This window comes from Bacillus sp. REN16, assembly GCF_020731355.1.
Classification (GTDB): Bacteria; Bacillota; Bacilli; order Bacillales; family Bacillaceae_L; genus Ferdinandcohnia.
Genome location: NZ_JAJFZK010000005.1, coordinates 1 through 57671 on the forward strand (window position 1 = coordinate 1; position 57671 = coordinate 57671).

At 38.5% G+C, this 57671-nt stretch carries 49 protein-coding genes (1 of these 49 running past the window's edge); 44 read left to right on the forward strand and 5 right to left on the reverse strand.

What is annotated here, in order from left to right:
- Positions 1-168 precede the first annotated feature (168 nt).
- The gene (locus LKW28_RS07435; protein ID WP_229139730.1) at positions 169-693 is read left to right on the forward strand and encodes a type 1 glutamine amidotransferase domain-containing protein; all 525 of its coding nucleotides are present in this window, start codon (positions 169-171) and stop codon (positions 691-693) included.
- A 162-nt stretch (positions 694-855) separates the two neighbouring features.
- On the opposite strand, the gene LKW28_RS07440 is transcribed toward LKW28_RS07435, so the two are convergent.
- Complete coding sequence (locus tag LKW28_RS07440; protein ID WP_420708843.1) at positions 856-1713, reverse strand: M15 family metallopeptidase; 858 nt, start codon at positions 1711-1713, stop codon at positions 856-858.
- Between the two features lie 251 nt (positions 1714-1964).
- On the opposite strand from LKW28_RS07440, the gene LKW28_RS07445 reads away from it, so the two are divergent.
- The 16 genes from LKW28_RS07445 (at position 1965) to LKW28_RS07520 (ending at position 16853) form a co-directional block, all read left to right on the forward strand.
- Positions 1965-2594, forward strand: a complete 630-nt coding sequence (locus LKW28_RS07445; protein WP_229139731.1) for a hypothetical protein — start codon at positions 1965-1967, stop codon at positions 2592-2594.
- Positions 2595-2634: 40 nt separating this feature from the next.
- On the forward strand, positions 2635-3525 hold the full coding sequence (locus tag LKW28_RS07450) for a hypothetical protein (RefSeq protein WP_229139732.1): 891 nt from the start codon (positions 2635-2637) through the stop codon (positions 3523-3525).
- A gap of 440 nt (positions 3526-3965) precedes the next feature.
- Positions 3966-5156, forward strand: a complete 1191-nt coding sequence (locus tag LKW28_RS07455; RefSeq protein WP_229139733.1) for an enolase C-terminal domain-like protein — start codon at positions 3966-3968, stop codon at positions 5154-5156.
- A gap of 200 nt (positions 5157-5356) precedes the next feature.
- A complete protein-coding gene (locus LKW28_RS07460; protein WP_229139734.1) occupies positions 5357-6322 on the forward strand; it encodes an ABC transporter ATP-binding protein in 966 nt (321 codons plus the stop codon).
- 29 nt (positions 6323-6351) lie between these two features.
- Positions 6352-7320 carry an ABC transporter ATP-binding protein gene (locus LKW28_RS07465; RefSeq protein WP_229139735.1) on the forward strand — a complete coding sequence of 323 codons (969 nt, stop codon included), beginning with the start codon at positions 6352-6354 and terminating at the stop codon, positions 7318-7320.
- 18 nt (positions 7321-7338) lie between these two features.
- A complete protein-coding gene (locus LKW28_RS07470) occupies positions 7339-8472 on the forward strand; it encodes an amidohydrolase/deacetylase family metallohydrolase (RefSeq protein WP_229139736.1) in 1134 nt (377 codons plus the stop codon).
- Positions 8473-8491: 19 nt separating this feature from the next.
- Positions 8492-9997 carry an ABC transporter substrate-binding protein gene (locus LKW28_RS07475; RefSeq protein ID WP_229139737.1) on the forward strand — a complete coding sequence of 502 codons (1506 nt, stop codon included), beginning with the start codon at positions 8492-8494 and terminating at the stop codon, positions 9995-9997.
- Between the two features lie 22 nt (positions 9998-10019).
- Complete coding sequence (locus LKW28_RS07480; protein WP_229139738.1) at positions 10020-10937, forward strand: ABC transporter permease; 918 nt, start codon at positions 10020-10022, stop codon at positions 10935-10937.
- Positions 10938-10951: 14 nt separating this feature from the next.
- Positions 10952-11797: an ABC transporter permease gene (locus tag LKW28_RS07485; protein ID WP_229139739.1), complete on the forward strand. Its 846-nt coding sequence runs from the start codon at positions 10952-10954 to the stop codon at positions 11795-11797.
- Between the two features lie 15 nt (positions 11798-11812).
- Positions 11813-13069, forward strand: coding sequence for a threonine synthase (locus LKW28_RS07490; protein ID WP_229139740.1), 1257 nt, complete (start codon positions 11813-11815; stop codon positions 13067-13069).
- A gap of 14 nt (positions 13070-13083) precedes the next feature.
- On the forward strand, positions 13084-14244 hold the full coding sequence (locus LKW28_RS07495) for a M20 family metallopeptidase (RefSeq protein ID WP_229139741.1): 1161 nt from the start codon (positions 13084-13086) through the stop codon (positions 14242-14244).
- Positions 14241-15287 (forward strand): serine hydrolase domain-containing protein, encoded by a 1047-nt coding sequence (locus tag LKW28_RS07500; RefSeq protein ID WP_229139742.1) that lies wholly within the window; start codon positions 14241-14243, stop codon positions 15285-15287. Before LKW28_RS07495 ends, LKW28_RS07500 begins: the two co-directional genes overlap by 4 nt.
- Before the next feature lie 19 nt (positions 15288-15306).
- Entirely contained in the window at positions 15307-15681 is a 375-nt protein-coding gene (locus LKW28_RS07505) for a RidA family protein (RefSeq protein WP_229139743.1), read from the forward strand.
- A gap of 65 nt (positions 15682-15746) precedes the next feature.
- Positions 15747-16382 (forward strand): helix-turn-helix transcriptional regulator, encoded by a 636-nt coding sequence (locus tag LKW28_RS07510; RefSeq protein WP_229139744.1) that lies wholly within the window; start codon positions 15747-15749, stop codon positions 16380-16382.
- A 146-nt stretch (positions 16383-16528) separates the two neighbouring features.
- Positions 16529-16672, forward strand: a complete 144-nt coding sequence (locus LKW28_RS07515; protein WP_229139745.1) for a hypothetical protein — start codon at positions 16529-16531, stop codon at positions 16670-16672.
- The gene (locus tag LKW28_RS07520; RefSeq protein WP_229139746.1) at positions 16653-16853 is read left to right on the forward strand and encodes a YrhA family protein; all 201 of its coding nucleotides are present in this window, start codon (positions 16653-16655) and stop codon (positions 16851-16853) included. The genes LKW28_RS07515 and LKW28_RS07520 overlap by 20 nt, the downstream gene beginning before the upstream one ends.
- Positions 16854-16935: 82 nt before the next feature.
- Here LKW28_RS07520 and LKW28_RS07525 read toward each other — a convergent pair whose 3' ends face one another.
- Entirely contained in the window at positions 16936-18339 is a 1404-nt protein-coding gene (locus LKW28_RS07525) for a coiled-coil domain-containing protein (protein WP_229139747.1), read from the reverse strand.
- Positions 18340-19146: 807 nt separating this feature from the next.
- Here LKW28_RS07525 and LKW28_RS07530 point away from each other — a divergent pair.
- From LKW28_RS07530 to LKW28_RS07580, 11 genes are all read left to right on the forward strand, one after another.
- Positions 19147-19932 carry a transposase gene (locus tag LKW28_RS07530; RefSeq protein ID WP_229139748.1) on the forward strand — a complete coding sequence of 262 codons (786 nt, stop codon included), beginning with the start codon at positions 19147-19149 and terminating at the stop codon, positions 19930-19932.
- Positions 19933-20173: 241 nt separating this feature from the next.
- Positions 20174-21169, forward strand: coding sequence for a substrate-binding domain-containing protein (locus LKW28_RS07535; protein WP_229139749.1), 996 nt, complete (start codon positions 20174-20176; stop codon positions 21167-21169).
- A 24-nt stretch (positions 21170-21193) separates the two neighbouring features.
- Positions 21194-23023, forward strand: a complete 1830-nt coding sequence (locus tag LKW28_RS07540) for a cache domain-containing sensor histidine kinase (protein ID WP_229139750.1) — start codon at positions 21194-21196, stop codon at positions 23021-23023.
- On the forward strand, positions 23016-24209 hold the full coding sequence (locus LKW28_RS07545; RefSeq protein WP_229139751.1) for a response regulator transcription factor: 1194 nt from the start codon (positions 23016-23018) through the stop codon (positions 24207-24209). The genes LKW28_RS07540 and LKW28_RS07545 overlap by 8 nt, the downstream gene beginning before the upstream one ends.
- Positions 24210-24373: 164 nt before the next feature.
- Positions 24374-25465, forward strand: coding sequence for a multiple monosaccharide ABC transporter substrate-binding protein (chvE, locus tag LKW28_RS07550; protein ID WP_229139752.1), 1092 nt, complete (start codon positions 24374-24376; stop codon positions 25463-25465).
- 76 nt (positions 25466-25541) lie between these two features.
- Positions 25542-27092 carry a multiple monosaccharide ABC transporter ATP-binding protein gene (gene mmsA, locus LKW28_RS07555; protein WP_229139753.1) on the forward strand — a complete coding sequence of 517 codons (1551 nt, stop codon included), beginning with the start codon at positions 25542-25544 and terminating at the stop codon, positions 27090-27092.
- On the forward strand, positions 27076-28239 hold the full coding sequence (gene mmsB, locus LKW28_RS07560) for a multiple monosaccharide ABC transporter permease (RefSeq protein WP_324255019.1): 1164 nt from the start codon (positions 27076-27078) through the stop codon (positions 28237-28239). Before mmsA ends, mmsB begins: the two co-directional genes overlap by 17 nt.
- Before the next feature lie 850 nt (positions 28240-29089).
- Positions 29090-29854, forward strand: coding sequence for an IclR family transcriptional regulator (locus LKW28_RS07565; protein ID WP_229139754.1), 765 nt, complete (start codon positions 29090-29092; stop codon positions 29852-29854).
- A 59-nt stretch (positions 29855-29913) separates the two neighbouring features.
- Positions 29914-30471 (forward strand): cupin domain-containing protein, encoded by a 558-nt coding sequence (locus tag LKW28_RS07570; RefSeq protein WP_229139755.1) that lies wholly within the window; start codon positions 29914-29916, stop codon positions 30469-30471.
- A 261-nt stretch (positions 30472-30732) separates the two neighbouring features.
- Positions 30733-32529: an L-lactate permease gene (locus tag LKW28_RS07575; RefSeq protein ID WP_229139756.1), complete on the forward strand. Its 1797-nt coding sequence runs from the start codon at positions 30733-30735 to the stop codon at positions 32527-32529.
- A 105-nt stretch (positions 32530-32634) separates the two neighbouring features.
- Positions 32635-34152: an L-lactate permease gene (locus LKW28_RS07580; RefSeq protein ID WP_229139757.1), complete on the forward strand. Its 1518-nt coding sequence runs from the start codon at positions 32635-32637 to the stop codon at positions 34150-34152.
- 363 nt (positions 34153-34515) lie between these two features.
- Here LKW28_RS07580 and LKW28_RS07585 read toward each other — a convergent pair whose 3' ends face one another.
- From LKW28_RS07585 to LKW28_RS07595, 3 genes are all read right to left on the reverse strand, one after another.
- On the reverse strand, positions 34516-34755 hold the full coding sequence (locus tag LKW28_RS07585) for a hypothetical protein (RefSeq protein ID WP_229139758.1): 240 nt from the start codon (positions 34753-34755) through the stop codon (positions 34516-34518).
- Positions 34756-34808: 53 nt separating this feature from the next.
- Positions 34809-35648, reverse strand: a complete 840-nt coding sequence (locus tag LKW28_RS07590; RefSeq protein ID WP_229139759.1) for a nuclease-related domain-containing protein — start codon at positions 35646-35648, stop codon at positions 34809-34811.
- Between the two features lie 166 nt (positions 35649-35814).
- Positions 35815-35988 carry a hypothetical protein gene (locus LKW28_RS07595; RefSeq protein WP_229139760.1) on the reverse strand — a complete coding sequence of 58 codons (174 nt, stop codon included), beginning with the start codon at positions 35986-35988 and terminating at the stop codon, positions 35815-35817.
- Between the two features lie 277 nt (positions 35989-36265).
- Here LKW28_RS07595 and LKW28_RS07600 point away from each other — a divergent pair, with 277 nt between their 5' ends.
- From LKW28_RS07600 to LKW28_RS07675, 16 genes are all read left to right on the forward strand, one after another.
- Complete coding sequence (locus LKW28_RS07600) at positions 36266-37597, forward strand: sigma 54-interacting transcriptional regulator (RefSeq protein WP_229139761.1); 1332 nt, start codon at positions 36266-36268, stop codon at positions 37595-37597.
- 312 nt (positions 37598-37909) lie between these two features.
- Positions 37910-39217, forward strand: a complete 1308-nt coding sequence (locus LKW28_RS07605) for an aspartate aminotransferase family protein (RefSeq protein ID WP_229139762.1) — start codon at positions 37910-37912, stop codon at positions 39215-39217.
- 66 nt (positions 39218-39283) lie between these two features.
- Positions 39284-40852, forward strand: a complete 1569-nt coding sequence (locus tag LKW28_RS07610) for an ABC transporter substrate-binding protein (protein WP_229140026.1) — start codon at positions 39284-39286, stop codon at positions 40850-40852.
- Positions 40853-40929: 77 nt separating this feature from the next.
- Entirely contained in the window at positions 40930-41871 is a 942-nt protein-coding gene (gene nikB, locus LKW28_RS07615; protein WP_229139763.1) for a nickel ABC transporter permease, read from the forward strand.
- Between the two features lie 27 nt (positions 41872-41898).
- Complete coding sequence (locus LKW28_RS07620) at positions 41899-42789, forward strand: ABC transporter permease (RefSeq protein ID WP_229140027.1); 891 nt, start codon at positions 41899-41901, stop codon at positions 42787-42789.
- A gap of 263 nt (positions 42790-43052) precedes the next feature.
- Complete coding sequence (locus LKW28_RS07625) at positions 43053-44057, forward strand: ABC transporter ATP-binding protein (protein ID WP_229139764.1); 1005 nt, start codon at positions 43053-43055, stop codon at positions 44055-44057.
- The gene (locus LKW28_RS07630) at positions 44050-45030 is read left to right on the forward strand and encodes an ABC transporter ATP-binding protein (protein ID WP_229139765.1); all 981 of its coding nucleotides are present in this window, start codon (positions 44050-44052) and stop codon (positions 45028-45030) included. The genes LKW28_RS07625 and LKW28_RS07630 overlap by 8 nt, the downstream gene beginning before the upstream one ends.
- Positions 45031-45063: 33 nt before the next feature.
- Positions 45064-46476 carry a dipeptidase PepV gene (gene pepV, locus LKW28_RS07635; protein ID WP_420708844.1) on the forward strand — a complete coding sequence of 471 codons (1413 nt, stop codon included), beginning with the start codon at positions 45064-45066 and terminating at the stop codon, positions 46474-46476.
- A gap of 1291 nt (positions 46477-47767) precedes the next feature.
- Positions 47768-49189, forward strand: a complete 1422-nt coding sequence (locus LKW28_RS07640; RefSeq protein ID WP_229139767.1) for an NAD-dependent succinate-semialdehyde dehydrogenase — start codon at positions 47768-47770, stop codon at positions 49187-49189.
- A 278-nt stretch (positions 49190-49467) separates the two neighbouring features.
- A complete protein-coding gene (locus LKW28_RS07645) occupies positions 49468-50721 on the forward strand; it encodes a CynX/NimT family MFS transporter (RefSeq protein WP_229139768.1) in 1254 nt (417 codons plus the stop codon).
- Positions 50722-50798: 77 nt separating this feature from the next.
- Positions 50799-51617 carry a pyruvate, water dikinase regulatory protein gene (locus tag LKW28_RS07650; protein WP_229139769.1) on the forward strand — a complete coding sequence of 273 codons (819 nt, stop codon included), beginning with the start codon at positions 50799-50801 and terminating at the stop codon, positions 51615-51617.
- A 2-nt stretch (positions 51618-51619) separates the two neighbouring features.
- A complete protein-coding gene (gene ppdK / locus LKW28_RS07655) occupies positions 51620-54283 on the forward strand; it encodes a pyruvate, phosphate dikinase (RefSeq protein ID WP_229139770.1) in 2664 nt (887 codons plus the stop codon).
- 34 nt (positions 54284-54317) lie between these two features.
- Positions 54318-54596 (forward strand): phosphocarrier protein HPr, encoded by a 279-nt coding sequence (locus LKW28_RS07660; protein ID WP_267497925.1) that lies wholly within the window; start codon positions 54318-54320, stop codon positions 54594-54596.
- A complete protein-coding gene (ptsP, locus tag LKW28_RS07665; protein WP_229139771.1) occupies positions 54584-56323 on the forward strand; it encodes a phosphoenolpyruvate--protein phosphotransferase in 1740 nt (579 codons plus the stop codon). The genes LKW28_RS07660 and ptsP overlap by 13 nt, the downstream gene beginning before the upstream one ends.
- Positions 56324-56666: 343 nt before the next feature.
- Positions 56667-57458: a class I fructose-bisphosphate aldolase gene (locus tag LKW28_RS07670; RefSeq protein WP_229139772.1), complete on the forward strand. Its 792-nt coding sequence runs from the start codon at positions 56667-56669 to the stop codon at positions 57456-57458.
- Between the two features lie 68 nt (positions 57459-57526).
- Positions 57527-57671, forward strand: the beginning of a protein-coding gene (locus LKW28_RS07675; RefSeq protein WP_229139773.1) for a zinc-dependent alcohol dehydrogenase. The gene runs 908 nt beyond the window's last position; the window shows 145 of its 1053 coding nt (coding positions 1-145); it begins with the start codon at positions 57527-57529; its stop codon lies beyond the right edge, outside the window.

The window sequence follows — 57671 nt, forward strand, 5'->3', positions numbered from 1 at the left end:
TTTGAGTGAGGGCCAAATTTCAAGCAGAACAAGGGGACGGCTCCGCTGTTCGCCTATTTTTTTCCATTTTATAGATGGTAGTATTGGGAGGGGGATGTCCCGGTTTGTTTAAGATTTCTTTAGGAAATGTTACTATTAAGAAAACTATTTTTGAAAGGATGGTATGTAATGCGATTAAAGGGAAAAAAGATTATTGGGCTTATTCATCACGATTTTGAAGACTTAGAACTATGGTACCCAGTTTTGAGGCTTAGGGAGGAAGGTGCTGTTGTTGATCTGGTAGGTGAAGAAGCGAATCAGAAATATAATGGGAAATACGGGGTCCCGGCTATTTCCGAATATGCTTATGGCGATATTAGGGCAGAAGAATATGATGCCATTTTAGTGCCAGGAGGATGGGCACCAGATAAAATTCGTAGATTTCCAGAAGTGTTATCTATGCTTCAAGAAATGAATGATGCCAAAAAGCCAATTGGTCAGATTTGCCATGCAGGCTGGGTATTGATTTCAGCAAAGATTTTGGAGGGGAAAAAGGTTACTAGTACTCCGGGGATTAAGGATGACATGGAAAATGCAGGTGCCGTCTGGTATAACGAACCTGTTGTAACCGATGGACATCTTGTTTCAAGCAGACGTCCACCAGACCTACCAGATTATATGAGGGAATTTATTCGTGTTTTAGAACAAAGATAAGCATGGGGAACAGGGGAACAGGGGAACACGGGGACGGTTCCGCCGTTCCCCTATTTTTTTCCATCAGAAAGAAAATTAATCTTCAATTTCCTGAAAAGTTTCGTTACACATCATTGTAACGAGAACTTTATTGAATATTGGTTGTGGGTGTAAATGAAACCTCTATTTCCATCTTGTAACGATAATCCCATTTACGTTATTCCCAGAAATCTCATATTGGGAAAAGATTGGTTCTACCATTTCCAGTGTTTCCGCAACAGGGTGGTAGGAGATGAAGTATTCTATTTCTTCAATAGTTGTTTTTAAGGTCTTTTCTTGTTTCAGATACTCGATGTATTCCTCCAACACGAGGTCCATTTCCTTCATAAGCACACTATGGGGCAAACCCACATATCGAAAGTGCCAAGGTTCATATTCAATCCCTGTAATATCTGTTTTGTCTTTTGGATACCGCAGGATAAATCCGTATTTCCAAGCATTTTCAGCCATCCATTTCCCTTCGGGTGCATTTTCCATTTTCATCAAAGTCGAACCAACATCAAGTGATAATCCTAGATTGTGTTCACTATACCCAGGTGGTAAGGCGTAGGCAGCTCCCATTTCTTTATAGAGCTTTGCTTGTTCTTCAAAGTCTCGAAACCCACTATTCACAGAAAAGTGAACGATCCCATCCTTATTTGCTGACTCCATCATTTTTGAAAATGCAAGGCCAGCCTCATTTGATAAAGTGATAGAATCGATGCTTGCTCCGAATTGTTTCCCAATTTCCTCAATAGAAGATAATGGAACGATATCTGATTTAATACTATTTCTTTTAATAGGAAAAGTACTGTTGACTAGTATCAAGTCCCCCTGAAAAATCTGGTCATTATCGATTTCCATGGTTTTGATTTTGTTTACCGGAGGCTCCCTTTTTGCCATGTCAGATACAACTTTTACTTGAGAAAGTGTATCTTCATTTTTCAGTAAATACGGACTATACACAAAAGCAACACCAATCGTGACAATTGCGACTGCTATAAATATCCAGCTTTTCTTCCACTGCAATTTTTTCACCTTCCCAAGATAGCCGATTGAACGCTCTATTCCATCTCTTTAAATTATGATGCCATAGTGCTTATTAGGCAAAACATATGACGGTTTTAGCCGTGACGAATCATGCTTAGTGACAGTAATGAAGTTATTGTATAATAAATATCATGATGGTCATTAGTAATCATATTAGTAGATTTTATGATTTTAAATTTTAAGTTACGGGGTGAATCATTTAAATGAGGTGGAAATACTCGCAAACAATTATGCTTTCCTTTTCAATTGCTATTGTTGGAATATATATAATCCCTCCAATATTAATAATAGGAATAATAGAACCAGATAGTTATACTTGGTTAATTTTTTATTATTTGCTTGCAATCCTATTGACTTTTCTTTTTTTTATCGAATTAACACCTTGGCAAATAAATAAACATTATCAAATTGCTCAGAGCCAAAAGCATCACTTATATCCTATTAAATACGAACCAACTGAACCCAATGGTAAAATCAGTAAGTATTTCTATAAATATCATGAACTCATTAATTTTGAACAAGCAAAAACAAATGTAATTAACAAAAGTGTATATGAAATGGGGAAGTTTGGGTATATTCACCTGCTGCTTATAGTTAGCAAATTAATTATTTATTCAATTTTTATTTGGCTTTTTGTGGTTAACTTTGAGTTGACTCTACTATCCATTATAACGATGTTGGGTGTGGCCATTCTTGAAATATTTACTACCATAATAGCTTTTCTTCAGTTTTGGAGAAATATATATTCAAGTGGTAAAGATAGTGTAATACTTAATCAACGGATTGAAAAGATCGAAAAAGCACTATTTGATAATGATACAAATAATGAATAAATAAGATAAGTAAACTAGTAATGTGGACTATGGAGGATTTATGCAAACGAAGTATATTTTAATACAGAATCAAATGGTTAATGCTGTGTATGTACAAGGGGATTATAACAAAACAACTGATAAGTGGAATGGTGTTATAAAAGTTTTTCAGGCGTCGTTTGACAAAAAATATGACGATATTTTTCTAGGTGAATTTGAGGGGGATTTTACTGGATTAAGTCTTTCTGGAGAGGGCGTATTTCGGGGGCGTTTTCAGGATTACATAAAAATGATGACGGAGACGGAAGACAATTATTCATATAACGGAGAGTTCTTTTATAATTTTGTTCATAAGTATAAAGGTTCTTTTTATCATGCCGTACCAGATGGATTAGGGAGACTCTATTCAGTACCCCATCAAAATAGATTTGATTATGTTCATGACAAGGAAAAGATTGAAGCACTAATATTCAAAGGTGAATTTAAAGAAGGATATATTCAAGGGAAAGGAATCCAGTATTCCTTGGATGGGAAGAAGTATTATGAAGGTGATTGGTTTACCTTACACGAAAATGAAAGTGCGGATCCCGCATCCTCATATAAAACGAATAAATTATTCCTAAATAATTATAAGATTAATGACCATATGAGCATGAAATTCCACGGAACAGGTAAATTCTATTTTGAAAATAAACTTCTATATTCCGGAGAGTGGTATTATGGTAGATTCCATGGGACGGGGACCTTGTATAACCTGAAGAATGGTACTCCGTATTATACCGGTACGTGGCGATATGGCTCTCCACATGGTATAGGGATTGAATATCGACCAAACGGCATGATTTTATATAAAGGCTACTGGATAGATGGGATGAAACATGGATGGGGTACTCTATATGATGCTGAGGGTGAAGTTTTATTTTTCGGCAAAATGGAGAATAGTCAAAGGTAAACATGGGGACGGTTCCGCCGTTCTCCTATTTTTTTCCACCATGGATATTATTACAGTGATACCTTGGGATATCGCTTGAGATTTCTGCACATGTCTTTCGAAAAAACGTAAAAAATAACGTGAAAACCACCCGACGCCATCAAAAGCCAAAGTATGATTCTAATGATAGGAACTATATATTGATAACCACTACCCTGACGGTAGAGGTTCAAGAGAAGTGAGTTAGCGCACTTCTCTTTTTATTTAAATATGGGGGCGGTCCAATTGTTTTCCTGATTTTTTCTATAAGATGGGGACAGTGCCGCCTCAATGATTGTTGATGATTGGTGCAGGAATGCTATTGATGTTGATAGAGAATATTCTGGTTATTAATACGTATAAATAAAAAATTAGTAAATAAGAATGGTAACAGTGATGTTGAGTTAAAGGGAGGAATCGTAATGAGAGTTAGTTCTATCGAAATTATTCCAGTGAATATACCTTTAAAGGCTCCTATACGGTGGCCATGGGGAATCCGTACAGGGATTACTAGAAATATTGTGAAGGTGCATACGGATAATGGCTTAGTTGGTTATGGTGAAACGATGGGGGGAACACAAATTGAAAATTTGATGAAGGGAATGGTTGACTCTGTCATTGGAAGTAATCCATTTGATATCGAACTTATTCTTTCAAAGTTTCAATTGACTTCTTATTTTTCAGGATATGCAGGCTTGGCAGCAACTGCGGGCATCGAAACAGCCTTATGGGATGTAATGGCTAAGTCTGTTGAAAAGCCATTGTACGAACTTTTGGGAGGATTGTACCGAAGTAAAGTTCCATTTTCTGCGTATGTGTTTTATCGATATCCCGGGGAGGATGAAGGTGGAGAAACAACACCTGATGATATTGTAGATTATTGCAGAAAGATAGTAAGTGAAAATGGTTTTTCAAATATAAAATTAAAAGGCGGGGTTTTTGAACCTAACCACGATATTGATACGATTGCTGCTATTAGGAAGGAATTTGGTAGTGACATGGGTCTGCGAATTGATCCAAATGCTGTATGGTCGCCAACAAAGGCATTAGAAGTATCTAGAAAACTATTAGAATATAATTTGGAGTACTTAGAGGATCCTACTCCAAACTTAGAGGGGATGGCCCGGATTAGAAGGGATGTACCGATTCCTTTGGCTACGAATATGTGTGTGGTGGATTTTGACCAAATTGCTCCAGCCTTCCGTTTAGGTTCGGTTGATGTAATTTTAGGTGATACCCATAAGTGGGGAGGTATTCTTGCGACGAAAAAATTAGCAGCAGTTTGTGAAACACTTCAGTTTGGATTTTCCTTACATAGCGGGTGTGAGCTTGGCATATCTACTCTTGCATATGCACATGTGGCTGCTTCAACTCCTGTTCTATCCTATGCTGCTGATAGTCATTACACACATTTAACAGATGATATTTTAAAGGGCGGATTACTAAAGTTTAAAGATGGTATGCTCGAGGTGCCAGATAAACCGGGACTTGGTGCAGAGCTAGATGAAGATAAGCTTGAACTTTATGCTGAACGTTATAAGCAGCAAGGGGTCCTCCCGGGTACAGGAGACCAATTTAATCCGAATTGGATACCCAAAAAAGTTATGTTTTAATAATTTTTATACAGAAACAACAACAAGGCTGCTGGATTACCGGCAGTCTAGTTTTTTTATTTTCACCAAAAAAAAATTTAGGTAAGAAAAAAATTTTTATTGATTATTTGTAATTTTTGCTGTATAAAGAATTTATACAATATTGAATGCGTTTTCAATTAAAGATGTAAACCTACTACATATAAAAGGGGGATATTTTCTTGATAGAGCCTCTTCTTTCAGTGAAGGACTTAAGGACCTATTTTATTAGTAATGAGAAAGAAGTACGTGCAGTTGATGGGATTGACCTAGAAGTTTATCCAGGTCAGATTGTCTGTATCGTAGGAGAATCAGGGTCAGGTAAAAGCATTACCTCACTCTCTATTATGCAGTTGATTCCAAAACCAACAGGACAAATTGTTTCTGGAGAGATAATTTTTGATGGAAAAGATTTAACGAAACTAAGTGAAAAACAAATTGCCTCAATAAGAGGAAACGACATTTCGATGATTTTCCAAGAACCAATGACTTCTCTAAATCCCGTATTGACTATTGGGGATCAGATTTCGGAAGTACTTTTGCGCCATCGTTCCATATCCAAAAAAGAAGCCTTAAAGAAAGCTGTTGAAATGCTTCAATTTGTTGGTGTCCCACGTGCAAATGATATTGTAAGAGAATATCCACACCAGTTGTCGGGTGGTTTACGTCAACGTGTGATGATTGCAATGGCAATGATCTGTGAACCCAAACTATTGATAGCGGATGAACCAACCACAGCACTCGATGTAACTATCCAAGCCCAAGTTCTTGAACTAATGAAAAAAATGCGTGATGAATTTCATAGCTCGATTGTCATGATTACTCATGACCTAGGGGTAGTAGCGGAAATAGCTGATTATGTTGCAGTTATGTATGCTGGTCAAGTAGTGGAAGCGGCAGACGCTGATACCATATTTGAAGACACATCGCATCCATATACAAAGGCGTTAATGGAGTCGATTCCTTCCTTGGAGGAAGAAAAAGATATCCTTTATTCGATACCAGGAACTGTACCAGACGCTTCAGATTTTCCGGTTGGTTGTCGTTTTGCTAGCCGTTGTGAAATGGTCCAACCATCATGTCTCGAAAAAATACCTAAGCTCCGAGAGCTAAAACCAGGTCACCTCGTTCGTTGTGATCTTCTATAGAAGTAACTGATATGGAAAGGAGTTCGGATATGAATGAAATTTTATTAGATGTCCAGCATGTAAAAAAATACTTCCCGATAAAGCAGGGGGTACTCCTAAAAACGGTTGGGCACGTAAAGGCGGTAGATGATGTTTCATTCACAGTAAAAGCGGGGGAAACGCTGGGCATTGTTGGTGAATCCGGATGTGGAAAATCAACATTAGGAAGAATGATAATGCGGGTACTTGAACCCACTGGCGGAAAAATCCTCTTCAAAGATCAAGACATTACTCATCTTAAAGGACAGGATCTTCGAAAAATCAGAAGTCAATTTCAGATGGTATTCCAAGACCCCTATTCATCGCTCAATCCTAAAATGACTGTTGAGCAAATTTTAGCTGAGCCATTTTACGTGAATAAAATAGCTGATTGGAAAGAAGCAAAAAGTAGAGTGGGGCCACTTCTAACAAGAGTCGGGTTAAAGGAAACCGATAGGAGCAAAAGTCCTAGTGAGTTTTCTGGCGGACAACGACAGCGTATTGGAATTGCAAGGGCTCTTGCGCTGAATCCAAGCCTAGTTGTAGCAGACGAAGCCGTTTCAGCTTTGGATGTTTCCATTCAATCACAAATCCTTAATTTAATGAGGGATTTAAGAGAAGAGTTAAATCTTTCCTATATTTTTATCTCACATAACCTAGCTGTTGTGAAGCATATTAGTGACCGCGTAGGTGTAATGTATTTAGGTAATTTAGTAGAGATAGGAAGTAAGCGTGAACTCTATAAACAACCATTACACCCGTACACGCAAGCGTTATTATCATCAGCTCCGGAACCGAAACGAAATGTAAAAAGAGAAAAAGTCATCTTAAAAGGTGAGGTACCTAGTCCAGCAAATCCACCGTCTGGTTGTCCCTTTCATACCCGTTGTCCGTATGTGATGAGTGTATGTAAAGAAGTCCGACCAGTTCTAAAGGAAGTGGCTCCCGAGTATTCAGTTGCATGTCATCTACATAATTGAGAGGAGATAAACATTATTATGTTTGAGGGTTTGTTTGTTAATGTAATTGATCCTATCTTAAAAACTTGTAATCTTTGCTACTTAGAAAAAACAAATGAAGGATACAGGATTGATTATTCTAAATGTAAAGATGGTGTTCCGCATTCCGACATATACTTAAGCCCTGGTTGGATTGATTTACATACCCATGTGTTTGATGGGTTTACTTCATTAAGCGTACCTCCAGATGATGTGGGTTTGGATACGGGTGTACATCTAGTTGCTGATGCGGGAAGTGCAGGAGAAGCTACTTTACCAGGTTTTATCAAATATATTGTTCCTCACTACGAAACAAAGATTCGAGCTTGGTTAAATATTAGTTCAATTGGGTTAGTTCATTTACAAGAAGTTTCCAATCTTAAGTTGATAAATATTGATCGCACTGTGCAAGCAGTGCATGAATATCGCCCGTATATTTGTGGGATTAAAGTACGTTCAAGCGGTGCCATCGTTGGTGATATGGGTACTCAGCCACTAAAGCTTGCTAAGCTAGTGGCACGTGAAACCGGATTGCCGCTGATGGTTCATATCGGTGAAGCTCCTCCCGTTATTGAAGATGTTTTAGAGCTACTTGACGAAGGGGATGTTATAACACATTGTTATCACGGGAAAATTGGAACCCCTTGGAAACCTAACGGACTCCCCGTGGACGCATTAGAAAAGGCTTTGGCAAGGGGGGTGAAAATGGACATAGGACATGGAGCGGCAAGTTTTAATTTTGGGGTTTGCCGCAACGCAATTGAAAAAGGGTATTCACCTTTTTCGATTAGTACCGATGTGCATATCCGTAATATTCATGGGCCAGTTTACGATCTGGCTACAACTATGACAAAAGTCATGCATTGTGGATTGTCTCTAGTGGATCTTATTGCATCTGTCACACTAGCTCCTTCGGAAGTTCTTGGGATAAAGGATTGGTGTAGGCTAGATGGAATACTGACGAACGCAACACTGTTCCGAATTTCGGATGACCCAGTCCGAAATAGAGAAATTAAGGACTCAAATGGAACTATTATACAGATGGATAGTCATATTGTTCCAACTGGAGTAATTACTGAAAAAGGGTTTAAATCTTTAGAAGAAAATAAAAAATATAGTTTAGGATTTTCATAATAAAGGGAGGGATTTTTACATGAAGAAGGTATTATCGTTAATTTTGGTCTTATTTGTTATCTTGTCCGGGTGTTCGTCTAAGAATTCTAGTAATGATGGTGAGAAGGAAAGTAGTGAAAAAGAACTAGTTGTGGCCCAAATATCTGATGCAAGTACAATGGACCCGCAAAACCAAGGTAGCATGCCAGATATGAATATCTTAATCAATATCTTTGATACATTAGTAACACGTGACGAAAATAATGAGCTTGCGCCTAGTTTAGCCACAGAATGGGAAGCAATTGATGATACAACCTGGCAATTCAAGCTACGCGACGATGTTGTGTTCCACAATGGAGAAAAGTTTAATGCTGAAACTGTAAAATTTAGCATTGAAAGATTAAATAGTCTTGGTCAAATTGTAGAACTTCGAAATGTAAAAGAGGTCAATGTAGTAGATGAGTATACCGTTAATATTGTAACGGAAGCTCCAGATCCGATTCTGCCAAACAAGACAGTACTTTTTGGAGGAGTAATGGTACCTAAACAATATATTGAGGAGAAAGGCGAGGAACACTTCGCAAAAAATCCGGTAGGAACAGGTCCATTTAAGTTTATCTCGTGGAAAAAGGATAATGAGGTTGTCCTGGAAGCGAATGGAGATTACTGGAGAGGTGCTCCAAATATCGATAAATTAGTGTTTAAAACCATTCCAAATGTCGCTGATATGGTTGCTGCTGCGAAGACAGGAGAAATTGATATCGCAACAGGACTAACATCAGACGTTGCGATTCAGCTTGAAGGGGACCCAAATCTTAACGTTGTGGCTGCAGATTGGATTCGTACATTCTATCTTGTAATTGATACAACGAAAGATGGTCCATTAGGGAAGAAGGAAGTACGTCAGGCTATAAATCATGCGGTTAATGTGCAACAAATTATTGATACTGTACTTGGTGGATATGCAAAACGTGTAGCTACCTTAATTCCATCACAGAACTTTGGTAATGACTCAGACATTAAGCCTTTTGAATATGATCTTGAAAAAGCCAAGGAGTTATTGAAAGAAGCGGGATATCCAGATGGCTTCGAAGTGGATTTAGATGCTGCTAATACCGATTCAGCGATTGTTCAAGCCATTGCAGCTGAACTTGAAAAGGTGGGCATTAAAGTAAAAGTAAACTTGATGGATCGTACTACACTTATGAGTAATATTACGGCTAAAACATCGGCACCACTTTACTATTTAGGCAATACTGGATGGACGATGGATGCGATTAGTAACTTCCAATCTTATATTAAGAGCGACCGTCGATATAATGTCTGGAAAAATGATGAAGCAGACCAACTAATGGATGTACAGGAACAAAATATTGATCCAGCAATTCGACAGGAGGCATTAACTGGAATCCAAGAACTTCTTATTGAAGAAGCACCATATGTGTACCTATGGCAGCTTGATGGTTTATACGCAATGGGTAAGGATGTTGAGTGGAAACCAAACGTAATTGGTGTATTAAATATGTATAATGCATCTGTAAAATAATCAACTAAGGGAGGTGAAATCTTTGTTATCATATATACTTCGTCGCTGCTTATATGCAATATTTGTCTTATTTGGAGTGGCAACAGTAGTCTTTTTTATTACTAGAATGACAGGTGATCCGGTAGCAATTATGTTGCCTCCCGATGCAACCGTTGAGCAAATGGAAGAGCTCCGAGTGGAGCTAGGAATGGATAAGCCCTTACTAACTCAATACGGTATATTTCTTTGGGATTTACTTCATTTCGACTTAGGTGAATCCTTACGATACAATGATTCGACTATCACACTAATATTGGAACGATTACCTGCAACCCTACAGCTGGCTGCAACATCACTAATTATTGCATTGCTCGTTTCCATTCCTGCGGGAATTATCTCATCACTTAAGCAAGGATCTTTATTTGATCGCTTGATTATGTCATTTGTCCTAATTGGGCAATCATTCCCAGTGTTTTGGGTTGGTATATTGCTCATCCTCTTTTTCTCTGTTTCCTTAGGGCTTCTGCCAACAGGGGGAATTGGCGGCTGGGAGCATTTAATCTTACCAGCATTCGCACTAGGTCTGCATATGATGGCATTGATAACAAGATTACTACGTTCCTCATTAATTGAAGTACTTAGCTCTGATTATATTCGTACAGCCAGGGCAAAGGGATTATTATCCTTTAAAGTAATTGCCAAGCATGCATTACGAAATAGTCTATTACCTGTTGTAACAATAGTAGGGTTACAGATCGGAGCCCTATTAGGGGGATCCGTAGTAACTGAAATGGTATTTGCGTGGCCAGGTGTTGGTCAAATGATTATACAGGCTATCAATTTTCGTGATTTTCCTTTAGTTCAAACAGCCATCATTTTATTGGCAGGAATTTTCGTAATAATTAATCTGATTGTGGACTTACTTTATGTTGTTATTGATCCACGCATTCAGTACAAGTAGAAAGGGGGATACTTATGGCGATAAAAAAACGAAAAGGAAACATAGGTAATCTCTTTAATTGGTTTTCAATTATTATTCTTGTACTATTTGTCATAATCGCAATACTTGCTCCTTTAATTGCTCCTTATGATCCTAATGCACAAAACTTATTAGCACGTTTGAAACCGCCTATTTGGGCAGAAGGTGCTGAGTCTGGTTATTTATTGGGAACCGATAATCTAGGGCGTGATATTTTTAGCCGAGTTATTTACGGAACACGTATCTCGATATTAGTAGGATTACTAGCTGTTCTAATATCGGGGACCATAGGCGTAATTATTGGCTTGTTATCGGGATATTATCGATTTTTCGATGGGATTATGATGAGAATTGCAGATATCCAATTAGCATTTCCTACTATTCTATTAGCACTTGCCATTGTTGCAGTGCTAGGTGGGGGATTATGGAATCTTATTATCGTGTTGGGTGTAACCGGTTGGGTTGAATATGCAAGGGTAATCCGGTCCGAGGTACTTAGTATGAAAACAAATGACTTTGTAGTTGCAGCAAATACGATTGGGGCTAGTGATGGAAGAATATTATTCCGACATATCCTTCCAAATATTTTAGCACCTATTATTACGATTGGAACATTCCATGTGGCTGCGACGATTATTGCGGAATCCTCACTCAGTTTCCTGGGACTAGGTGTACCAATCAGTATTCCAAGTTGGGGAAATATGCTTAGTGAAGGTCAGTTATATGTTAGTTCTGCTTGGTGGATGTCGCTCTTCCCGGGTCTAATGATTATGTTTGTAGTTCTAGCTATTAATATATTAGGTGATTATATCCGAGAAGGTTTTAGCCCAAATACAAAATAATTAGGAGGATTTATCATGTCTTGGTCATATGCGACTCACTTTGTATGCGATCGATGTACAGCTGATTTTTCATTATCTCTCCCATTAAATACATGCCCGCGTTGTGGTGGTTTACTGGAGGTTCAATACGATCTGCAACAAATGAAACAGGATCTATCCCCTGACATATTCAGGGGACGTGGAACTTCGATGTGGCGCTGGCACGAGTTTTATCCATTAAAGGAATCTGCAAATATTGTCTCGCTTGGAGAAGGCGGAACTCCATTAATAAAATCTGTCTACGCAGCAAAAGAGCTTGGGTTGAAAAATCTTTTTTTTAAAAACGATACTTTAATGCCGACTGGAAGTTTCAAAGATCGTGGATTTAGTCTTGCCGTTAGCTTTGCAAAGGAGTTAGGAATAACGGTTGGTCTAACATATAGCTCTGGAAATGCTGGGGCATCGTTTGCTGCTTATTCTTTCCGGGCCGGGATAGAATCCACTGTTCTAGTAGAGTACTTGGCCAATCCTGTAAAAAAAGCGATGATTTCTTTATATGGTGCAAATGTAGCAACTCTTCATTTTAATAACTTCGAAGAAATTACTGATATGCTGGAACGCGCTGTTAAAGAACTAGGCTTATACCAATTTGTCAATTTTATTAATCCAATAAGACATGAGGCCATGAAAAGCTATGCGTACGAAATAAGCGAGGAACTTGGGTGGACGGCACCAGATTTAATGGTCCATCCAGTAGGAACAGGTGGCGGAATCTATGGCGCATGGAAAGGTTTCAAAGAATTGAAAACACTTGGATGGATTGACTCGTTACCTAGAATGGTAGCTGTACAGCCTGAAGCAACAGGGCCAATTACAAGGGCATATCAACGTGGAGATAGAAAAGCGGTAAAATACGGAGATTCCTCTAAAACAATTGCTCAAAGTATTTCTGGAAATGCACCCATTCAAGAGGGTGAACGTGTGTTGAATACGATTTACGACTCAAATGGTTTTGCAGAAAGTGTGACTGATGAAAAAATATTAGAAGCAATCCGCTGGCTGGGCCTTGATGGAATATGTGCTGAGCCAGCATCTGCAGCAACCTTAGCAGCAGTAAAGCGAGGAGTGGAAGAGGGGAGAATTCAATCAGATGATAGAGTTGTATGTGTCATTACTGGTAGTGGTCTGAAACAAGCTTCCGTTATTCAACAGTCTGTCCCAGAATCAACACATCAATTGAATGCTAATATTGATGAACTTGAAACATTAATCGGACAAATTTATAGGACATAAAAAGGAGAGATTTTGTGTCAAATACAAGTCAGGTTATTACGAGATTAATGGAATGTATGGCATTGAAAAGTCCAACTCCACCAGGAGATGTAGCGGAAGTTGCAAATTGGATTGAGGTATGGGGAACTGAATTTGGAGCCATCATTGAACGTCAAACAGTAGAGCCCGGAAAAGATAATCTCTTAATGACTTTAGAGTTTGGCCCAGGACCAACCTTGGTGTTTAATTCACACATGGATGTAAACAATCCAAATGGGCAAAAGTGGAGCAATCCGCCATTTGAACCTAGAATCATTGGTAATCGTTTATATGGAGTCGGGGCATGTGATGCCAAGGGAAGTTTGGTTAGCATGTTAGCTGCCATGGAACGCTTGGCCAGAGACCAAAGTGAACTTTGTGGAAAGCTTGTATTAACGGCAGTAATGGGGGAAGAGGCTGGAGGAATTGGAAGCTTACATCTAGTCAATGAAGGTATCGAAGCAGATGGGGCAGTAGTAGGAGAACCAACACAATTAGAAGTTTGTACGGCCCATAAAGGTACATATATGAGACGACTAGGATTTAGGGGACTTGAATCACACTCAGGAAGACCAGATTTAGGTGTTAATTCTATCGTCCATGCTGCACATTTTGTCTTGGAATATGAGAAGTTAAAAAAACAACTCATTAAACAACCTCACCCATTGCTCGGTCCTGCAAGCGCAGAAGTTACGATTATCAGAGGTGGAACAAGACAAAACACAATACCTGGCTATACTGAAATGATTATTGATCGAAGGCTACTACCCGGTGAAACACATGCTAAGGCAGATGGGGAACTAGAGACGGTTCTTGCAAATACGAAAAAAGCTGTACCTAGTTTACAGGTTGAAAATATAGATATCTTGGTAGCAACGATTCCATCAGAGACACACTCCTCTGAGAGGATCGTAGAAATTGCACTCGATGCCGTTAGTCATGTAATGAAATCAGTAAATCAACCGAAAGGCTTTCCAGCTGGTTGTGATATGAGCAAGCTCGTTACAATCGCCAATATTCCAACTGTTATTATTGGCCCAGGGAGTCTGACGCAGGCACATGCTCCAGACGAGTTTGTTGAGATAGTTCAAGTGGAGCAGGCTGTTGATGTCTATGAAAACATAGCACGAAGGTTCTTGAAGAAGGTGAGTAAATGAAGAATATTATTCAGTTAATGGACCTGGCAAGAAGAGATAAGACTTTCTCGGGAGCGGTGTTTGCATATGGAAATTCACGTGAAATAGTGGCACAAGGCTCAGTTGGAACATTAGCATGGGGTGCGCAACAAGTAGGGATTGATAGCATGTGGGATTTAGCTTCAGTGACAAAACCGCTTGTCAGTCTTGCTTTAATGAAACTTTTTGAACAAGGTGAGCTATCGCTCGATGATCCGATCTCCTATTTTCTGCCGAGTTATCAAGGGACGGATAAGGCAAAGATTACGTTGTTTGAATTACTAACACATACAAGTGGGATACCAGGACAGCAGCCATTATACAAGCATGCAAAAACAGCAAAGGATATGAAAGTGGCCGTTCGGCAATTACCACTTAGACATAAACCAGGAACCTATGTAGAATATACATCCCAGGGATTTATGATTATAGGAGACATTATTGAACAAGTAGTGGATATGAGGCTTGATAAAGGAATGCATGAGCTCGTATTTGGTCCTCTTGGTATAATGAATATTTTATTCAATCCACCACCAACTTTACACAATCGAATTGCTGCAACTGAAAACTGTCCATGGCGAAACAAAGTGGTTAAAGGGCAAGTACATGATGAAAATTGTGTGGTGTTGGAAGGAGTTGCAGGTCATGCAGGCCTGTTCGGAACGGCGATAGATTTGTCCACTATTTGTCAAATGATGTTACGAAAGGGTGCAACAGATCATGTAGATTTCCTGAAAGGTCCTACGGTTCAGCTTATGACTCGAAATTACACATCATCATTAAATTTAAGTAGGGCTTTAGGGTGGCAGGCGAAAGATCAACTTAGTTCACCGGCAGGAGACCTTTTTTCTCCATACTCCTACGGTCATACTGGTTTTACAGGAACCAGCATTTGGATGGATCCTGAACAAGATCTATTTGCGGTGCTGCTAACCAATCGTGTTCACCCATCACGTGAGAGCGATTCAATCCAACGTATACGTCGTATTTTTCACAATTTAGTCGTTTTAAATATGGATAAATAATATAATGGAGGGATATATAGTGAAAGAAGGAATCGTAACAAGTCAAGCACCTACCCCAGTGGGGGCATATTCGCAAGCAGTAAAGGTAGGTAATCAAATTTATGTAGCGGGTCAAGGACCGAAAAACCCGGAAACTGGAGAAACACCAACAACTATTGAAGAGCAAACAAGACAGGTAATGCATAATATCCAAAAAATATTGGAGACTGCAGGTGCGAAAATGTCCGATGTCGTCAAAGTGACAGCGCATTTATCCGATTTAAAGTACTTTGATGAATATAACAAAGTATATGGGGAGTATTTCAGTGAACCTTATCCCGTTCGAACAACAGTTGGAAGTCAGCTAATGGATATTCTTGTGGAAATTGATGTGATTGCGGAAATCACCGACTAACTCTTTAATTTAATATATAATATAATCTAATGAAAAGCAGTGTAACATGAATCGAGGTAATTACTGTGGAAAATATCAAGGATGAAATGGAGTTACTCACAAAAATCATAAAGGGAATAAGTGCCCAATTCGGAGACAAATGTGAAGTGGTCCTCCATGATTTAACGGGTGATTACGAAAATTCAATCGTGGCAATTGAAAATCCTACGATAACTGGTCGTAAAATCGGAGATAGTGGTACCAATTTGGGTCTTGAGGTCCTACGTGGAACGGTAAAGGACGGAGATCGTTATAACTATATTACACATACAAAGAATGGTAAGATCCTAAGGTCAACTTCTGTCTATATCAATAATAGTGAAGGTACACCAATTGGGGCAATCTGTATCAATCTTGATATCTCTGATTTAATTATGGCAGAAAAAACAATCAAATCAATCACTATGCATAGTCTGGAATCTGAGGTCAAAGAGGTTTTTGTAGAAGATGTAAATGAGCTTCTAGAATATCTCATTCAGGAATGCCAAAAAGAAATCGGAAAACCCGTTGTCCATATGACAAAGGAAGATAAGATACAAGCAATTAAGTACTTAGACAAACGTGGCGCCTTCCTCATAAAGAAAGCAGGAGATCATGTATGCCGCTTTCTAGATATATCCAAATACACACTATATACCTACCTGGATAATGGTCGGGGGTGAGCGTGGACATGGGGAAGTTACGAGGCCACCGAAAAACGTTTCTAAATAACTGGAAAATCGTAGGCTTTCGTAAATAAATACAAAAACCCCCGATTTTGGTAAAATAGAGTTGTCGAAAAACTATCACCAAAAGAGGGGGATTCTTTATGCTTAAAAGCAGAAAACAATTAAGCATGTACTCAATATTATACAATAAAATACCGGATAATCACATCCTTAAGGTAATGGATGAGGCAGTAGATTTTAGTTTTAATGGACTAGTTATCTATAATGCGCAATGCGCAGCCTGAGGATGAAAATAATGATTTTATTGAGGTAAATGAAATTTGGCGAGAAAATGAATGGGAAAATAACTATTTATTTTTTCTTGATTCAAACATATCTTGGTATTGCTTTGATATAGACAATAATGTATTTCTTGAACTAGATAAGCCGAGTGGTGAAATCATGGAGGAATATAAGAGTTTTTGAAGAAATGATTATTGAAGCAATTAAAAGTGTGCTGTAAAAACAGTTAGTGAAACATAGGGGAACGGAAGAACCGTCCCCTTGTTCATTGAATTCTAATTACACGACCGTTAAACTTTTCTTTCCAATACCCGGTAGTCATATCAGCAATCGCTACACCCGTAGAGCTTTGAGATCCTAAAAACTTACCTCCACCTATATAAATACCGACATGTCCATCTATCTTATATGTATCAAAGAATACTAAATCACCAAATTGCATGGCACTAGATGGAATTTTAACTCCTTCATTCTTTAATGTATCAGTAGTATTTCCGACATGAATACCTGCTTCGGAAAAAACATGGTTAACGAATCCGGAACAATCAAATCTCCCATTATCTATATCAATTTGATTCCTTCCAGCACCGAATACGTAAACAGAATTACCAATATAGCTATAAGAGTTAATAATTGCCTCAACTAAGCCATCACTTGTATTAGAGGCGGTCCGTGCAAATTGATTAATATATTCAATACTTTCTAAGGTTGATTCTGAATTAATTTCAAATTTACCATCCTGCTCATTTAAGAATTTCTCCTTAATTGCTTCCGCTTCTAGTGCAAGATCTCGATTATTTTTATATAATTCGGCCATGAAATCCAGACTTTCCTGTTCCTTTCGTTCCACGGCTTCTTTTAGAACATCCTGTTGTCTTTTTTGCTCTACTATATTTGCTTGCATTCCTTCGTATTCAATTTTCATAGCAGTTAATCCTTCAAGTTTTTCCTTAACGATAGCTTGCTTGTCTTCTAACTTTTTTAAATCTGACTTCTGCTGCTCTATTAAATTTTTATCTGCTTTCAATAGTGTTGCGACCGCAAATACACGGTCAACAAAGTTACTGAAATTTGATGATCCGACTAAAACATTTACATACTCTACTTTTCCACCATTTCTTTGAAGTGCTCTAGCTCTATTTTGTAATATTTCCAAGCGCTTTTGAATTCCCTCATTCAAGGAATGTATTTCTTTTTCCAGCTTCTTAATCTCTTGATTGTTTTCATTAATATTTGCCTTTGTTTCTTCTATAATTTTATTATTATCTGTAATCGCTTGTTCAAATTGTTGGATTTGTTTATTGAAATGTGCAATATCAGCTTGGATTTTTAAGAGCTCTTGAACGGTTTTTTCAATCTCTGCACGAATACCTTCATGTTCCTCTTTAATTAAGTTGGTACCTTCTTCAAACTCCTTCATTGAGTCCATTATAGATTTTTGTTCATTTTCTGTTGTGGATTTGTTTTCTGTATTCTTAGGTGGTTCTGTTTGATCATTCGTTGATTCAGTAGGAGGATTTTCATGAAGTGGATTTGTTGAAGTTGCAAGAGAAGATTCTATTCCTCCTCTTTGATTTTCAGTTGCTTCTGCAGAAATAACCGGGACAAAAGAAATACTCCCTATACTTACAACAATCATCGTATTTAGAAATATTAGCTTTCTATTCAATACTTTACCTCCAAACATAGGGACGGTTCCGCCGTTTCCCTATTTTTTTACATCTAATGTAAACGTTAAACGAGAATTAACAGTTTTTCAATAAATAGATATCAACAGAAATCTACAAAACGAGTGAAAGTGGTGCTGAACTTTGGGGAAACATAGGGACGGTTCAACTGTTCCCCTATTTTTTACCATTTCTGCTCAATTGTTGTGAAATAAAAATTTTAAAAAAAGTTTTTCAAGAATAGAAGGACTATTGAACTAGACATAGAATAATTATATTGAACTTGTAATCTCGCTATTTGAAATCCCCAATCCTTCTTCTTTTAATTACCAAGCCACACTAAAAACAATCTATTTCCAACACTTTTTAACTTTCTATGATTATTTTTAATATTGGAATAAAGTGACTTGGGGGAATTGTGCTCAGGTTCCAAGTGCGTACAGCATATTCAAGACGTATTCCAGCATTTGTCCGTATGCATGGACAAGCTAAAAGTCCTTTAAAATAGCGGTAGCTGGAGGCAAAGCACACAGTTCCTTATCCTTCATCCCTTAGCTTCGTCGTAAGGTCGAATCCCCGGCTTAGCAGATTTCTTGGCTAACAAAACCATTATTGCACTTGTACTCTCAAACAAATTCCAACCTATTAAAATAGGATATTTGGCCCTATCTATGCTCTATTTGCTATTTCTCTTTTTCTCCAATCGCTAAAACTCAACGGATAAGTACCATGATATTACGGATGAAGGAAGCAAGTACGTTAAGAAGGAAAAAAGCACAAGAAAAGTTTAAACAACAGAATATCTGGAGGTGGACAAATTGCCTCGAAAGGCAAGGTTAATAAGTAAAACAGGAGTCTATCATTTGATGTGGAGGGGAGCGAATCGGCAGGAAATTTTCCATGATGAAGAGGACTGGAGGACCTTCTTGGAGATTCTGAAAAAATATAAAATGATGCTAAATTTGAGATTCTATGCATGGTGTCTAATGAGTAATCATGTTCATTTATTAATAAAGGAGGGGGATGAAAGTATTTCTAGTACGATGAAACGGATTGGTGTGAGTTATGCCGGATATTACAATTGGAAATATAAGACGACTGGACATCTTTTTCAGGATCGGTTCAAAAGCGAGAATGTTGAAGATCGGGGCTATTTGCGAACAGTTGTCAGGTATATACATCAAAACCCTGTAAAGGCAGGGATGGAAACGAGACCGGATGGATGGAAGTGGAGCAGCTGTCGCGGATACTATGGTCACAGCTTTTATCCACAGGGGTTATTGGATCGGTATTTTCTATTAAATATGTTTTCTCCTGACGTCAAAGAAGCTCAGGCATTATTTAAAGAATTTAATGAAAGACAAAACGATGATCAATGTCTGGATGAGATAGTGAATGATAGGGGATTAACAGATCATGAAGCGAGGCTGCAAATTAAGGAATTGCTGGGGGCCATGGAAATTCCGCATGTAAAGAGCTTGCCCAAGGAACTAAGAAAAGAAGTGCTACGAGAGGTAAAAGGAATTAGGGGAATTTCGATGCGCCAGGCTGCGAGGATATTGGGGATATCTTTGAATCTTGTGTTTAGGGCGTGAACAAAAGCGAATAAGGGGGGGGCTTCCAGATTATAGGAGAACGGGAGAACCGTCCCTTTGTTTCCCGATTGTCCCCTTCAAGAACCGTCCCCTTGTTTTACTTTCGAAAATTTGAAAGTTTATGCAGGAAATTAGCACTTTTTGGAGAATATTGTAGTTTACTGCAGTTACAACAGCAATAATGGTGATATCATTATAAGTTTCTTCTTCTTAACGCTCTTTCATGAAAGGGGTTACAAATATGAAAAAGCTGCTTTTCGTTTACTTATTGCTCATTGGTTTGTTTGTGTTATATATCTATAATTACCAGGCGGAGCGCTCAGCGAAACGTGCATGGAATGATAATGAACTAGTCGGGAATACGGATGAAACTTACGTAATGGTCACGTTTTTGTCTGGAATAGACTACTGGAAACGGGCGTTAAAAGGTTTTGAGGATGCAGCGGAGGCTTTAAATGTATCGATTGAATATCGGGGTGCCACGCAATATGACGTTCACGAAGAGGTCACGGTTCTTGAACAGGTGATTGCCAAAAATCCAGCGGGAATTGCCATTTCCACAATGGACCCGCAAGCCTTAAATCCTGTGATTGATAAAGCAGTGGAGGCTGGGATACCAGTTGTGATGTTTGATGCCGATGCCCCGGATAGCAAGGCTTATTCATTTTTAGGTACAGATAATTATAAAGCTGGGGCGGAAGCAGCCCGAAAAATGGCCGAGTTATTGAACAAAAAGGGGAAGGTTGGCGTCATTACACTTCCACATCAATTAAATCATCAGGAACGTACCCAAGGGTTTCAGGATACCATTTTTATGGACTACCCCGATATGGAGATCGTTTCCATCAACGACGGAAGAGGAGATCAGGTGGTATCTGGAGAAGTGGCGGAAACTATGATTGCGGAAAATCCCGACCTTTCGGGAATCTTTGTTACAGAAGCGAATGGCGGAGTTGGAGTCGGACAAGCCATCATTAAGAATAACCTCCAGGATTCGATAAAAGTTATCAGTTTTGATACGGATAAGGGAACACTGGATATGATTAAAGACGGTGTTATCTCTGCTTCAATTGCGCAGGGCACATGGGAGATGGGATACTGGTCCTTGCAATTTTTGTTTCACTTACAGCATGGTTTTTTTGAACAAGAACATAAAGATGCACCATTGCCTCAATATGTAGATACGGGTGTAACCATTGTGACAAAGGAAAATGTTCAATCCTATTACCCGCATTAAACTTCTTAGAATGGATTGGTTCGATTGAAAAATTTTATACAAATTAATAATCTGCCCATTCGATATAAACTAATCTCTCATTTTTTAATCATTAGTGTCATTCCGATTATTTGTTTAGGAATGTTAATAAATTGGACAGTTGGACGTGTTGTGGAAGAGCAGGTAAATAAGAATACATTACAGCTGATTAGTAAAGTGAACGAGTCACTTGAATTTCATTTAACCAACATGCAGCGGATTACCTATTTTATTTCCTATAATAATCGGGTTCAGGAATTTTTTGATACAAAAAATCAAATGCCTGTTCAAGATCAAACGAATGAATTTGAGATTCAACGTTATCTGCGCAATTTTACAACGTTATCGCCTGAAATTGCGGGTATTCTGCTCGTAAATACTTCTGGGAAATATGTCAGTAATGAATTGTATGCACCTGATTCAACGAATTTAACAGAAGAGTCATGGTATAAAGAAGCTATTGAAAACAAAGGAATCTTTAAAATTATTGGTCAGCCGAAGGAACGAAGAATCTCATCATTGGTGAATTATAAAAATAATGAGGTCGTGACTGTAGTTCGTGCTATTATGGATCCGATTACACAGGATGTATTAGGTGTCGTTCTAATTGATTTAAAGGTCAGAACGATTGCTGAAACGCTGGTAGATGTACGTTTAGGAAAGACAGGCTATTTAACGGCGATTGATGATCAGAACCGCGCCATCTATCAACCAGATGACCCATTAATTGAGACAATTCCGAATGAGTGGTTCGAAGGGAAAAAATCAGGGACATTTTCAAAAGAAGTCAATTCACAGAAATTGCAATTCATTTACCAAAAATCACCCTATTCCAACTGGACCGTTATAGGTGTTTTCCCAACAAAGGAAACCATTTATGAAATAAGTGAAATCCAATTTTATTTAGTCGTTTTTGTGTTTATCATTCTATTATTTGGTATAGCAGTATCTTACGTTCTATCAATCTCCATTTCAAAACCAATCGGGCAGTTAATGACATTTATGCGTAAAGCGGAAGGTGGCGAGCTTGGAGTACGTTATATCGAAAAACGAGATGATGAAATTGGCATGCTCGGTCGAAGCTTTAATAAAATGTTAAAACAAATCAATGAGCTGTTGCGTCTTACCGAGCGACATGAAAGACAGAAGCGGGAAGCAGAGTTTCGAAGTTTACAAGCTAATATCAATCCCCATTTTCTCTATAACACGCTTGATACAATTCAATGGATGGCAAGAAAGCAAAAGGCCACTGATATCGCCGAAGTCGTTGAATCATTAGCAAAATTGTTCCGGATTGGGCTAAGTAAAGGAAGGGATATCATCACCCTTGATAAGGAAATCGAACATATCGAAAGCTATTTAAGGATTCAAAAAACGAGATATCGTGAAAAGCTGCTATATCAGATTGATGTGGACGAAGGGCTGGGTTCGTTATATGTTTTAAAATTTATTTTACAGCCACTTATCGAAAATGCAATCTACCATGGAATCAAGGAGCGGCGGGGGCCGGGGCAAATTTTGGTCACTGCACGACAGGATAAAGAGAAATTATTACTTGCTATCCAGGATAATGGGGCCGGGATGTCGGAATCACAGCTGCACGAAATTCGACTAGCCCTTACTGATGCGGTGAGAATAACGGAAAATCAAGGCGAATCGAAGAATCAAAAGGGATATGGAATCTTAAATGTTCAAGCTAGAATTTTACTAGCGTTCGGTCATGAATATGGGATTACGATTGAGAGTTCAGAAAATACAGGTACAAAGATTGAATTGGTATTACCAATATTAGAAAAGGATTTTGGATGGGAAGAGGAGTGGAGGAAACATGCGTAAATGGAAGGTTTTAATTGCAGATGACGAATTTATTATTCGTGATGGCATCCATTCTTCTGTTGATTGGGAGAGATATAATATGGAAGTGGTTGGTGAAGCAGAGGATGGGGAGGAAGCAGTTGAAGTAGCGCTTGAGCATCAGGTTGATATTTTACTCATTGATTTAAATATGCCGATCATGAATGGTCTGGAAGCTATGAAACAGATTAAACAACAATTGCCAGCCTGTAAAATGGTAGTGGTATCGGGTTACGATGAATTCCGTTACGCTCAAGAGGCGCTTCGTTTGAAGGTGGAGGATTACCTATTAAAACCTGTGAATCCAGGAAAGCTGGAAGCAATCATCATGGAACTGCAACGAAAGCTGGATATGGAGGTTAGCCAAAAAGAATTCGTAAAACAGGCCACAATCCAAATTAAAAGGAATCAGACACAGCTCAAAGAGCGATTTTTTCAGGATTGGATGGAAGGTCAGCTAGCGAACGAAGAAATAATGGAACAGCTGCAATTTTTAAACTTGCCTGTAACCACTCCGATTCAATATATCGTAATAAAATGGCCTGACTACCATCTGAATCAAATGTTTATGCAAGAAAATGACCGGCAAATCTATTTATTTGCAATCGAGAATATTGTAAAAGAAATGATAAAATCAAATAAGATCATAGTCTTTTGGGACAGATCGCATTTGCTAAATATCTGCTTATGGGAGCCAATCAATCAGGAGCAAATGACCGAAATAAGGGATGTTGTACAACATTATTTTTCTATCACGATCTATTATCATATGGAAGATATAAAGGAACTGGAATTCACTCATTTATACAAAGTATATGATCGATGTAAAAGAGAAGTGGATAAGCAGATCAAAATTTCTCCAATTGTGAAGGATGCACTTTCCTATATTCGACAGCATTACCAGGATTCCTCTTTAACGTTGGAAAAGGTTGCTGAGGAATTGCATATTACAACGGTCTATTTAAGCCGGATAATGAAACATGAGCTGGGTATTTCTTACGTTGGACTTCTAACCCAAATGCGAATCAATAAAGCTGTTGATTTATTAAAAACAACCGAACTATCCATACGTGATATAGCAGAGGCCGTCGGATATGATTCCCAACACTACTTTAGCACTACTTTTAAAAAAATAGTCGGTGTATCCCCGATGCAATTTAAAAATTGAAAGCACTTTCTGTTGAAAGTGTTTTTTATTGTGTTTATTTAGCATTTATTTCAATCAGTTTAAATTTTTATAAAAAGTGTTTAAAAATATGTAAAGCCTTACATAGGGGGAAATGGTATTTTATAACTAGTCAGATAAACAAAGAAATGGAAGGGGTTACAATGATGAAAAAACTTAGTTTTTTAGTGCTAATTATTAGTTTAGTATTTTCCTTGGTGGCTTGCAGTGGTAATGACAAATCATCCGGATCTGGGAAAGAATCAAAAGATGAATTAATTGGGGTTGCGATGCCTACGAAGTCATCTCAGCGTTGGGTTGATGATGGAAATAACATGGTGAAGCAATTGGAAGAGCTAGGCTACAAAACAGATTTACAGTATGCAGAAGATGATGTAGATAAGCAAATCGAACAGATTGAAAATATGATTGTAAAAGGCGCAAAAGTTCTAGTTGTGGCATCGATTGACGGTACTGCTTTAACAAATGTACTTGACAAAGCAGCTGAACAAGATATCCAAGTAATTGCGTATGACCGTTTAATTATGGAAACGGAAAATGTAAGCTATTATGCAACTTTTGATAACTTCCAGGTAGGTGTGTTACAGGCTACTTATATTGAAGAAGCACTTAAGCTTAAGGATGAAGCTGGTCCATTTAACATTGAATTATTTGGCGGATCACCAGATGACAATAACGCTTATTTCTTCTGGGATGGTGCTTTGTCTGTTCTTAAACCATATATCGACAGTGGTAAATTAGTTGTACAAAGTGGACAAACAGAATTCCAACAAGCTGCAACAATGCGTTGGGATGGAAATACAGCAAAATCTCGGATGGAAAACATTCTAAGTAAATCTTATTCTGGTTCTGAAACAGTAGATGCGGTTCTTTCACCATATGATGGAATCAGCCGTGGAGTTATTCAAGCATTAAAAGGAGTTGGGTATGGTTCTGCTGATCTTCCACTTCCAATTGTAACTGGACAAGATGCAGAGTCTGCTTCTATTAAATCAATTATTGCAGAAGAACAAACTCAAACAGTATTTAAAGATACACGTAATCTTGCTGCTGTTGTTGTAAAGATGATTGAAGCGATTCTTGCTGGAGAAGAAGCAGAAGTGAATGATACTGAAACGTACGATAATGGTAAAAAAGTTGTTCCTTCTTACTTAGTTGAACCTGTATCAGTCGACATTAACAATTACAAGGAATTGTTAATTGATAGCGGCTATTATACAGAAGACGACATTAAATAAGAAAACCAAATTTAGTGGTGATTTCGGTCACCACTAAATTACTTCATTCCATGATTCTTAACGAGGTGGTGAGGGTATGCCTGATTATATTTTAGAAATGCGAAACATCACAAAAACATTTCCTGGAGTTAAAGCTCTCGATAACGTAAATTTGAAGGTTGAAAAAGGCGAAATTCACTCTTTAGTAGGTGAAAATGGCGCTGGTAAATCAACGTTGATGAAGGTATTAAGTGGTGTTTATCCAAGTGGTTCCTATGAAGGCAGCATTTATTTTGAAGGCGAAGAATGTAACTTCAAGGATATTAAGCAAAGTGAACAAATAGGCATTGTCATCATTCATCAAGAGTTGGCATTAAGTCCCTTTTTATCGATTGCCGAAAATATCTTTCTCGGAAATGAGAGACAATCCAAAGCTATTATCAATTGGCAGGATACGTTTTCAGAAGCAATAAAACTATTGGAACGTGTGGGGTTAAAGGAATCACCGAACACAGCTGTTATGGATATTGGGGTTGGAAAACAACAGCTTGTTGAAATTGCCAAAGCCTTATCGAAAAATGTAAAACTATTAATTCTTGATGAACCAACAGCTGCACTTAATGAAACAGATAGTGAAAATCTGTTAAAGCTCCTGCTAGAACTTAAAAAACAAGGAATTACCTCCATTCTAATTTCCCATAAATTAAATGAAGTGTCTAGTATTTCAGATAATATTACGATTTTACGAGATGGGCAAACCATTGAAACGTTTGAAGCCGATGGTGGAAAGGCGACAGAGGATCGTATTATTAAGGGAATGGTAGGACGCGAGTTGACAAGCCGCTATCCCGAGCGGGTACCTGCTATTGGGGAAACGATTTTTGAAGTGGAAAATTGGAATGTGTATCATCCTCTACAACGTGACCGAAAAGTCATAGACAATGTGAACATTCATATTCGACGTGGGGAAATCGTTGGATTAGCAGGTTTAATGGGTGCAGGCAGAACAGAACTGGCAATGAGTATTTTTGGTAAAACCTATGGTAAAAAAATTACAGGCTTGTTGTACAAAAACGGGGAAGAAATCCAAATAAATACGGTAAGTGAAGCAATTGAGCATGGCGTTGCTTATGTTTCAGAGGACCGAAAAACATATGGATTAAATTTAATCGATGATATCAAACGGAATATAACTCTGTCTAATCTCAAGCGAATTTCGAATAATACGGTAATTGATGAAAATAAGGAATTCCGGGAAGCGCAGCTTTTACGGGAAAGATTGAACATAAAAACACCAACATTGGGTCAACTCGCGGGTAATTTAAGCGGTGGAAATCAGCAAAAAATTGTTTTAAGCAAGTGGATTTTTACCGAGCCGGATATATTGATATTGGACGAACCGACCCGGGGAATCGATGTTGGAGCAAAGTTTGAAATTTACTCACTCATACATGAACTTGCGGCTGAAGGAATGGGTGTACTTGTTATCTCCTCTGAACTACCTGAAGTGTTAGGACTTTCAGACCGAATTTATGTCATGAATGAAGGCCGGATAACGGGTGAACTTGACCGCGCAGAAGCGAATCAGGAGAGCGTAATGCGCTATATGACGGGAACTGGAGGGACTAAACGTGCAAACAATAATTAATTTATTTCGCAACAATATCCGAGAATATGGAATGATCATTGCACTGGTGTTCATTGCCGGACTATTTTGGATCCTAACGGATGGTATTTCATTTAGTTCACTAAACTTAACCAACCTAATCCTTCAAAATGGATTTATCCTCGTCTTGGCGATTGGAATGGTCTTAGTCATCATTACGGGGCATATCGATTTATCTGTTGGTTCTGTTGTAGCAATCGTCGGTGCTATTGCCGGCGTACTGATGATCAATCATAATGTGCCAGTTTGGTTGGCGATAGTTCTATCCCTTGTTATTGGTGCAATAATCGGGGTTTGGCAAGGATTTTGGATTGCATATATGGGGCTACCATCCTTTATTGTAACACTAGCGAGTATGTTAATTTTCCGTGGATTAACCCTGTACCTGCTTGATGGAAAATCGCTTGCACCTTTTCCTGATTCATTTGGAATGCTAAGTGGAGGCTTTTTACCTGCGATTGGATCAGGGGAATTACACTTACTAACTATTCTTTTATCTATTATTCTATCGTTATCCTTAATTTATTTGGAATTTAAAAATCGTAAAAGGCAGTTATCTTATAGCTATGAGGTTAGTCCTTTATGGCTCTCTTTAACAAAGCTTGCATTGCTCGTCTTGGTTATTAACTGGTTTGCATATCAATTGGCGTTAAACAAGGGGATTCCAGTGGTGTTAATCATTGTTATTATTCTCATCGTTGTCTACACATTTGTGATGAAAAACACAGTTATGGGCCGTCACATTTATGCAACGGGTGGTAACCAAAAAGCAGCTGACCTATCCGGGATTAAAACAAAGCGTGTTGTATTCTGGGTATTCGTGAACAACGGTGTCATTGCAGCTTTGGCTGGATTGATGTTTGCATCCCGCCTTAACTCCGCTACACCTGCAGCCGGTAACATGCTTGAACTCGATGCAATTGCTGCGGTATTTATTGGTGGAGCGTCAATGGCTGGTGGCGTTGGTACCGTCATTGGAGCCATTATTGGTGGACTTGTCATGGGTATCATGAACAATGGTATGTCCCTAATCGGTGTCGGAATCGACTGGCAACAAGCCATCAAAGGCCTAGTATTATTACTTGCAGTCGGATTCGATATCTACAATAAGAATCGCGCTGGGAAGTAAACATGGAATAAACATGGGTAAACATGGGGACGGTTCCGCCGTTCCCCTATTTTTTTCCATTGTTGCTTTATTTAATGAACTAGTAACCTCGCTGTTTTGAATTCCCTTTTCCATCTTCTTTTTTATCACCAATCCAAATACCGAAGCACACTAAAAATAATTTATTTCCAACTCTTTTTATGACAATAAAAAATTCTAGTATGGTGTAAAGGGACTTGAGTGAATTGTATTAGGTTTAAGTTTAGAATTTATCGAGGTTTAGTATATTCATAGAAACCTCCGCAATGTCATTTGCATGTACAATCTAAGCTAGCCTTTGAAATTGCAGTAGTTGGAGATACAATCCACAGATATTTATCTATATTCCCTCATCGCAGTGTTGAATCCCTACCAAAGTGGATTTCTTGATTACCCCAACCATTAATACACTTTTACTCCCAAACACATTCAATCCTATCGAAATCGAGTATCTGGGCCCTATTTACGCTTAAATTGCTCTTTCTCTTTCTCTTTCTTCAATTTCTAAAACTCTACGGATAAGTACCATGATATTACAGATGGAGGAAGTAAGTGAGATAGTGAATGATAGGGGATTAACAGATGAAGAAGCGAGGCTGCGGGGGATATCTTTGAATCTTGTATTTAAGGCTTGATCAATGGAGGATCAAGGGGTACTATTCCATTTTATAGGGAAACGGGAGAACCGTCCCTCTGTTTTCTCTCTGTTTTCCGAAAATATTATCAATTTTTAATTTTCACTATTGCCAACTTGTTTATGTGGTGCTAAAATAGTGATACACTAATAGTTATTTAAGTACACTATTAGTGTACAGATTAGGCGGTGTTTTAATTGAGTCAGAAAATAATGGATGGCATTGGAATTCAGTCACTTGAAAACGCATTCTCAATTTTGGAGGAGGTGAAGAAAGAGAATCAGCCTTTGACGCTTACTGAACTATCTCAAAGGGTTGGTATGCCAAAAAATAATTTAAAAAAGTACCTTGTAAGCTTTGTGAATATTGGTGTATTAAATTTTGATGATGTGAAAAAAACATACAATTTCGGATCCAAATTAATTGAACTTGGCTTAAACGCTTTGAATCGACTGGATATTTCATCAATAATAGACTCTTATATGCTAAAAATTAAGGATGAATTTAATCAATCATCAGTGTTGGCTATTTGGACCGAAAAGGGTCCAATGATTTCAAAATATCAAAGCAGTGGAAGATCAATTAATGTGGAAATTGAAATTGGATATTATCCATCTTTTCTTGGAAGTTCAGTCGGAAAATGTTTTGCGGCATATCTTCCTGCAGAACTTACAAAAGATCTAATGGATCAGGAAATAGAGAATTATGATTTGAAGAAGGAAAACGTCCTTGAGGAGTTATATCAAATTAAGAAAGACGGTTTTTCTACCAGGGATGATTATTTTGGTGATTTACCCGGAAGTAATTCGATATCCTGCCCGATTTTTGATCATTCAGGGAAAATGATTGCTGCTATTGGTTTAATTGGGTTTTCCAATGAGTTAATTACTGATACCGATTTAGCATTAAGAATGAGGGAAATAGCAGAACAGGTTTCCTCACAGCTTGCATACCAAGCGTAAAGAGGAGGCATAGTTCTGCATTAAAATAAATTTAGGTTAATTATAAGGAGGAAATAAACATGAGTATTGCAAAAACAGATCTTATTAGTTACAAAGAGTTTTTAACAAAAAGTAAAAAGCCATCGGTTCGTCCAGCTATTTGGAAAGGTAAGGATATTGAAAAAGCTTTAAATGATTCCTTATCCGATTCCTTTATGGGAGATGGAAGAGGTGCAGTATCGTTGATAAATAAAGATACTGGTGACAAATATGGGGTTTCTCCAAATGTAAATGCGTTGGTGCAGGTATTGGCACCTGGAGAACATAATAACCCACATAGACACAGTAATATGGCTATCTTCTTTGTTTTCCAGGGAGAAGGGTATAGTATTATCGAGGGTGAAAAAATTGAATGGGAAAAAGGAGATGTATTTTTCTCTCCAGCTTGGCTTGCCCACGAACATTGCAATACATCTGATACTGAAAATGCGATTCTTTATACTATCCAAGATGTGCCTACTGTTTCTGGTATGGGAGCATGGTTCTTGGAAGAGCCGCTTGGAACAGGGGCAAAGCATGTTGTTGAAGGCAGTGCTGAAGAGAAGGATATTTTACCAGAAGCAAGAATAACACGATAATAGTATCCTCAAAAAAGATTTAATTATGAAAATAAAATTTTTACGGGGTATGATTTATACTGGGGTACATCGGGATATCAATCCAGTTAATCATGCCCTTATTTAAAGAAGTAATTATCTGAAAATTAAAAACAACAGTGATACAAATCACACCAATTTTTATACTTATTTTCATTTTTGAACTTTTAGAAGTTACCTGTATCCTGTATAGGTTACCTGTCATGAATAATTATGTATTTAATAAATATCAGGAGGTGTAGAATGAGTCAATTATTATTAACTTTACTTGCAATACTGCCAATTTTGATTATATTTTTATTTCTAGTCATTTTACGTTGGAGTGCTAGAAATGCAATGATTTTAGCCTTTATTTCAGTTATTCTGATATCATTCTTTGTGTGGAAGGTACCTACTAATCAGATTCTTGCCGCTAGTACGGATGGGGTGGTTACGGCAATATCAATTTTATATATCGTGTTTGGTGCCGTATTACTCCTTAATACAATCAAAGAAAGTGGTGCGCTTGGTTTAATTCGTAAAAACATTTCGGACGTAACCGGTGATCGGCGAATTCAAGTTGTCATTTTTTTATGGATTTTCGGAGCCTTTTTCGAGGGCGCTGCTGGATTTGGATCAACGGGTGCCGTGATGGGGCCGTTATTGGTAGCCCTAGGGTATCCGGCAATGGCTGCTGCAATGGTGGTAATGATCTTCCAAAGTATGTCCGTTTCCTTCGGTGCGGTAGGTACACCAATACTTGTTGGACTAGATACGGGTCTAGGAGGTGGTATGCTGGAAAGTGTAAACGCTGCCATCACCAATGGGGTATCTTGGGAGCAATATATTAACGATCTAGGTGTCAAGGTGGCTGTTCTTCATGGAGTTGTTGGATTGTTCGTTCCATTATTTATGGTTGTATTGTTAACCCGATTCTTTGGTAAAAATCGTTCAATTAAAGAGGGATTCGGTGCCTGGAAATTTGCTCTATTCGGTGGTTTATGCGTTTCAGTTCCATATGTATTAACAGCAGTTATTTTAGGACCTGAATTTCCATCTATTTTTGGTGGTCTAATAGGTGTAATCCCTGCTGTTATTGCAGCAAAAAAAGGATGGTTCATGCCAAAAGATACTGTCTGGGATTTCGACGTGAAATCAAATTGGGATAAAAAATGGTTAAGTAATTTAAGTATTGATGAAGTCAAAGAAAAACCTTTCTCGTTTTCACTATATCGTGCTTGGATGCCATATCTCATAATGGCTGCATCTCTTTTAATTACAAGATTGGAGTTTTTACCAATCGGCTCTTGGTTGAAACAAGTAAAAATCAAGTTTACTAACCTTTTCGGTACGGAAATTAGTCCATCTCTTGATATTCTTTATTCACCTGGAACCGTTTTTATTGCTGTATCCATCGTGACATACTTTCTACATGATATGAACAAAAAGTCTTTTACACGAGCATTTAAGGAATCCTCAAAAGTTATAATTGGAGCAGGTGCAGCATTGATTTTTGCAGTTCCAATGGTAAAGGTTTTCCTAAATAGCGGTGGGGGAGCCGCTGGTTATGAAAATATACCAACTGTATTAGCGGAAGGATTCACCTTCATTTCAGGTGGATTATGGGCATATGCGGCCCCGGTAATTGGTGGTATGGGTGCTTTCTTAGCGGGCAGTAATACTTTTAGTAATATGATGTTCGGATTTTTCCAATTTGAAGTGGCTCAAAATATTGGAATCAATTCATCTTGGGTAGTAGCCTTACAATGTGTTGGTGCTGCCGCTGGTAATATGATTTGTGTCCATAATGTCGTTATGGCTTGTGCTGCAGTTGGTCTTACTGGCAGAGAAGGTGACGTTATCAGAAAGGTTATTGCGCCAGTTACCTATTACATGCTCTTTACAGCATCCATTGGATATATCCTCATAAATGGATTCGGTTTCAATGTTGGAACGATTGTAGCGATTGGTATAATTGGTGCCATTATTGCTAGTATAATCATCAATCGTCCACGCCCTTATCAATTGGCGATAGAACAAAAAACAAAAATTGGATCTTAATTCTAAAGGAAGTATTCTTATAAAATAGCCAATCTTTTTTGGCTGTTTCTTTTTTTATTAGATTAATATTTTTGTTTGCTTTTATCAATTAAGGAAGTGTTAGAAATGTGGAATGTAATACTTTCCCTTTTACCCATAGTTGTCATCATTATTTTATTATTTGTATTTAAAATGTCATCGGCAAAGGCTGGCTTTCTTTCCCTTATTGTCACAATGTTGATTGCTTTATTTTATAATACATCTACACATGGCCCAACAGAGATTGCATTCGCCTCATTTCATGGTGTTCTTATCGCTATGGTGGTTATTTATGTACTTCTCTTTGGCATTTTTCTTTTCCATCTCATGGATCAATCGGGCCTCATAAGTACACTTTCTTCATTTGTACAAAACACTACAAAAGATCCAGCCCGCCAAGTTATTATTCTTGGAGTAGCTTTTTCGCCGTTAATTGAATCTGTAAGTGGGTTTGGTATCGGGGTGGTTGTAATAACTCCTATACTCATAGCACTTGGATTTAATCGTTACCAAGCAGCGTTGGTTTCACTGATTAGTTTAAGTGCCGTCCCCTGGGGAGCGCTTGCAACAGGTATAGTAATTGGCTCAAGACTAACGGATGTTTCTGTACAAACGATTGGGGTTTGGAGTGCGTATCTATGTATTCCAACTTTTATCTATTTCGCGATGATATCTATATATATTTTAAAAGGGATAAGAGGAATAATTGAAAAATGGCTGGAGTTACTACTTGTATCAGGGGCATTAGCGGTAGGAGTTTGGTTCTCTAACCAATGGGTAAGCGTTGAATTATCTGGTGTTCTAGGTTCGTTAATAGCTTTATGTATAGAGGGGTTATTCCTTTTTTATTTTCACCATAGATCTAAGTCAGGTGTTAAAACAAAAAAAGAAAAGGTTAGCAGTTTATTAGAGTGGATTTCACAATATGCTTCTATTATTAAAGTATTAATGCCTTATTTATTTTTAACGTGTTTATTAATTATATCTAGGGTTGTGCCCGCCGTGGAATCTGCCTTAACATCATTTGCAGTGTTGAAGTGGGAAGAATACTCCTTTTCATTGCCAATTCTATATTCACCGGGGTTTTTCTTACTTATCACGTGTATATTTACAATACTATTATTCAAATTGAAGAAAAAGGTTATCTTATCCGCGATGAAGTCAACCATCAAACAATTGAACCCAATTGCTGTTACTACCATTTCGTTTATCGTATTAGCAGAGGTAATGTCCAAAGTGGGCATGACTACCACATTGGCTGTGGCGGCCGGTGATTCATTAGGAAGCGGGTTTTTTTGGATTTCCCCTCTTATCGGAGGATTTAGTGGTCTGATTACGGGTAGCAACGCAGCATCCAATGCTATGCTTATTAAATTACAAATTCAGGCAGCTAATCAGTTTAATTTTTCAACAGAATTGATAGCAGGTATTCAAAATACGAGTGCCTCTCATATGACCATGGCCTCCCCCTCACGTGTTTTACTTGCTGCTACCGTAAGTGGGGAAGTCAAACGTGAAAGTGAATTATTCCGTACAATATTCCTAATCGCAGCTGGTAGCCTATTATTAATGATGATCACTGCCGTATTTTTGAGGGGAACATAGGGACGGTTCCTGCGTTCCCCTATTTTTTTCCAACAGACTTACATTTACGCTGAAGTTTATTTAACAAAAGAATGTTTTACTACTCCACCGGTTATTAGTGTTCTAGTTACTGGCCAGTATATATTCCAATTGAATAATTCGCGCGAAGAGGTTTCATCCTAAGATTAGGTAACTTACTCTTTAGGAGGTAAGGCGAGGGATGAACAAGAAGCGCATTGAAATAAATAAAGTAATATAATCACAGCAGTTATTGGGTTTATGATTGCTTATGTGATCGGATCATTTATTTTTCCTTATGATCTAGGATCAGGAGCATTCTGGCAATTGTTTAAATAGGTCGACTATGGAGCGGGATTAATTACCCTAAGCCTTTTTCAAACGCTCCTCAAATAATGCTTTTTTCTCTTCGAAGCTAGTATTATGTACAGGCTCTTCTGGGCCAGATGTTCCTTGTGCATTATCCTTTTTTAATCGATCCTCAAGTATTCTTTTCTTCGCTTCAAAGGCAGGGGTATGCTCAAGTTCATGGTCCTGATCGAGATTATAATACCAGTCTGGAAGAAGTTCTTGTCTGGTTGGCTTTTTCTTAGATTGGTGATTCATTTGATGTTTAAAGGCAAGTCGAGTATTTTATAAAACTCATTGTGCCTTAGTCTTTATCCCTGGTCTTTAAAAACAGATTTTTGATGATCAAAACAATAGATTTTACCATCGAAGTTTTTTCTTGCTAAACAATACATTTTAACTTTTTCCGAAACAGGTTTATTACAAATTGTACAAGTAGGGCTGGAGGCAGTTTTTTCGTTTGATGTATTTGTTGATAAAGCCCGTTTATGTTGCTCTCTAACCGCTGGGTCCGTAATATTAGCCTTTGCAAAGGCTTGATAGATTGTTGAGATGTCACCTTCGGTTACGAGAGGTTCTTTATGTTGAATTTTTAAAACTGATACTTTCCGACGGATGAATTCCGACAACTCGATATCATATACGATTATTTCGTTGGATGCTATTTTACGGTACTCTAAGTCTACCTTAAATGTGCAGCGTTTCGTGAAAGAAACCATTGAGATAAATAAGTCATGGTACTTTTTATCAATTAAAGAAGTCAGTGCTTGTATATGTCCGTAGTTTTGTATAAAAGGGTTCATCATTTTAAACTTTCCATTAATCGACCATGTCTTCCGATCCTTCCCGCCATAAATGGTACCCTGATAGTTTTTTGTTTCAATTGCAAAGATACCATATGGCGTTAGAACGATATGATCAATTTGGGAATACCCTGTTTTTGCTTTTGGGTTCTTTACAAGGAGATCGCTTAAGTATCGATACCCATTCGGCAGCTGAGCAAGTTGAATATCAATTTTGTATTCTCCTATTTCGCCTTTTCTAGTAGCAATCTCAGCATTTTCATTCGCACGCTTTGGTTTTGATGGGCTTGTATTGGCCAATTTTGGTTTTTCCTTTTTCTTCTTTAAAAAGTTCAAAAATAGTAGCATGTTATACTCCTTACTGGTTGATTGATCTCGGGGTGACTCCCGTCAGGATAATGTATTACAGTGTAAATTGATAATATTTTTACACGCACCATAGTGAAGTATAGCTCCACTTTAATTGTAACCCCTATTTATTATCAAATTATATCAAAATTGTACCTTATTTCTGTCAAACATGGCGACAATGCTGGAGTTCCCCTATTTTTTTCATTCCTAGAACATGAGGTAGTTCCGTTGTTCCGCTTATTTTTGCTGTCCTAATGACGTCTGGATTTAGACTTGTTTTTGCATTTTCGAGTTCTAACTGTCCAAATGAGGCATGCATTTGGACTTGTTTCCGCATTTTTGGGGTTCTACCTGTCCGAATGAGGCATCCATTCGGACTCTATGATCCTTTTGTTTTCATTAGTAGTCTAAATGACAAGGGTGGCCCGCAAATATAGTTCTATCCGGTCCTTCGTATGGAAGAAATTAGGAAAACAGAAGAACCGTCCCTTTGTTTCCCTGTTTCCCCCAATCACCGTTCTGATAAACTTGAATATTTTGAATCTTGATTGTACACTTACTTATACAGAACTGAATAATTATTCAAGGAAGGGATTAAAGAAAGGAGGGGTTTTGTGAATGGGCTTTATCTTCTTCCAAACGCCGAAGACGAAATCATCGATTCCTATGATGAGGATATTATTGTTACGAATAGAGAAGGAAGAATTATAAAGGTTACACATATTACTGGGCAACAATATGGAATACCTGCTAAAGATTTGCTAGGCCAATCTGTATATGAATTAGAGAAAAAAGGAATTTTTTCTCCTGCGATTACACCTCTTGTTTTAAAACAGAAGAAGAAGGTCGTTGTTGTTCAGACCAATTTGGATGGACGAAAAATACTGGTAACAGGCATCCCATTATTCAATGAAAACAATGAGGTTGAATACATTTTAAGCTACTCCTATGAAGTTTCGGAATTACTCATTCTTCAAGATTATTTGAATGAGCTAGAAGGTGAGATGCGGAAGGTTAAGGAGGAACTCGCGCTTTTACGTGGTAAGACGTTAAGTGTGAATGGAATAATTGCTGAGAGCAAACATATGAAGCAAGTAGTAAGAAGTATTTCAAAAGTTGCACCCTTACCAGTATCCGTTTTACTTGAGGGAGAGAATGGAGTTGGCAAGTCCCTCCTCTCAAAATTGATTCATAAACAAAGCAGTTATTGGGATGGGCCGTTTATTGAAGTGAATTGTGGGACCATTCCTGAAGCCATTTTTGAATATGAACTATTAGGAAGTACGGAAAGCGATGCAGCAAAAAAAGTTGGGTATCTCCAAATGGCTAAAAATGGAACTCTTTATCTACAAGGGATTGATGAATTGTCCCTGGCTGCCCAAACGACTTTACTAAAGGGGCTACGAAAACATCAAAATAGTTTTCGGATCATTAGTTCAACTGAAGAATCACTTGAAGAGCTAGTTGCACAAAAGCGATTTAGAGAAGATCTATATTATTTAATTCGTGTTGTTCCAATTTATATTAAACCCTTACGTGATCGGCTGGAAGATTTATCTGTAGTGATTAGGAAGTACTGTCAACAATTTTGTGAATCCTATCATGTGAAAAAGGAACTTTCTGAGGATTTATTTCATACATTATTACATTTGGATTGGAAGGGTAATTACTTAGAGGTGAAAAATGTAATAGAAAGGCTAATTGTGCAAAGTGACGGCCCAATTATTACAAAGGATGACCTGCCATTCGAATATCGTAAGGATGTTACACGGGTGGAGGGTCTTGAGTTTGAGGGGCGAACCCTGCAACGAATATTAGATCAAGTTGAAAAACAAGTTCTATCGAGTGCGCAAAAGCGTTACAAAACAACTACTGAAATGGCAAAAGCATTGGGGATAAGCCAACCTTCAGTTGTTCGAAAAATTAAAAAGTACTTTAGTGAATGAGCTCTGTAAATGAGCTCATTTTTATTTTTAAATGGCGTATATGAAAGATAGAAAAAGTAAATCGGAATTTATTTTTATACAGTTTCTTTAATATTAAGCCGATAGTATGCATTGAATTGAGCTTTCCTACCTATCTTTATGAATAAAAATAAGTATACAGAAGATTTTATTTAATATTGAATTTTCACTATTAATACATTATAATGAGCTATACATTTCTAAATAATTATTCGTTAATGAATATTCAAACATGTGTAGCGAATAATTTCGATTGATGGTTTCTAAAGGATGTTAGTAAAAGGAGTCTTCAGTATGGAAAAACAACAAGATCAAGATTGGTTAAGATTAGTCGATTCAATTGGTAATTTTCTTGCTCCAAGTATGGCAAAGGATCATCCCAATTTACCAGTTGTGAAGGCTGAGGGTTGCTATTACTACGGTGCGGATGGTGTTGAATACCTTGATTTTACATCCGGGATTGCGGTTGAGAATGTTGGGCACCGGCATCCGAAGGTGGTAGAGGCAATAAAGGATAGCGTTGACCATTTGGTCCATGGGCCTTCAGGCGTCATTATCTATGAATCTATCTTAAAATTAGCAGAAGAGCTTCAAGCTATCCTTCCTCCAAAACTTGATAATTTTTTCTTTGCAAACAGTGGAACGGAAGCAATAGAAGGTGGACTTAAGTTAGCTAAATATGTGACGAAACGACCATATGTCATCTCTTTTACTGGCTGTTTTCACGGTCGCTCCATGGGAGCCTTAAGTGTTTCGACCTCTAAAAGCAAATATCGGAAGCATCAGCAGCCTTCTTGGCTTACCTATCAGCTTCCCTATGCAAATCCTAAGGATTGTCCCAAAGGAGTAGATCCGGAAGAATTCTTTCCTGAAAAGCTTGAAAGAGATGTAGCCGCCCTTTTTAACCATCAGGTTGACCCTGAAGAGGTTGCTTGTATGATTCTGGAACCTATTCAAGGTGAAGGCGGATACGTTATTCCTCCTAAAGCCTGGTTGAAAAAGGTCAGGGAAATTTGTGACCGCCATGGTATTTTGCTCATTTTTGATGAGGTACAGACTGGATTTGGCCGAACAGGGAACTGGTTTGCTGCACAAACCTTTGACGTAAAGCCGGACATCATGGCAATTGCAAAAGGCATTGCAGCGGGGCTTCCATTAAGTGCCACAGTTGCATCGAAGGAACTTATGTCACAGTGGCCATTAGGTGCGCATGGAACAACTTTTGGTGGGAATCCGATCGCTTGCTCAGCAGCGAGAGCCTCACTGGATGTCATTCGAAGTGAAAAGCTAATGGAGAATGCGAATGAAATGGGGGCATTTGCCCGAAGTCGTTTGCAAGAAATGAAGGAAAAGTACCCAGTGATATCAGACGTTCGCGGAATTGGGCTGATGATTGGCATTGAACTTCAAGATGTAAAAACAGGTGAACCAAGCGGTGCCAAGGTTATGGAAGTGTTAAATAAATGCCTTGAAAAAGGAGTTCTGTTTTATTTATGCGGGAATTCAGGTGAGGTCATTCGAATGATTCCACCACTTACAATTTCGAAGGAACAGATCAATCATGGCCTTGATGTTTTAGAAGAAGTATTACAAACCGTCTAATTTATGGTTTTTAAAGTTGTACATAATGTACGACCAAATTTATTAAAAGGGGGATTTATTGTGAAAATGAAAAAACGCTTATTATTATCTGTCTTGCTAGTATTACTTCTTGCAGTGACAGCTTGTAGCAAGGATGAGTCAGCTGGTGGTTCTGAAGGTTCGAAAGAAGAAAGTAAAGGAAAAACTGAGTTAAAGTTAACATTATCGGCACAGCCGCCAACTCTTGATACAGTTGCAACGAACTCTGTTGACTCAGCAACAGTTGCTAGAAATGTATTCGAAACATTGGTAACACCAAATGCTAATTTCCAACCGGAGCCTATGTTAGCAGAAAAAGTCGACCTAAGTGACGACGGTCTGACCTATACATTCACGCTAAGACAAGGTGTTACCTTCCATAACGGGAAAGAAATGAAGGCTGAGGATGTTGTAGCATCCATGAATCGTTGGATGGAAGCATCTGTTATCGCAAGTGAAGTACTAAAAGAAGCGACTTTTGAAGCGAAGGATGATTACACAGTTGTTTTACAGCTAAAAGCTCCATCATCCGGTGTATTAAATATCCTAGCGTCTACAAAACAATTTCCAGCGATTATGCCAAAGGAAATTGTGGAAACAGCAACTAGCGAAGGTGTAACTGAATTTGTTGGAACAGGTCCATTTAAGGTGGAAGAGGTAAAACAAAATCAATACATTCACTTAACTAAATATGAAGACTATCAACCAGTTGAGTCAGAGGCTGATGGACTTGCAGGTAAAAGAGAAGCATTAGTAGACAATGTCTATTTCTATATTGTAAAAGATGCAGCTACTCGTTTAGCAGCTATCCAATCAGGTGAATATGATGTGAACACCGATGTCTATTTTGAACAATATGATGTTGTTAAACAAGATAGTAATATCGAAACCTTTCCAGATCAATATGGTAATTTGCTAGCTGTCTATAATAAGAAAAGTGGATTATTTACAGATAAGAAAATGAGACAGGCAATCAATGCAGCCATCAATACAGAAGATGTTATGTTAGCTACATTCTCACATGAAGAGTTATTTAGCTTGGATCATGGCTATATGAGTAAGGATCAAAAAGATTGGTATACGGAAAAAGGACTAGAATCTTATAATCAAGCAGATGCAAAAAAGGCGAAAGCCCTTTTAGAAGAAGCTGGCTATAATGGTGAAGAAATCAATATTATTGCAACTAGCGATTATAGTGAACATTATGATTCTGCGGTCGTGTTAGAAGGTCAATTACGTGAACTAGGGCTTAATGTAAAGCTAGAAACATTCGACTGGCCAACATTATTGGAAAAGAGAAAAAATCCTGAAGCGTGGGACATTATGGTTACTGCATACTCAACAGTGACAACTCCTGCACAAATCTACTACTTGAATCCAAGTGACCATGGTTGGACAAGTGACGAAAAGATTGCGGAATTATTAAAACAAATCGATGCAGCTCCATCAGTTGAAGTCGCACAACCACTTTGGGCTGAGTTACAAGAGTATGCTTCAAATGATTATGTTCCGGTAACTCCTTTCGGTACGTACAGCTTGGTTGCTGCTGCGAGAAACAATGTAAAAGGATTTAAGATTTTCCAAGGACCAATTGTTTGGAACACATCTGTTGAATAAAATTAACTACCCTCCTAATGCTTACGCATGGGAGGGTATACTTTCATAGCAAACTTTTCTAGCAAGGGGGAAGATCATTGTATTTTTACATATTAAAACGTATTTTTTCCCTAGTTCCGGTTTTATTCGTAGTCTCGATTGTTGCGTTTTTACTAATCTATTTAACACCAGGTGATCCGGTCTCGGTGATGCTTGGGCAAGAAGCGACAGCAGAGCAAATCGAAAAAGTACGTGAACAAATGGGGCTTAACGAACCATTATATCTCCAATATTTAAATTGGTTGTTTAACGTTTTTCAAGGGGATTTAGGAGATTCCTATTTTATGCATATGCCAGTAACCACAGCTATTCTTGATCATTTAGGCCCAACACTTTCGATTGCCATTTTTGCAGAAATCATTGCGATCTTAATTGCGGTACCTATTGGTATCCTCGCCGCACGACATCGTGGTTCCTTTATTGATCAGTTTGTGATGGGTTTTACATTAACGGGAATGGCGATTCCGAGCTTCCTCTTCGGTTTATTATTGATGCTTGTCTTAGGTGTGAAGCTAGGTTGGTTACCGGTAGCGGGATATCAACCCATTAGTAGTGGATTTTTTGTTTTCCTAAAATATCTCTTAATGCCATCCCTGGCACTTGGAGTTATCCAATCGGCCTTAATTGCACGAATGACTAGATCATCCATGCTCGAGGTACTCAATGCAGAATTTATTAAAACAGCTCGGTCAAAAGGTTTAAAAGAGCGTTCTATTATATATGTGCATGCGTTCCGTAATGCGCTACTCCCGATCATAACGGTTATTGGACAGACATTCGGTCTTCTTATCGCAGGTGCAGTTGTAATCGAAACGATTTTTAATATACCTGGAATTGGTCAATTAGTGATAAATTCAATCCAAAGCAGGGATTATGCCGTGATTCAAGGGATTATTTTAATGGTGGCATTTTTCTATGTCTTAATCAATTTGATCATCGATTTATTATATATGTTAATTGACCCGAGAGTAGGGTATTAGGGATGTCATGGAGGTGAGGTTTTGAATATACCCGTGGTGAATGTGAACCAGCAAAAAAGAGTCAAATATGACCTGAAGAAACAGGAGAGAGCTCTATTAGTTAGACGAATTTTAGCAAATAAATTGATGGTTACCGGTGGTGTAATTGTCATTTTCTTACTACTGCTAACAATCTTTGGTCCTAAATTAACGCCTTATGACCCCTATGAAATGGTCGTTAAGGAACGGTTACAATCCCCGACTGCTAGTCACTTACTTGGAACAGATAACTTTGGTCGGGATTTATTAACCCGCATTATCTACGGCGCGAAAGTATCAATGTGGGTAGGATTTGCTTCTGCCTTTTTGTCATCAATTATTGGCTTAGCGATTGGGTTAGCAGCCAGCTATTATCGCTATTTAGATAACATCTTTATGCGTATCTGTGATGGCTTACTCGCGTTTCCAGCTATTTTATTTGCGATTGCATTGATGGCTGTTCTGGGCGCAAAGACTGAAAATGTCATCTTGGCGTTAACAATTGTTTTCTCGCCAGAAATAGCGAGAATTGTTCGATCAAGAGCACTAGTGGTTCGGGAGGAAACCTATATTGAGGCGATTCGAAGTCAAGGAGCAAGCGCAATGCGGATCATTTGGCGTCATATTGCCCCCAATACGATTTCACCTCTGTTGGTTAAGGCGACCTTCGTCTTTTCTGAGGCAGTTATTGTTGAAGCAACATTGAGCTTTTTAGGTGCTGGGGTACCTGCACCAGACCCAAGTTGGGGAAATATATTATCCGATGGTAAAGCTGTTATTTACACAGCCTGGTGGATGACCGTATTTCCGGGGGCTTTTATTATTCTGTCGGTTCTTGGGCTTAATTTATTCGGTGATGGCTTACGTGATTTAATAGATCCACGATCAAGTACAAAATAGACTTTAAGTTTGGTAGTGTCGATAGCTATTAAATGTATGATTTTTTAGAAGTTTTCAATGTCTAGCTTTAGGCGCCATAGGCTCGAGGTCATAAGGCAATCGCTTCGAAGGGGAAAATGCACCTTCTGATGTGCTCGTCTTATGCTTGGACTTGCACAGGTAGTGCTGACATCGACGTTCGCCATTGGACGTGGCGGCAGTTAGTCGATGTCGCTATCAGGGCGCCTTGGGCTTTTCTTATGTATGAAATGGAGGAAAAAAGGATGAATCAGCCTCTTCTTGAAATAAATAATTTGAAAACACATTTTAAAACAGAGCGGGGACGAGTAACGGCGGTTGATGGAATTTCTTTCTCCGTTGAAAAGGGAGAAATTCTTGGTGTAGTTGGCGAGTCCGGTTGTGGGAAGAGTGTAACAGCACAATCTATATTAAGACTTTTTGATGAAAAATACACGGCTTCATATGAAGGTGAAATAAATCTCCAAGGTGAAGATTTATTGCGTCTTTCAAAAGCAAAAATGGAAAAAATTCGTGGTAATGAGGTTTCAATGATTTTCCAAGACCCGTTAAGCTCATTGAACCCTGTATTTACAATTGGATTTCAATTAACGGAAACGATATTACTCCACCAAAATCGTACCAAAAAAGAGGCCAACCAAATGGCTATCGATTTATTGCGCATGACGGGAATACCTTCACCTGAAAAACGTGTCCATGAGTATCCGCATCAGCTGTCGGGAGGTATGAGACAAAGGGTAATGATTGCAATGGCCCTTGCTTGTAAACCAAAGCTGCTTATAGCCGATGAGCCTACAACCGCATTAGATGTTACAATCCAAGCTCAGATACTAGACCTCATTCTCGATTTGAATAAGGAGCTAGGGATGGCTGTGGTGTTTATCACCCATGATTTAGGTGTTGTGGCTGAAGTTTGTACGCGTGTGATCGTCATGTATCTGGGTCAGGTTGTCGAAGAAGCTGATGTATATGACTTATTTACGTCACCCCTACATCCGTATACAAAAGGTTTGATGAAATCCATTCCACAAATGGAAGGGGATCGTTCAAAGAAGTTAAATGTAATTGGAGGAACTGTTCCAGCGTTAGATGCCGTTCCAAAAGGATGTCGATTCGCCTCACGTTGTCAGTACGCCGATGAACAATGTAAGGAAAATGCTCCTGATCTCCTCTTGTATGAAGGTAACCATAAGGTTAGATGTTGGCATTATGAGAGTATTGCCAGAATGGAGGAGGTACATCATGCCTAACGAAAAAGCTGAACCCATTTTAGAGGTACAGGGCTTAAAAAAATATTTTTCCGTGAATGGGATAAGAAGGAAGTCACGAAATCAACAAGTTAAGGCTGTCGATGATGTCTCTTTTTCGCTTCATAAAGGAGAAACATTAGGCTTGGTTGGAGAATCCGGTTGCGGAAAAAGCACAACTGGACGAGCCATCTTACGCTTAATTGAACCGTCTGAAGGCAAGGTTTTGTATCAGAATGAGGACATCCTTCAAAAATCAAAACGAGATTTTCGTCACGTACAAAAGGATATGCAAATGGTGTTCCAGGATCCTTTTTCATCTTTGAATCCGCGAATTCGAATCGGGGAAAGTATTAAAGAATCTTTAACGATTCATTCAATTGGAAACCGCAATGAAAGAGAAGAAATCGTGATGGATATGTTAGCTAAGGTTGGGCTGCGTCCAGATCATTATTACCGATTTCCTCATGAGTTCTCTGGTGGACAAAGACAACGGATTGGATTAGCAAGGGCATTGGTTGCAAACCCGCAAATTCTTATTTTAGATGAACCGGTGTCTGGGCTTGATGTATCCATACAATCTCAAATACTTAATCTTTTGCAAGATTTACAGGCTGAATTTCAGCTGACATCTTTGTTTATTTCACATGATATGAGTGTTGTTCGCCATATATCTGATCGAGTGGGTGTCATGTATTTAGGTAAACTTGTTGAAGAAGCGGATACGGATACACTATTTTCAAGCCCTCTCCATCCTTATACGCAAGCCCTGCTTTCGGCAGTACCAATTGCAAAAATAGGTAGAAAGAGAGAAAGAATTGTTCTTAAAGGTGAAATTCCATCCCCATTAAACCCGCCTTCTGGTTGCATTTTTCATACAAGATGCCCATATGCCATGGATATATGTAAGGAAAAAGCACCTGAAAAAGTGCACATCAAAGAGCGGCATACAGTTGCTTGTCATCTGTATGAATAGATTGTCTAACGAAAGGGAGATGAAAGTATGGAGATAAATTGGAGAAAAGAAGCGGAGCGTAATCAGGAAGACTACCTTGCAAATACAATCGAATTTTTAAAAATTCCAAGTGTACTTGATGAGGCAACAATCGGGGAAAATGCGCCATTTGGTCGACCAATTGCCGATGCGTTAGAGTATATCCTCGATTTCTGTTCCGAACTAGGATTTACGGTTCATAATGAAGAAGGGTACGCAGGACATGCAGATTATGGGGACGGTGAGGAATTCATCGGTATTCTTTGTCACGTTGATGTAGTTCCTGCTGGGAATGACTGGACTTCTGATCCATTTCAACCAGAAGTAAGAAATGGCAGATTATATGCTCGCGGATCAAACGATGACAAAGGTCCCACAATGGCAGCTGTGTATGCCGTAAAGATCGTCAAGGAGTTAGGTCTGCCCTTGAAGAAAAAGATTAGACTGATTTTTGGTACAGATGAAGAAAATGGGGAGTGGCTGGGGATTGAGAAATACTTCGACAAGCATCCGGTCCCACAAATGGGATTTGCGCCTGACGCGTATTTTCCGATTGTATCCACTGAAAAAGGCATTCTTTCTTGCCATTTTAACCAAGCCTATCAACCGTCAGAACAGTCACCAAATGGCTGGCAGCTCCAAACGTTTATTTCTGGTGATCGGGTAAATATGGTACCTGATCACGTTAAGGTGACCCTCGTTGGAGAACAAGATTCTGAGAATCTGAAGGTGAACTACAACTCTTACTTAGAGGAGAATGGAATTAAGGGAGCGTTTGAATGTGATAATGATCTAATCACACTGACTCTAGAAGGAATCTCTCACCATGCGATGGAACCGTATAATGGTCTCAATGCAGGTTTAGTCATGGCAAGCTTCCTTAAAAAACTCGAGCTAGATCGTAGGGGTGAACAATTTATATCCCTCATAGGCAATCACTTTGTAGATGGTTTCTTTGGTGATAAGTTGGGAATTGCGATTGAAGATGAGATTAGTGGAAAACTAACCGTTAATCCTGGAACATTCATGTATTCCAGTGAAGATGCGGCCCGAATTGGACTTAGTATTCGTTACCCAGTAACGACTGACTTTCATCATATGATGACTTGTCTTCAAGACGTTGCAGAGAGTTTTGCCTACAAAATCTCATCGGATTTTGTCAATAAACCCCCACATCATATTGATAAAGACCATGACCTCATCAAAACACTTCAAAAGGTGTATGAGGAACAAACAGGGGAACATGCAGAGCTTTTGGCCATTAGTGGTGGCACGTATGGCAGAGCAATGAAAAGCGGGCTGGCGTTTGGCCCATACTTCCCAGGAGAAGAAGACACAGCCCACCAAAAAGACGAATACATCGATTTAAAAAACATGAACAAAGCCATGGCCATCTATGCCCAGGCTGTTTATGAATTGGCGAGATAAGGAAAACAAGGGGGAAAACAAGGAAGGGAAACATGGGGACGGTTCTGATGTTCTCCCGAAACAAGGGGACGGTTCTGATGTTCTCCTATTTTTTTCCAGACCATGAAGACGATCTCACTATTAGCCTGACTAAAGCAGTAGGATAGTCGAGAACTCTAATTTGCTAAAAATTTTATCTAGATACGAAATTGTTTTCCGGAAATAGCAATAGCCCGATTAGTCACAATCTGTACTAATCGGGCTATTTTTGAAAATGTCGATTTCAAACAAACGTTTGTTTGATTTGTTTTTGTTAAGATAAGGGGATTGTTAGTACAATTAATTTAGTAGCTACAATAAGGTAATCGAAGGAAAAAGGTCCCTGATAATGGGAAGATTGTAGGTTAAGCTATTGCCCGTTTCGTGACCTCCAGTATTTTATGCAGATATAGATGTTTGTACAAATGTTGCCTTAGTCTAGCAGCCTTCTCTTCTTAAAAATAGGTGCTATTGTAAGAAGTGGGAGGACCGCCTTTCCATATTTCTTCGCTTCTTGATTGTACCGAATGCAGTGGGGCTTTCGTGTATTTTCAAAAAAATTACTTAGGTACACTGTAAACAGTTGCACCTTTATATTGAGACTTTAACAAGTTGACGATTTCTTGCACTTGCTTATGTGTGATATTCTCGACGAATATTATACGGCCAATCTGAAGGATTTGGACTTATATCCACAAAATTAGGATCTGCTATGCGATATTTACCATCGTGACTTTTCACCATTCTTCTGCCATCTACAATCATTTCCTCCATAATTAGAAAAGAATGTCCCTTGTTAGATGTGCTACACATAATATCCAACGAGGGGTATCGTAGTACCGAATTCCACCATTTTTTGCGGTTAGCTGTTCCTAACATATTCACTATTCCAATGATTTAACTTCAAAGTTTGAAGGTTTTTCCGCGTTGACTACTTCCTGCTTTTTAATACTACAAATAAATTCTGACGGGTACTAGTTTTTAGCGGGAGGAAAACAGGCAACTGTTTTAAAGACTAAATTTGTTTAAATTATTGCCCATAATTCCCAGTCTAAATCTATCTGAAGTTTTCGCTATCCCAAAATAATAAATTAAGTTAATATTCAAAATTTTATTTGACACAGCAATCAAAAAGACGTTATTATGATTATACGTATAAAGGGTTAATTTAAATTAGTCACATTCACTTACATTCATCTTTTTAATGGGTTGATGGATGTAAAAGGGTTAGTAGTTTTATGGATTAAGAGAAAGATATATGAGGAGGACTGGAATGGCTTATATAAATGGAGAGTGGATTGAAACAGAAGCTAAACTTGAAGTTGTGAATCCTGCAACGAAAGAGATCATAGACACAGTGCCTGTTGTAGGAAAAACAGAAACGCTTGCAGCGATTGAAAGTGCAAGGGAAGCCTTTAAAAGTTGGAAAAAAACAACGTTTACTGAAAGAGTAGTATATCTTCAAAAGGCAGCAGATTTATTAAGAGAACAACGGGAAGAGCTAGCTCAATTAATTACGAAAGAAAATGGGAAACCATTAAGAGATTCAAGAAGTGAAGTGGATAGTGGGATTGCGTTTATTGATTGGTACGCTGAAGAGGCAAAGCGAGTTTATGGCGATGTTCTTCCTGCATCTGAACAAAACAAACACTTATTAGTAATAAGACAACCTGTTGGGGTATGTGCGGCAATTACGCCCTGGAACTTTCCATTTTCAATGATTACAAGAAAAATTGCGCCTGCTTTAGCTACTGGCTGCACAGTGGTTCTTAAACCTGCATCTGCGACACCATTATCGGCAATAAAAGTGTTTGAGTGTTTCGATAAGGCGGGGTTGCCTAAAGGAGTCATCAACCTAGTTATAGGAAGCGCACAGGAAATAGGCAATGTAATGACACAAAGTGAAGATGTACGAAAAATTACCTTCACCGGATCAACTCAGATCGGGAAATTATTATTAAGGGATTCTTCTGACACTGTAAAAGCAGTTTCGATGGAACTCGGAGGTCATGCTCCATTTATTGTTTTTGATGATTCTGATATCGATTTTGCGGTAGAAGGTGTATTAAACACAAAGTTTACCAATTCAGGGCAAACTTGCGTTAGTACAAATAGAATTTATGTCCAGAAAAACATTGCCGAAAAGTTTTCTGCCACTTTAGCGAATAAAGTTTCAGAATTGAAAATTGGAAACGGATTAGATGAAAGCGTGGATGTAGGTCCTATAATTGATCAAAAGTCATTCGAAAAAATTATGGATCAAATTAAAGATGCGAAAGAAAAAAATGCAAAAATTCTGTGCGGCGGAGAGCCATATGATTATAAAACAGAAGGTAAGTTTATTCAGCCGACGGTGATTGCTGATGCGACTGAAGATATGTTAATTGCAACAGAGGAAACTTTTGGACCGGTCGTCCCTATCTTTACCTTCGAAACAGAAGAAGAAATTATCGAAAAGGCAAATCACAAGTATTATGGGTTAGCTGGATACTGTTTCACAAGTGATCTGGGTAGAGCTTTTAGACTATCGGAAGAACTCGAATATGGAATGGTTGGTGTCAATGATTCAGCTCCATTTGCGATTCATGCTCCTTTTGGAGGTATTAAGGAGAGTGGACTAGGCCAAGAAGGCGGAAAGTATGGATTGGAAGGGTATTTAATCACCAAATATATCTCATTTAATACAAAATATTAACTAGCGAATCACATCTACTTTTAGCAATTGGTGTTCATGAGTCATAAAAAATATTAATAGTTGTCAAACCTCCGTTGATCAAGAATGGAGGACAGTAGGGACATTACCCTCAAGTTAAATTAGGGGCTGCATGATTGTAGGCAGCCCCTAAAAATGATGCGAGTGAAGATTTTAACATGAAAAAGGGGTCCATGACTTCCTCTTTTTAATTAGTGTATTTTTTACCCCAATGCCTTTGAAATCTGAGTCATATTGAACAATGGGGAGGAAGCTTTTAATTGGATAAACATTTATTAACTAAAAGTAAGGTTAGCAACAGGCTTCAAGTTATGTTAATCATAGGGGTTATTTTGTTAGCAATTAATTTACGACCAGCCCTTACATCGATTGGACCTATTATAGGGATGATTAGGAATGAAATAGGTTTTTCGAACTGGAGTATTGCCATGTTAACTAGCCTACCGTTAGTAGTATTCGCCCTTATGTCGACAGTAATCCCAAAACTTGCACGTAAATTTACCAGTAAGAGAGTATTGATGGTTGGCTTGATTGCCTTAACAGCCGGAATCCTTTTTCGTTCAATCTCAACGATAGAATTTTTGATTTTTGGAACATTATGTATTGGTATTGGGATTGCCATATGTAATGTTCTCATACCAGGCTTAATAAAAAAGGAATTCCCATCAAAATTAATGTTAATGACAGGAGTTTACTCAACTGTTATGGGTATTTCAGCCACGACCGCATCTGGATTAAGTGTTCCTATCGCTGAAAATTGGGGGTTAGGTTGGAGATTTTCACTTTTAATATGGATCATACCAGCCATGATTGCCTTAATTTACTGGACATTTATCTCTAGATTGCGCTCTAACCATTCAACCGTGAGTCAGCCGTCTCCTGATAAAGACTCAGACATTTGGAAATCTCCACTTGCATGGAAAATTGCCTTTTTTATGGGATGTCAGTCTCTATTATTTTATATCATTATTTCTTGGTTGCCAGAAATCTTTATCGGTTTTGGGTTAGACCAAGCAACTTCCGGGTTTTTATTGTCTTATCAACAGTTAATAGGCATACCTGCTAGTCTTCTTATTCCGTTACTCGCTAGTAAATTAAAGTCCCAGGCCTGGTTAGTAGTCTTCTTAAATATTTTATTAATTGCGGGGATCATTCTATTATTAACCTACCAAAATTTAATCGTATTTTTTATTACAGCGACTCTGATTGGAATTTCAACAAGTGGTAACTTTACATTAGCCTTATTATTCCTATCTCTTCGGGCAAGAAACACAAGTCAAGCCACTTCTTTATCGGGGATGGCACAAACGATTGGATATTCACTAGCAGCATTTGGTCCTATGATAATAGGGTTTATATATGATATTACGCTTGAATGGAAGATCCCATTATATATCCTTATTTTTCTAGGATTATGTAGTTCTTTGTTAGGGTTGAAGGTCGGACAGAACAGATATGTACTTAATGAAAATGAAGTGGAAATTAAAGTGGAAAATAGATATCTATCAAATTAATTGCTTTCGACATAAATAACGATACGTTCTTGCTTACTATTCCTATTTAGAATTCAGATTAAGGGAGTGCGGGAATTTTGTTTAAAAAGGAAGTTATCTATATTATCTCAGACTCAGTTGGCGAAACGGCTGAGTTTGTAATCAAGGCAGTTGGGACACAGTTTAACGGTGGATGTGTGGTTGATATTCGTCGCAATTCCTATGTGGATGACTTTGAAGATATTGAAGAAGTCATTAATTTAGCGGGAAAGGACCATTCTATTATCGCATATACAATCGTTATTCCATCACTGAAAGCGTATTTAGACAAGCGGGCATCTGAAGAAGGGATAATGGCAGTTGATTTACTTAGCCCTTTGATGAATGCATTTAAAACAAAATTTAATAAAGAGCCACATCATCGTCCAGGACTGATGAGGCAGATGGATGAGGATTATTTTCGGAAAATTGAGGCTATTGAATTTGCGGTGAAATATGATGACGGTTGTGACGCAAGTGGAATTACTAAAGCAGATATTGTGCTAATTGGTGTATCTCGAACCTCAAAGACCCCGTTGTCGATGTATTTGGCGCACCAACGATTTAAAGTTGCCAATATTCCGTTAGTCCCGGAAGTACAGCCGCCAGATGAATTGTTTCAAATCCCGCGAAAGAACTGCATCGGCTTAGTAATTTCTCCGAATAAGCTAAATGATATACGAAAAGAACGTCTGAGGGCATTAGGGCTGAATTCAGAGGCTAATTATGCAAGTTTCGAACGGATATTAAAAGAATTAGAACATGCAGAAAAAATTATGAAACGGGTAGGTTGCCCCGTCATTGATGTATCAAATAAAGCAATCGAAGAAACGGCCGGATTGATTCTAGATATTTTGAAAAAAAGAAAGGAGCTTTAACCATGGATAAATTTGTTTACTTATTTAATGAAGGAAATGGTGGTATGAGAGATTTGCTTGGTGGAAAAGGTGCAAATCTAGCAGAAATGACGAACATTGGCTTACCGGTTCCTTACGGATTTACGATTACGACACAGGCCTGTGATGCATACTATGAAGTTAGTCAAACCATTCCTTCTTTGATAGAAAAACAAACACTCGAAGCACTTAGCTGTTTAGAAGAAAAAACGGGTAAAAAACTTGGAGACCTTAAAGATCCATTGCTTGTTTCTGTGCGTTCTGGTTCTGTCTTTTCAATGCCTGGGATGATGGATACGATTCTGAACCTTGGGATGAATGATGATACGGTTGTTGGTTTGGCAAAATTAACGAACAACGCTCGTTTTTCGTATGATTCCTACCGTCGCTTCATCCAAATGTTCAGTCATGTTGTCCTTGAAATAGATACCTATTACTTCGAGCAATTATTAGAAGAAACACGTGAGCGCAAAGGCTACTCCACTGACCCTGAAATGACGGCGGAGGACTGGATGGAAATAATTATTGGTTATAAAGAGATTGTGAAAAAGCATACAAAAAAAGCTTTCCCTCAGGATCCAAAAGAGCAGCTCTTCCTCGCGATTAAAGCTGTATTTGATTCTTGGAATAACCAGCGTGCCGTTATTTATCGGAACTTAAATAAAATTCCGGACCATTTAGGGACTGCCGTTAATATTCAAAGTATGGTGTTCGGTAACATGGGCATTGATTCAGGAACAGGTGTTGCGTTCACAAGAAATCCTTCGACAGGAGAGCGTGTCTTATTTGGGGAGTATTTAATAAATGCCCAAGGAGAAGACGTTGTAGCTGGGATACGAACGCCTCAACCGATTGCGACCTTAAAGGAAGAGATGCCTGGAGTATACAAGCAATTTACGGATACATGTAAACGTCTTGAAGAGCATTATCAAGAAATGCAAGATATTGAATTCACCGTAGAGCGGGGACGGCTTTTCATCCTGCAAACACGTAATGGAAAACGGACGGCTGCAGCAGCAATCCGTATCGCCGTTGAGATGGTGGAAGAAGGAATTATTGATAAAAAGACCGCTTTATTGCGTGTGGATCCAGACCAATTAACTCAATTGCTGCACCACCGCATTGATGAAAAATTTGAAAGGTCAATTTTAGCAAAGGGACTGCCGGCATCTCCTGGAGCAGCAACTGGCCAAGTCGTATTTGATGCAGATGAGGCTGAGATATTAGGAAAAAACGGTAAGAAGGTTATTTTGGTTCGTACTGAAACAACTCCAGACGATATTCATGGAATCGTGGCTTCGCAAGCTATTGTAACGAGCCGTGGCGGAATGACTAGTCATGCGGCCGTTGTTGCGCGGGGGATGGGGAAAGCGTGTATTTGCGGATGCGAATCCATAAAAATCGATGTAAAAGCAAAGCAATTTACGATTGACGATACCGTTGTTAATTATGGAGATATACTGACCATTGATGGTTTTACAGGTGAAATAATGCTAGGAGAAGTGCCGATGATTGAACCGGAGCTATCTGATGAGTTCCAAATGCTACTTGAATGGGCAGATCAAGAACGAAAAATGGGAGTACGTGCCAACGCTGATAATCCAGAAGATGCACATAAAGCCTTTGAATTCGGTGCGGATGGTATCGGATTATGCCGGACGGAGCATATGTTTATGGATGTAAATCGGATTCCAACAGTGCAAAAAATGATTCTTGCAGAAAAGTACTATGAAAGGATGGAGGCATTAAACGATTTATTACCAATGCAACGGGATGATTTCGAAGGAATTTTTGAGGCTATGCAAGGATACCCTGTTACGATCAGATTACTGGATCCACCTCTTCATGAGTTCTTACCAGATAAAGAGGAATTAGTAGTAGAAATAACAAAATTGCAATTTACGGATTCAGGGTCTGCTGAATTGAAAGAAAAAGAACAATTGCTCAAAAAATTACGCAAACTGAGTGAATTTAACCCCATGCTTGGCCATCGCGGCTGCCGCCTCGGAATCATCTATCCAGAAATCTATGAAATGCAAGCTAAAGCAATTTTCTATGCGGTAGCTAATCTCGCAGAAGAAGGTATGGAGGTTCAACCCGAGATCATGATTCCGTTAGTTGGCCATGTAAATGAGTTAAAGCAATTACGTAAATTGGTCATTGATTCGGCTTTTTATGTACAGGAAGAAACAGGTAAGCAATTCGAATACACGATTGGAACCATGATTGAGATTCCTCGAGCAGCCTTAACAGCTGATGAAATTGCCGCTGAAGCCGACTTCTTCTCATTTGGAACAAATGATTTAACTCAAACTACCTTTGGGTACAGCAGGGATGATGCAGAAGGCAAATTCCTAGGAACATACATTGAAAACAAGGTCTTACCGGAAAATCCATTTGTTGTGTTAGATCGAGATGGTGTTGGTAAATTGGTAGAAACAGGTGTTAAGTTAGGACGAGCAACGAAGCCTACCCTAAAAACGGGTATTTGCGGTGAACATGGTGGGGAAAAGAGCTCAATTGATTTTTGCTATGAAACAGGACTAGACTATGTAAGCTGTTCTCCATACCGCGTTCCACTAGCTCGATTGGCTGCAGCTCAGGCTACGATTCGAAATGAGCTAAATACAGAAATGGTTTGTATCTAAATCCAAAAAAATCAAATAGGAGTGGAGATAAAACATGATTGAAAAACAATTTAACGTGATAGATGAGACTGGAATTCATGCTCGCCCGGCGACTATTTTAGTACAGGCTGCCAGCAAATTCGATTCAGAGATTCAGCTTGAATTTAAAGGAAAAAAGGTTAACTTAAAATCAATAATGGGTGTAATGTCTCTAGGAGTGCCTCAGGGCGCAGAAATCACAATTATAGCAGATGGACATGATAAGATTCAAGCGCTGCAACACCTAGAAGAGGTATTAATAAAAGGGAGGTTAGCTGAGTCATGCATTCTTTAACTGGTATTGCAGCTTCGAGTGGGATTGCTATCGCAAGAGCGTATCGATTACTGGATCCCGATTTGTCATTTGAAAAAAAAAGCATTGAATATATCGAAGAAGAAGTACTACGTTTCCATGCAGCTGTTAACCTTGCCAAACAGGAGCTACAACAAATACGTAAACACACCGAAACTCAACTAGGAACTGAAGAGGCAGCCATTTTTGATGCCCATTTGCTAGTGTTAAATGATCCAGAGCTTATAGCTCCTATTGAAAATAGTATACAAACAGAAAAAGTAAATGCTGAGTTTGCGTTAAAGAGTACAACGGATCTGTTTATTGACATGTTCGAACAGATGGAAAATGTGTATATGAAAGAGCGTGCAGCAGATATTCGTGATGTGACAAAACGAGTACTATCTCATCTATTAGGAGTGGAAAGCGTAAATCCAAGTAACATTTCTGAGGAAGTTATTATTGTTGCTGAAGACTTAACGCCTTCCGATACTGCACAATTGAATCGCCAATTTGTAAAAGGCTTTACAACAGATATTGGCGGAAGAACATCCCATTCGGCCATTATGGCGAGTTCGATGGAAATCCCTGCTGTGGTTGGAACGAAAACAATAACAGAGGTAGTTAGAACTGGAGATTTACTTATTGTTGATGGTCTTAGTGGCGCAGTTATTGTAAATCCAACAGAAGAAACTGTGAAGAAGTTTGAGAAGAAAAAAGAGTATATTGAAGCGCAAAAAGCAAAACTAGCTAAACTTGTGAATGAAAAGACGATCTCAACAGATGGGCACCTGGTTGAGTTAGCTGCTAATATCGGCACACCTTCTGACCTCGCCGGGGTTCTCAACAATGGAGGGGAAGGCATAGGTCTTTATCGAACAGAATTCCTTTACATGGGAAGAGAACAACTTCCAACTGAAGAAGAGCAATTAGAGGCATATACAACAGTTCTAGAAGAAATGAATGGAAAACCGGTAGTTGTTCGCACCCTTGATATCGGCGGGGATAAAGAACTACCCTACTTAAACTTGCCTGAAGAGATGAACCCCTTCCTTGGCTTTAGAGCAATTCGTTTGTGCCTTAATGAACAGGAGATTTTCCGTACTCAATTAAGAGCACTTTTAAGAGCAAGCATGGCAGGAAATCTAAAAATTATGTTCCCAATGATCGCAACTCTTAATGAGTTCCGTGATGCAAAAGCGATTCTCGATGAAGAAAAACAAAAACTAGCTAATGAAGGTATACCAATATCTGATTCTATCGAAGTGGGAATCATGGTAGAGATTCCGTCAACAGCTATTCTTGCCGATCAATTTGCTAAGGAAGTAGATTTTTTTAGTATTGGAACAAACGATTTAATTCAATATACAATGGCTGTTGATCGCATGAATGAACGTGTTTCCTATTTGTATCAGCCCTATAATCCATCCATTCTTAGGCTGGTGAAGATGGTAATTGATGCTGCTCATAAAGAAGGGAAGTGGGTAGGCATGTGTGGAGAAATGGCCGGAGACGAGACCGCAATCCCAATTTTGCTTGGGTTAGGATTAGATGAATTTTCGATGAGTGCCTCCTCAATACTAAATGCACGCTTCCTAATCAGGAGCTTGAATAAGGCAGAGATGGAGAAATTAGCAGATTCTATTCTACAATTAAAAACGGAGGAAGAAGTCATGGCCGCTGTAGAAACAGCAGTCATTCATTTACGTGAAAAAACAACCATTTCTTAATCTCTACCTCAACATACAATCGGAGTAATTAGCCTCTTAAAGAAGGAAATTACTCCTTTTTCTTTAAAGAAGACAAATAAAATTTGAACGGTTTGTTTCATATAGTAGTCCAAATCGTTCATGCAACTAGTGTTTCCGGGCTAATTATGTTGATGGAAGAGGGCTAATATCTGCGTTAAAACAAAAAAATAAAGTAAATTGACATTTATCTGAACATTTAGTATTATAGTAATAACCCATTATACGTACAAATGAAAACTATTAATTTTTATGTGACTAATTTAAGAGAAGAATACAAGTTAAACAAAAAGTAGAATTGAAAACTATCTGAGGAGTGATTGACATGGGAAAAGCGTTACGATTATCTCGCATTTTTAGAAAGGATACAGGTAATACACTTGTATTGCCGGTAGACCACGGTATCGGCGGTAGTATGGAAGGTTTAGAGGATCCAGTTAAGACTCTAAGGGAGCTACAATCACCTGCTATTGACGCAGTATTGCTAAACGATGGTGTGGCTAGACAAGCAAATGATGTTTTTTATGGGAAGAATGCACCTGGTCGTATGTTAAATTCCGATGTTTTTAGTTATGAAGTAAAAAATGAAAAGATGCATCACCAAATAACGTTCACCCCTGAGACAGCGGTTCGTAGAGGATATGACTGCATGAAGCTTGTTCTATTTTGGGATCGTCCAGCTGAAGAAAGAATGCGCTCTATCAAGCTGATTGCCTCAGTTATTGAGGAGGCGGAAAAGTGGGAAATGCCTGTTATGGTTGAACCACTTACATCAAAGCCAGTTGAAGATCCTGAAGAGCGTATTAAAGTGTTAACTGACGCGAATCGGGTTGCCTTTGAACTAGGAGCAGATATTTTAAAAGTCGCTCATCCTGGAGATGTAGATACACTTAGGGATTGGGTGAAATATTTTAATGTTCCTATCATTCTACTAGGCGGAGGTAAAAACGGGTCTACGCAAGATTTAGTTAAATTAGTGGATGATGCCATAGATGTAGGAATTAATGGTGTTGCTATTGGAAGAAATGTTTGGCAGCGTCCGGTCGAAGAGGCAAAAGAATTACTGTCGCAGTTTGCTGAAATTATCCATAAGCCTCGAGGGGTTAAGGTCCACTAAGAAATGGTAAAGGATTTTCTATAAACAATTGGTATGGATTACAATATACTTTTAAAGGGGTAAATAGAATGACAAAAACCAGAAAATTCGCTGTTTTAACCAAGGCGAAAAATGCCGAAGTGCACGAGGGGAAAATGCCAGAGGTTGGTGACAACCAAGTTCTTATTAAGCAAGAAACTTGTAATATTTGTACTACTGATTTTGGTCAATGGC

What these genes read in the sequence shown, in the direction of transcription:
- LKW28_RS07435 (WP_229139730.1), top strand. Translation starts at nt 169, where the DNA reads ATGCGATTAAAGGGAAAAAAGATTATTGGGCTTATTCATCACGATTTT.
- LKW28_RS07445 (WP_229139731.1), top strand. Translation starts at nt 1,965, where the DNA reads ATGAGGTGGAAATACTCGCAAACAATTATGCTTTCCTTTTCAATTGCT.
- LKW28_RS07450 (WP_229139732.1), top strand. Translation starts at nt 2,635, where the DNA reads ATGCAAACGAAGTATATTTTAATACAGAATCAAATGGTTAATGCTGTG.
- LKW28_RS07455 (WP_229139733.1), top strand. Translation starts at nt 3,966, where the DNA reads ATGAGAGTTAGTTCTATCGAAATTATTCCAGTGAATATACCTTTAAAG.
- LKW28_RS07465 (WP_229139735.1), top strand. Translation starts at nt 6,352, where the DNA reads ATGAATGAAATTTTATTAGATGTCCAGCATGTAAAAAAATACTTCCCG.
- LKW28_RS07470 (WP_229139736.1), top strand. Translation starts at nt 7,339, where the DNA reads ATGTTTGAGGGTTTGTTTGTTAATGTAATTGATCCTATCTTAAAAACT.
- LKW28_RS07475 (WP_229139737.1), top strand. Translation starts at nt 8,492, where the DNA reads ATGAAGAAGGTATTATCGTTAATTTTGGTCTTATTTGTTATCTTGTCC.
- LKW28_RS07485 (WP_229139739.1), top strand. Translation starts at nt 10,952, where the DNA reads ATGGCGATAAAAAAACGAAAAGGAAACATAGGTAATCTCTTTAATTGG.
- LKW28_RS07490 (WP_229139740.1), top strand. Translation starts at nt 11,813, where the DNA reads ATGTCTTGGTCATATGCGACTCACTTTGTATGCGATCGATGTACAGCT.
- LKW28_RS07500 (WP_229139742.1), top strand. Translation starts at nt 14,241, where the DNA reads ATGAAGAATATTATTCAGTTAATGGACCTGGCAAGAAGAGATAAGACT.
- LKW28_RS07515 (WP_229139745.1), top strand. Translation starts at nt 16,529, where the DNA reads ATGCTTAAAAGCAGAAAACAATTAAGCATGTACTCAATATTATACAAT.
- LKW28_RS07520 (WP_229139746.1), top strand. Translation starts at nt 16,653, where the DNA reads ATGCGCAATGCGCAGCCTGAGGATGAAAATAATGATTTTATTGAGGTA.
- LKW28_RS07535 (WP_229139749.1), top strand. Translation starts at nt 20,174, where the DNA reads ATGAAAAAGCTGCTTTTCGTTTACTTATTGCTCATTGGTTTGTTTGTG.
- LKW28_RS07545 (WP_229139751.1), top strand. Translation starts at nt 23,016, where the DNA reads ATGCGTAAATGGAAGGTTTTAATTGCAGATGACGAATTTATTATTCGT.
- chvE (WP_229139752.1), top strand. Translation starts at nt 24,374, where the DNA reads ATGAAAAAACTTAGTTTTTTAGTGCTAATTATTAGTTTAGTATTTTCC.
- mmsA (WP_229139753.1), top strand. Translation starts at nt 25,542, where the DNA reads ATGCCTGATTATATTTTAGAAATGCGAAACATCACAAAAACATTTCCT.
- LKW28_RS07570 (WP_229139755.1), top strand. Translation starts at nt 29,914, where the DNA reads ATGAGTATTGCAAAAACAGATCTTATTAGTTACAAAGAGTTTTTAACA.
- LKW28_RS07575 (WP_229139756.1), top strand. Translation starts at nt 30,733, where the DNA reads ATGAGTCAATTATTATTAACTTTACTTGCAATACTGCCAATTTTGATT.
- LKW28_RS07580 (WP_229139757.1), top strand. Translation starts at nt 32,635, where the DNA reads ATGTGGAATGTAATACTTTCCCTTTTACCCATAGTTGTCATCATTATT.
- LKW28_RS07585 (WP_229139758.1), bottom strand. Translation starts at nt 34,755, where the DNA reads ATGAATCACCAATCTAAGAAAAAGCCAACCAGACAAGAACTTCTTCCA.
- LKW28_RS07590 (WP_229139759.1), bottom strand. Translation starts at nt 35,648, where the DNA reads ATGCTACTATTTTTGAACTTTTTAAAGAAGAAAAAGGAAAAACCAAAA.
- LKW28_RS07595 (WP_229139760.1), bottom strand. Translation starts at nt 35,988, where the DNA reads ATGCGGAAACAAGTCCAAATGCATGCCTCATTTGGACAGTTAGAACTC.
- LKW28_RS07605 (WP_229139762.1), top strand. Translation starts at nt 37,910, where the DNA reads ATGGAAAAACAACAAGATCAAGATTGGTTAAGATTAGTCGATTCAATT.
- LKW28_RS07610 (WP_229140026.1), top strand. Translation starts at nt 39,284, where the DNA reads ATGAAAAAACGCTTATTATTATCTGTCTTGCTAGTATTACTTCTTGCA.
- LKW28_RS07625 (WP_229139764.1), top strand. Translation starts at nt 43,053, where the DNA reads ATGAATCAGCCTCTTCTTGAAATAAATAATTTGAAAACACATTTTAAA.
- LKW28_RS07630 (WP_229139765.1), top strand. Translation starts at nt 44,050, where the DNA reads ATGCCTAACGAAAAAGCTGAACCCATTTTAGAGGTACAGGGCTTAAAA.
- LKW28_RS07640 (WP_229139767.1), top strand. Translation starts at nt 47,768, where the DNA reads ATGGCTTATATAAATGGAGAGTGGATTGAAACAGAAGCTAAACTTGAA.
- ppdK (WP_229139770.1), top strand. Translation starts at nt 51,620, where the DNA reads ATGGATAAATTTGTTTACTTATTTAATGAAGGAAATGGTGGTATGAGA.
- LKW28_RS07660 (WP_267497925.1), top strand. Translation starts at nt 54,318, where the DNA reads ATGATTGAAAAACAATTTAACGTGATAGATGAGACTGGAATTCATGCT.
- ptsP (WP_229139771.1), top strand. Translation starts at nt 54,584, where the DNA reads ATGCATTCTTTAACTGGTATTGCAGCTTCGAGTGGGATTGCTATCGCA.
- LKW28_RS07670 (WP_229139772.1), top strand. Translation starts at nt 56,667, where the DNA reads ATGGGAAAAGCGTTACGATTATCTCGCATTTTTAGAAAGGATACAGGT.